This is a genomic window from Acinetobacter dispersus, from assembly GCF_009884975.1.
In the GTDB taxonomy this organism is placed as follows: Bacteria; Pseudomonadota; Gammaproteobacteria; order Pseudomonadales; family Moraxellaceae; genus Acinetobacter; species Acinetobacter dispersus.
This window is the reverse complement of the sequence record NZ_CP041970.1, coordinates 519043-576713: the sequence shown is the minus strand read 5'-3', so window position 1 is coordinate 576713 and position 57671 is coordinate 519043. Positions and strand designations below refer to the sequence as shown.

The following is a 57671-nucleotide window of genomic DNA, read 5'->3' as shown; positions in this document are numbered from 1 at the left end:
CGGCGCAGTCGCCCTTCCCGAATCGCATCAATCGATGAGAATGTCGGCAGCAATGCAATCCCCATATCCTGCTGTACCACATCCAAAAGCAACTCAGGCGTATCAGCAATCAAGGGACCATTGATATCAATCTGATAAGAACAGCTATTTTCACTGATCAGGTGCCATTGTGGGGTAATTGAGGGATTGACCAAACGTAAGCAGGCATGCTTCTGTAAATCCTCCAGTATTTGAGGTTCGCCATACTTTTCCAAGTATGCAGGTGATGCACATAACACCGAAAAGATGGTACCAATTCGACGTGCCACAAATCTTGAATCTGCCAATGATTCTGTCAGATACAAACTGACATCAATGCCCTTACCTAACAAATCAGGCACATTCTGTGAGGTACGATATTCAACTGTAAGTTCAGGATAAGTTTGACAAAATTCTGCCATCATCGGTGCCAGATAGTGATGACCAAAACTGGCCATACTCAACACTCGCAATCGCCCTTGTGGTCTGGCTGCCATGCCCATCGCTTGGGCTTCGGATTCCTCCACCATCGCCAGTACTTGGCGACACTGCTCGGCATAAGTTTCACCGATCTCGGTCAAGGCATGCTGGCGGGTTGATCGTTGTAGTAGTTTTGTACCTAAACGCCCTTCTAATTCGCTAATTAATCGCGAAACTTGCGCAGTTGTCAGTTCCATCTGTTCAGCGGCAGCCGTGAAACTCCCGCTATCAATCACTTTCAGGAAGGCATGCATTGCATGTAGCAATCCACCATCAAGATTTTTGCGCATAACGTAAATATCTTTTTCTAAATTACGCATTGTTGCACCAGTCTGGATCAACCACAATGACAAATATGTACATTGATTGAGCAGCTTTTTTAGCGAACGCCGCTGATCAATCTTTTTAAAATATGTACTTACTCCAAATATTCAACCGGATGTTGAAAAAAGAAAGTAGTCAAAACTACACACAATTCTAAGGAGACATAAATGAATATAGCGACAAAAGTTACTCCAAAAATGATCGCTACTAAAGATGTATCACTGGACGATAAATATATCAGTGATCACGGTTCGGCCTATATGACAGGCATTCAGGCACTGGTTCGATTACCTCTAGCACAGACTCGTCGTGATGAGTTGAACGGGTTGCACACTGCCGGCTTTATTTCAGGTTATCGCGGTTCTCCTGTCGGTAACTATGACAATTTCCTTTGGCAAATTGGAGGCATACTTAAAGATCATCATGTCGTCTTTCAACCCGGTATTAATGAAGATTTAGCAGCAACCGCAATCTGGGGCACCCAGCAAGCCAATCTTGCAGGTCAAGGCAAATATGATGGTGTGAGCGCATGGTGGTATGGTAAAGGCCCAGGTGTAGACCGCTCAGGTGACGTACTCCGCCATGCCAACCTTGCAGGAACTGCCGAACATGGTGGTGTGGTTGCCCTATTTGGTGATGACCATTCCTGTAAATCATCGACTGTTCCCCATCAATCCGAACATGTGATGATGGGTTGTGGCATTCCAATTTTCTATCCAACTTCGGTGCAACATATTCTCGATTTGGGCGTCCATGCCATTGCCATGTCACGTTTTGCTGGGGTCTGGACCTCAATGAAACTGGTCAGTGAAATTGTTGAAACTTCGGCTTCGGTCATTGTGGATCTCGATCGTGTCACACCTGTTTTACCTGAAATCGAGCTACCTGCCGATGGCATCCATATCCGCTGGCCAGATCATGGTATCCAACAAGAACAACGGCTATATCAATATCGCTTACCTGCAGTATTGGCCTATGCCCGTGCCAATCAACTGAATCAGATCACATGGCCTTGTGAGCATGCCCGTATTGGTATTGCAGCCAGTGGTAAAGGTTATCTCGATACCATTGAAGCCTTGCGCATTCTCGGCATTGAAAATGAAACAGCGCAACAACTTGGGCTACGGGTCTATCAAGTAAGTTTAATCTGGCCTTTGGAACCACAAGGTCTGCGTGAATTTGCCGAGGGTTTACAAGAGCTGATTGTGGTCGAAGAAAAACGTCCTATTCTGGAAGCACAAATTAAAGATGAATTGTATTCCCTGCCTGATGAGCAACGCCCACATGTGATCGGCAAAGCGATCCATGGTAAAGGCGAATGGAGTACCTCATTTAAAGAAGCACCGCTGATTGGGCATTACGAGTTTCAACCTGAACCGATTGCCAAAATGCTGGCAGCACGTTTTCTGCAACTCGATTTACCTGAGAATTTAAGACAACAAATTCAGAATCGCATCGATTTATTGCAAAAAGCAGAACAAGAGTCACGCCGTGTGCTGGATCTGGCAGACCGCAAACCTTATTTCTGTAGCGGTTGTCCGCATAATACCTCCACCGTGGTGCCAGAAGGCAGTCGCGCCCTAGGCGGTATCGGTTGTCACTATATTGCGGTATCACTGGATCGCGGCACGGAAACTTTCTCGCAAATGGGCGGCGAAGGTGTGAGCTGGGCGGGTGCATCGCACTTTACCAATGAAAAGCATATTTTTGCCAATCTCGGTGATGGAACCTACTTCCATTCAGGCTATTTGGCAATTCGACAAGCCATCGCAGCCAATATCAACATCACCTATAAAATCCTTTATAACGATGCAGTTGCCATGACTGGCGGACAACATGTCGATGGACATTTGAGTGTCGCGCAACTGACCCGCCAGCTTGATGCAGAAGGCATTAAAAAGCAGGTAATCGTAACGGATGAACCTGAGCTGATCCATGCTGAAGAACACCTTGCGCCACATGTCGAAATCCGCCATCGCAATGATCTTGATGCAGTACAACGTGAATTGCGTGATATTTCGGGTGTGACCGCTTTAATCTATGTGCAAACCTGTGCCAGCGAAAAACGTCGTCGCCGTAAACGTGATGCTTATCCTGACCCTGCTGAACGCCTCTACATCAATAGCGATATTTGTGAAGGCTGTGGCGATTGCTCGAAAAAATCAAATTGTCTTTCAATTGAACCCGTAGAAACGACTTTAGGTACTAAACGTCAAATTAACCAAAGTAGCTGTAATAAAGACTTTACCTGTGTAGAAGGTTTCTGCCCAAGTTTTGTGACCGTGCATACACGCGATATGAAACGTCCAGCCAAGTTTGAGGGTTTTGCTACGGGTTGGCCTGAACATCCGATTCTTCCTCAACTTGATACGACACCAAGCCGAATCATGGTTGGTGGTGTGGGTGGTACAGGTGTGGTCACCGTCGGCGCATTATTGGGAATGGCCGCGCACCTGGAAGGTAAAGCAGCACGCGTCATGGACATGGCAGGACTGGCTCAAAAAGGCGGTACAGTTTATTCCTATGTTCAATTGGCCTCAGATGACGAGCAAATTTCCGCAACCAAAATCCCTACGGGTCAATGTGACCTTCTTATTGGTGCCGATGCAGTGGTGGCAGGCAGTAATGCAGCCTTGTCACGTTTAAAACCAAATGCAATGGTCATTGTCAATGAAGATAGCTCACCGACATCTGACTTTATTAATAAACGTGACTGGTTTGCGCCAATTACGGATTTGATCAATCGTCTTCGTGGTCATGTCGACCAAGGTAAACTGGTATCTTTACCTGCTGCACGTATTGCCACTCAGGTCTTGGGTGATGCCATCTTTGCCAATCAGATCTTGCTGGGAATGGCATGGCAATCTGGTCAGATTCCATTACTGCGTGAAAGTATTGAAAAAGCCATTCAACTTAATGGCACAGCAGTTGAAAAGAATCTTGAAGCTTTCCGCGTAGGTTGTCATCTTGCAAGCGATCCAGATCTGGCGAAGCGTCTACTCGACAGTTTGCCAAAACAAAATGCACCGCAAACGCTGCCAGAACTGATTCATGATCGTTCAGTCCGTTTGCAAGATTATTGGAATGATGCTTATGCTGATACATATAGAAATCTTGCAGAACAAGCGTCTAAAATGTTGCCTGAAGCGCTTGCAACCACAATCGCCACACAGCTGTATCGTGTAATGGCCTATAAAGATGAGTATGAAGTTGCCCGCCTGTTGACAGGTGCCAGCTTTAAAAAATCAATCGAATCGCAATTCGGGCGCGGTGTGCGTTTATCCTACCACCTCGCACCACCTACACTGGGTACCAATGTACGCAAACGTATTTTTGGTTACTGGATGCGTTTCCCGATGATGCTACTTGCCCGCTTACAATGGCTGCGCGAAAGTTTCTTTGATCCTTTTGCACGTCAACAAGAACGTCAACATGAGCATGCATGGCGTGATCGCTACATCGCCTTTGTTGAAACACTGATCTCATCACCAAACAGCTATGATTTGTCTATTGCAGAACAAATTGCTGAATTACCTGCTGAAGTCCGTGGTTTTGGACATATCAAAATGCAGGCGATGCAAAGCGCAAATCAACGCTGGGATGAACTTTCAAGCAAGCTCATCAATAAACCTTAATGATTCATTCAACCACTGACTGAGCCGATCCAATGTAAAAGATCACTCAGTCAGAGCTCATCCCAATTTGTTTCGATTCCAATCGAGTAAGGTACTCTGATTAAATTGAGCAAAACGATGCAATTCAAGCTCTAATGCCTGCAAAAATTCATCGCGATCCTGCATATTAGGATCTTCCAAATGCAGACGAATCACTTCTAGTCTTTTTTCGCGGCGATGCACTTTACAATCGATGCGCCCGACCAAACGATCCGCATAAAGTAGTGGTAAGCAAAAATAGCCATATTGCCTTTTGGCGGCAGGCACATAACATTCAATGCGATAATCAAATTCAAATAATGTACTCAACCGCTCACGATGAATCACCAGATTATCAAAAGGAGACAAGATTTTTACCTCCGCAGGGATAATCGGTGCATATTCCAACACCGCACTGGCAACATAAACAGTGTTTCCATTTTCAATTTTTATGGTTTGGAGTACACCAGCATCAATCTGCTCATCGAGTAATTTACGCATGATTTCACGTAAATCCTTGTTAGTTTTTAAATGTAGCAATTGCTTCCAAGTAAATACGCCATGCGCGCGTATGGTGGTCTTTAATAAATACTGCGCATATTCCTGTAGTGTTGGCGTACTTAAATCAATGCCCTGCGGTATGCAACGTTCAGTTAAATCATAGACTTTTTCCATGCCATTACGTTCACAGATCATTAAATCGCCTTGCATAAATAACTGTTCAAGTGCCTTACGACTTGGTCCAGCATTCCACCAACCAGCAGAGCCCTCCCGCTTACCTTTGTCCATATGTCTGAGACGTATGCTACCTTCAGCTTTCACCTGCGCCAGAATCTCATGCATCAATTGCTGATCGCCTTTGAAATAACGGCTCTCGCCATTGCGAATCGCATTCATCAAAGGCATGGCATAACGATAATCTTGCATTGGAAGATATGAAGCTGCATGTGCCCAGTGTTCAAAGATCTGTTGCGCTTGTACCAACTGATTTAAGTGGCTCAATTGATAATTCGGTACCCGACTCCACAACACATGATGATGCGCGCGCTCCACCACGGAAATGGTATCAATTTGCACATAACCCAGATGTTCAATGGCCTTCTGTGTTCCAGATAACCCTTCACCAAAGCTATTATTTTTTTCTAAACCTTGATGAGACAAAGCTAAGCGTTTTAATAATGAAATCATAATTTTATCATGTCTATCGTTTGCAGCTGTGGAGATAAATAGATGCTGAATAATAATCGTCAATACAGCTAAATTAGCACATGCGTGCGGTTTTTTTGGTTATTTTCCTTGTAAATAAAAACGTGGTGCAGCCCCCAAAGAACGTCTAAACGCAGCAGTAAAAGCACTGCTGCTGCTATAACCCAGCTCCATCGCTACACTGGTAATCGATTGCCCCAATTCCATTCGGGTCAAGGCATTGAGTAAGCAGGCCTGTTGTCGCCAATTGCTAAAACTCATCCCCGTTTGCTGCCTAAAAATTCGGGTGAAATTACGACGGCTCATCCCGACCTGTGCTGCAATTTGATCAAGATCATAATCTAAGCTCGGTGTCTTCAACAATTGCAAACACAAGGCAGCTAAACGCGGCTCTTGAGGTAAAGGGGCACTTAATGGCAGCTCTGGCATGAGTGCAATTTCTGCAATGATCAATCGCATTAAATAATCATCTCTCCCCCCAAAGTCATATTCGGCAGGGAGATCAACTGCTGTAGACAGTAGCTCATGCAATAACGGCGAGACATTGATCACTGCACAATGCATAGGCAAATCTGCCTGCAGCGCAGCTTCTGGAAGAATATAGGCACTACGTGTTTTGGTGATCCCACCCATATGTACTTCATGGTCAATCCCCGCAGGAATCCAAAGCGCGCGTTTCGGTGGAACCACCCAACTGCCTGTATGAGTTATTACCGTTAGCACTCCTGTAATCGCATATAGACATTGACCTCTGCTATGGCGATGACTCGCGAGAAGATGACCATCTGGATAATCATTGCCAGTTGCCATTACATTGCGGGGCACATCCTGAAAATCATTGACCTGAATATTGCGCATTGCCCTCATCCCTGAAAATGGCCTGAACTCGATACTATCTGTCCCAAATATGATTGTGGGCCGCTTTCTGTTCAGTTTAGGATAAAAACACTGAAAAACAAACCTTCTTTCCGTATCACAATTCAAGCGGATACAACGTGCTGGAGCAATCATGGCAAGCAATACAGGTACTCTTGAGCAGACATTTCCACAAACGCAATTTCCACCGAATGATCAACCCCAGAAATTGGTATTGCGTGTAGTCGGTGCAGTCGCTTTTGCCCATCTGTTAAATGATTCGATTCAAGCTGTGGTGACTGCAAGTTATCCAATGCTAAAAGCCGAATTTTCATTAAGTTTTGCTGAAATTGGCTGGATTGCCTTGGTCTATCAAATTACGGCATCCTTGTTACAACCGTGGATTGGCCTCTATACCGATAAACATCCAAAGCCCTATTTGCTGCCCGCAGGGATGGTTGCCACACTCATCGGCATTGGATTGATGGCAATTGCAGGTAGTTTTCAAAGTTTACTCTTTGCTGCCGCACTAATTGGGGTTGGTTCATCGACCTTTCATCCTGAAGCTTCTCGCATCGCCCGCACAGCCTCAGGTGGACGTTTTGGTACAGCCCAATCCATGTTTCAGGTTGGCGGCAATACCGGTTCTGCGATTGGACCATTAATGGCTGCGGCAGTGATTATTCCGAATGGACAAGGGGCAATAGGCTTATTTGTTTTGGTTGCGGCCTTAGCCATATTTGTTTTATTACGTGTCACCAAATGGTTAGTCAAACAAGCACCTGCACAACGCCTCGCCAGTCAACGTGCCATTTCGACCTTGACGCGTAAACAGGTGATTCAGGCCATGGCCGTCATCTGTGTGTTGATGTTTGCCAAATTTATCTATATCGCAGCGATTACCAATTATTTTACTTTCTATCTGATCGAACGCTTTAATGTTTCTATTCAAACCTCTCAGCTGTATCTATTTATATTTTTAGGTGCCGTTGCATTAGGTACTTTTGCTGGAGGTCCAGTTGGAGACCGTATTGGCCGTAAAGCAGTGATTTGGGTGTCATTCTTAGGCATTGCCCCATTTGCGCTGATGTTGCCTTATGTCGGCTTAACTGGCACGGCAATACTGGTCATTATTATTGGCTTAGTCATGTCTTCAGCATTTTCTGCCTTAGTGGTCTATGCACAAGAAGCAGTACCTGGTCGTGTCGGTATGGTTGCTGGTTTGATGTTCGGTCTTATGTTCGGTATTGGTGGAATTGGTGCAGCAGGTCTCGGTCATTTGGCCGATACGCATGGTATTGTGTGGGTATATAAGCTCTGCTCGTTCCTACCACTCTTAGGTTTTATGACTGCATTTTTACCGAATACCAAAAAATAATTATTTCCTCAGCAGATATGCGATGTGCAACTGCCACAGCGTATCTGCTTAATTTTCATACAATCTTGTACCTTTGCTATTTTTAGTGCTAAAATTTTCAACAAATGAGTGGATTGTTAAATCCATTCATTTCCATTGTTACGATAAAAAAACCGCGAAAAATTGATGTCTTTTTTGATTTTATAAAAGAATGCATCGACACATATCCCTCTCTTTAAGATTCGGTCAGCGTTCATCAGGGCTTGAGTTGTTATCAGGCATCGTTAACAGGTTTTCGCAGCATTGCTGTGCCTGCTTTTTCGATAGGACGCTTTATGAATCGCTCTCTATTTATTATTTTTTCGACCATTGCTTTAGATGCAATCGGAATCGGGCTGATTTTTCCAATCTTGCCCGCCTTACTTCAAGATATTACCCATAATCACCAAACTGCGCTGTACATCGGTCTGCTCGGTAGTCTCTATGCTGCCATGCAATTTATTTTTTCACCTATTCTCGGCACATTAAGTGACAAGTTTGGACGGCGCCCAATTCTGCTGCTGTCACTGGCAGGTTCAGCGATCAACTATCTATGTTTAAGCTTTTCCCATAGCTTTGCGCTGTTATTGATTGGTCGTATCGTTGCAGGCATGAGCAGCGCCAATATGTCCGTTGCGTCTGCTTATCTGGTAGATATTTCTAAACCAGAGCAACGCGCACAATACTTTGGCTTAATCAGTGCCATGTTTGGTGCTGGTTTTATCATTGGACCAATCCTTGGTGGTTTGCTCGGTGAATACTGGCTCAGGCTTCCTTTTCTCGTCGCAGCCATCCTTTCAGCGCTCAACTTTTTATTAGCCTATTGGGCACTGCCTGAATCGAAAACTGCAAATCTCGAAAAAGATCGAGCCGCTTCCCTTAATCCATTTAAATCATTTGCTTCACTTCGATCTATCCCCAATGTGCTGCCCCTGATTGCGATTTTCTTTATCTTTAGCGCTACAGGTGAGGCTTATGCAGTTTGTTGGGCGTTATGGGGGCATGCCGCCTTTCAATGGAATGGTTTCTGGGTAGGTCTTTCTTTGGGAATGTTTGGTTTGTGCCAAATGTTGGTTAAAGCTTTTGTTCCCCAACATGCATCCAAACGCTTTGGCAATCGAAATACAGTCTTAATCGGCATGGGCTATAGCGCTATTGCCTTAGTGGTGATGGCTTTTGCACAGCAAGGCTGGATGATTTTTGCCATCATGCCAATTTTCGCCCTCGGTAGTATTGGTACACCCTCTTTGCAAGCCTTAGCTTCACAAAAAGTCTCGCCTGAACAGCAAGGTCAATTTCAAGGAATTATTGCATCGACAATTAGTTTGGCCTCAATGTTTGCCCCGTTGTTGTTCTCAACCTTATATTTCCACTTTCAATCCGACTGGCCGGGTGCAATCTGGTTGAGTGTGGTCATGATTTACATCCTATCCCTACCTATTGTACTTCGTAGCTTAAAGCCAAGTCTGTCGGCATCAAAATGACAGAAAAGTAATTTCCACGTCGCGTAAATGTACCGATATCGCTTTGATAATAAAAGATGAAATCAGATGGCGCGCTTTGTGCCATCCCCAACTCATCATGCTTCAAAGAGGATCAAAAATGAATTTTTCTCAAAAAAGTAAAACCCTATTACGCAATCTTTTTGTTGGTACAACAATGATCATTGCCACCTCAAGTGCTTTTGCTCATGTCAGCTTAATGAGTTCCACCCCAGCTGCAAACACCACTGTTTCTGCTCAACCTAAAAATCTCAGCCTTAATTTTGCTGATAAGGTGATGTTAATGAAAATCCAAATTTTAGATGAACAAAGCCAAGCAGTACCGCTGAATTACAAAGTCAGCCATGACTTGAAAAAAACCTTTGATGTTGCTTTGCCAATACTGAAAAAAGGCAAATATAACGTACTTTGGAGCACCATGGGCAAAGACGGACATAACATGAATGGTGAATATAGCTTCACCTTGAAATAAGGCAACTACCATTAAAAATATATGAATAGCTTGGCTACAGCATGGGTTGCTGAGCTATTGATAAAAGGGAAGAAAAATAATGTCTGAATACTGGATGTTTGCAGCTTGGTTCAACAAAGTAAGCCTTTATCTCGGCATGATTATGGTCATCGGCGGTTCATTCTGTTATTTCCTACTGGATCGTTATACTGCAATAAAAAGGACCATTGTCCAATATATGACACTAGGTGCAGTGTTAGGATTGATCTCTAGCACTTTAGCTTTCTTGCTTTTGATTGGTAGCTTTGCAAACACAGGTCTCTTCGGCATGTTTGATTTGACCTATATCAATATTGTACTGAATACCTCAACGGGGCATATTCATCTGATTCGTATTGTCAGCTTTGCACTAATACTTACACTGCTTTTCGTGAAACTTCATCAAAAAAGTACCAGTATCAGAAGCTTTGAGAAAATCTTCTTCGCTATTCCATTAGTGCTTATTGTATATAGTTTTTCTCAACTGGGTCATGTCACCAATTTATCCATTTTTGCTCAGTTTTTATTGACCATCCATGTACTGGTCATGTCTGTTTGGATGGGATCACTGTACCCACTTTGGAAAACCAGCCACAGCATAAGTGGACTGCCATTAAAACAAGCTATGCATTTATTTGGGCGGATTGCGGCATTTATTGTGGCGGTTTTAATTGCATGTGGCGCCAGCATTGCCCTGCTTTTGTTTAAGGATTTTAATACCCTCATCGCAACGCCTTATGGGCAAGGTTTTATCATTAAACTGCTATTGGTGATCTGCATCTTACTATTAGCTGCTTTTAATAAATGGTATTTCACCCCACGTTTGCAACAGCCCCAATTTGCAAAACAGTTGGGCTATGCCATTTTGTTTGAAATGTCTTTGGGCTTTTTGATTCTCATGGTGACCGCGTATATTACGACCGTTGTTGGAATCGATTGATTTATTATAATGTTGATGCTGATTTAATATCTCTCAATTAACCTTATGTTTCTACACAGTGTCTAATGACTATTTAACATGCCGTGTTAAGCCCCAAAATAATAATGCCATTAGACTTCCGCAGGCACCTAGTAGGCAAACACCATACCATCCCGCTTTTGCATAGGTGATGGTTGTAGTGATTGCTCCTAATCCACTGCCTGCGGCATAGAACAACATATACAGTCCAATTAAGCGGCTTTGATTGTCCTGTCCAGTTTGCAAGATCATGCTTTGATTGGTGACATGTAAGGCTTGCCCGCCTAGATCCAGTAATAAAATACCGATGATTAATGCCACAATTGAGTATTCCATTTGAGCGAATGCCAACCAAGACAATAAGATGACGAGCAATGCAAAAGCACTGGTTCTTTGTACAAAGCCTTGATCTGCCCATTGTCCAGCTTTTGTGGCCATTAATGCCCCCAGTGCCCCAACCAAACCAAATGCACCAATAGCGGTATGGGAATACTGATAAGGAGGAGAACTCAACAATAATGCCAATGCACTCCAAAAAATATTAAACACTGCAAACATCAGCAATGCCAATATGCCTCGTATTTGTAAGAGCTTATTGTGATAAAGCAAACTTAACATCGACAAAATCAAGCGAGGATAACCCAGCATATTTGGTGTATTGGATCGTTGTGGCAAGGATTTCCATAGGGGTATTGCAATCATCAACATCAGTATTGCTGCACAAAAATATACGCTCCTCCATCCTGCTAAATCGCTCACACCTCCAGCAAAAACACGTGCTAATAACAATCCGATAAACACACCACTTTGTGCTGTACCTACGACATATCCACGCTCATGGGATTCGGCCACACTTGCAGCATAGGCAATCAGTCCCTGTGTCATGGCAGTCCCTAACATGCCAACAGCAAACATACTTGCAAATAAGCCCACAGCCGTTTTAGTGATACTTACAGCATTCAATGCAAGTACCAATCCGAATAGCTGTAATAGCATTAAACGTCTGCGATCGACTCGATCCCCCAATGGAACTAACAATAATAAAGCGACCGTACAGCCAATTTGAGTCACGAGAATGACACTGCCAACAGCGGCATAACTGATTGCCAAATCCGTTGCAATTGCATCAAGCAATGGTTGCGCATAATAGACATTGGCAACACTAAGCCCACTTGCAATGGCGAACAACCACACCAAACTGGTCGGCAATTTTTTTGACTGGATTAAAAGATGCTTTTCATTTTGTGATAAAGCCGATGTACAGGGACTATTCATCGCAAGACCAAACTAGTTTCAAATTAAAACTAGTTGAACCATAAGCCATCTAGTTTTAAAATGCAACTAGTCTGATCTAACTGTTCCGAGAATCCGATGTCACCAGATAAAATTTCCCTAGATGAACCTTGCCCTGTTGCACGTTGTGTTGATGTGATTGGAGATCGTTGGTCATTGCTAATTATTCGAGATGTGATGGATGGGATACATCGCTTTGGTGATCTACAACGCAGTCTAAGTGTTGCACGTAATATTTTGTCCAACCGGCTGCATAAATTAATTGATGCTGAAATTCTGGAAATGCAAGCCGCTTCAGATGGCACGGCTTATCAAGAATATATTTTGACGGAGCAAGGAAAACAGCTATTCCCGATCGTGGTTTCATTACGCCAATGGGGTGAACAATATTTATTTGGGGAAAATGAAGCGCATTCTGTCCTGATTGAAAAATCAACAGGAAAACCTGTTCCCTTGATGATACCCACCTCAAATGAGGGAATTCTTTTAAGTACCAGTACCACAGAAGTATTAAAAGTGAATCAATAGTCTATAAAATATGCGTTAAAAATTTATGCTTTCTTTACGCATATTTTACGATAATTTTATTATTTATCAATCAATTAAAACCTAACATACATCACATCAAATTTAACTCATATGTTGAGGATGTTATGAAAGGTTTTCATCAATTAGTGGTTTTGATTACAGCTTGCTCGTCAAATTATGCATTTGCATCAGATCAGCCCGTAACATCGAATTTAGTTCTGAGTGGGAATGTCGCTTTAGCCAGTGAATATCGCTGGCGTGGTCAAACTCAAACCAAAAACGATGCAGCGTTGCAAGGTAACTTTCTTTTAAGCCATTCCTCAGGATTCTATGCTGCGGCTTTTGCATCAAATGTCGATTTTGGTGATGAAGCACACTTAGAACTCGATCCTTTTATTGGCTATACGACTCCGATAAGCTTAGGGAAATTCCAACCCAGCCTCGATATCGGTATGCTGCGCTATAATTATGTCGGCAAAAGTGACTTAAATTATAATGAATATTATCTCAAGCTAATCATCAATAACACTTTGAACAATAATGATAGCTTTACACCGAGCATCAGCTATACCCCTCAATATGGAGGAAAAACCATTCGCCAAAGCGTTGGTGAAAATGTCAATAATTGGTATTTTAACCTTTTATATACCACTCCCATTGCCGAAACCAACTTTGGTGCCGTTGCAAGCTTAGGCTATTCCAAAGCAAGCCGAGAAATTTATGGAGGAGATCCGAAAGATCATTTTATCGATTGGAAAATTGCAGCGAATTATAATTACAAACCGATGAACTTAAGTGCGGAACTGGCTGCGATTGGAACCAACCTCGATAGCTCTGGTTATTCCGACAGCAATAAAAAAGGCGTTAAAACTGCCGCCGTGTTTAGCTTGACCAAGTTCTTTTAGGATTAAGATCAGAAAAGCGAAGTACAGCAAGCATCAACAAATATGCATGCTTGCTATATGACATTGCATTTTTATCGACTGATTTGTTAACCAGATTTACGCTGGAAGCCTTGTTGCTCCAATAATTGAGCCCGAGTTTCATAATCTACGACTACAAGTACCTGATGCAATAACCACATATATCCAAACGGATCTTTAAACATGGCATTTTTGATGCCCATTTTAGGCATATCTTGCACCGCCTGAATGACAGCTGCGCCCGCATCAACCGCTTGCTGCAATGTTTGCTCGATATCAGTGACGGTAATATTAAACCAAATCGGGATATAGCTTTCTTGGATAGGTGCCAGCAATTGGAAATCTGGGTTTTCATCCAGCATATGAAAATGAACCCCATGAATACTCATAATCACACTATTCTGTCCAAGCACAAAATCACCGACTTCAATTCTTTCGACCTCAAAAACCTGCTCATAAAACGCCAATGCGGTCATGGTATCTTTCACGATAAAATCTATTTCTGTGGTTTGCATCTGCTTTTTCTCTGTGTTTTTTTTATTCTAATCGGCAGTTTTTTTGACCACTGTCTATACTTTGTAATACACATCGATTTTTAATAATAAAAAGCCAAGCGAGATTCAACCTCGCTTGGCTTTTAAATCAATTGAAAAATGATTATTCAATAATTAAATCTTTGGCAGGAATACCATCGCCATAAACAGGTTTTAAAGTCTTTTCATAAGCTTGATGGATGACTCCTTGTTTGGCGAGTTTTTCCAAATCTTGATTTAACCAATCCAACAACTCCTTATTACCTTTCTGAACTGCGGGTGCGATCAAATCCTGCTCACCTAGATTGGTAATGCCGACTGTATAATTTGGATTCTCTTTTGCCCAAGCTAAGACCAATAAATTATCATGTGCCAACGCTGCACCACGACCATCTTTTAAGGCATCAAAAGTTTCAGTATTTTGCTCATACTTTTGCAGCTTAATTTCTGGATGTTGCTTGCTAAAGAAAGAGTCCGCTGTCGTGCCCTTATTTACCAATAAGGTCTGATCCTTTAATTGGGCAATATCAGTAATTGGTTTATTTTTCGGAGACACCACACCCAAGGCGACTTTTAAATAAGGCTTAGCAAAATCCACCACCTGTTCACGCTCTGGTGTCACGGTGAAATTAGCAAAAATAATATCGACTTTATTGGCCTTCAGATATTCCACTCGATTGGCAGCTTCTGTCAGTACGAATTGGACTTTATTTTCATCACCTAATAAATCTTTGGCCACATGTTTGGCAATTTCCACATCAAAGCCCTGATTTTTACCTTGTGCATCCAGATAACCAAACGGTGGCTTATCGCTAAACACACCAATACGCACCACCCCATTTTTCTTGATCTGCTCAATACTGGAGACTTGCGTTGAGGCCTCAGCGGATTTCTCTGCTGACTGTGGATTTTTATTACACGCTGCCAGTCCTAAACTGAATATAGAAGCCAGCAGTAATTTTTGAATATTTGACAATGTTATTGTTTGCATACGTTCACCTTTTTTAGTGTTTTAAAAATCTGTTATTACTTGGTGCTATCAACATCTAAAAAGATATTGGGATTCACTTTTTCACCATAAATCGGCTTTAAAGTTTGGTCATAAATATTCTGAACTTCACCTGTCGCCCTAAGCTGTTTGATTTCATCATTGAGCCAGTGCAGTAATTGGGTATTGCCCTTCTTCACGCCCGCTGCAATAAAATCCTCGTTACCAATTTGTGGAATACCCGCCACATAATTCGGATTCTTGGCTGCCCAGGCCAGTGCATAGGTACTGTCTTGGGAAATGGCATTACCCCGACCATCAATCAGTGCATTGAAAGCATCGGTATTTTGTCCAAATTTCAATAAATGAATTTTGGGATAGTTTTTACTGAAATAGATCTCCGAGCTTGAGCCCTTATTTACAATTAATGTTTTGCCTTCGAGACTTTTAACATCGGTAATGGCTTTGGCTTTGGGTGAGACAATCCCTAAGGAGGCTTTTAAATAAGGCTCGGAAAAATCAACTACCTGTTGCCGCTCTGGCGTCACCGAAAAGCTGGCAAAAACCACATCAACTTTTCCTGACTTTAAAAACTCAACCCGATTGGCAGCTTCTGCCACCACAAACTGAATTTTATTTTCATCACCCAGTAAATCTTGAGTGACACGCTTTGCTAAGGCCACATCAAAGCCCTGATTTTTGCCCACACTATCGACATAACCAAACGGTGGATTGTCGGCAAATACGCCAACTCGCAATACACCTTTTTTCCGAATCTGTTCCAGTGAAGTATCTTGAGCCGTACTTTTGGGCTCTGAGGAGGCGGATTGATTACAGCCCGTCAACACAGCTGCCATCAGTACGCAAGTGATGCCAAGACCAAACATTTTTGTTTTTGAAGAATGGGCATATTGCCCAATTGCTAAATTCAATCTCATAAAGTCCTCATTTTAATAATTCAAAATATTTAAAAAGGTTCTCGCACGTTCCGTTTGCGGATGCTGAAAAAATGCTTCTGGCGAGCTTTGCTCAATGATCTTGCCCTGATCCATAAAAATAATGCGATCTGCCACTTTGCGGGCAAAGCCCATTTCATGAGTCACAATCAACATGGTCATACCTTCCTGTGCCAGTTTCAGCACTACATCTAGGACTTCCCTCACCATTTCAGGATCAAGGGCCGCAGTAATTTCATCCAGTAAAATCACTTTCGGTTTCATCACCAAGGCACGGACGATGGCAATTCGCTGTTTCTGACCACCCGATAAATTGGAGGGATAATCATATTTACGATCCAGTAACCCCACGCGCTGCAACAGTTGATCTGCCAGTTGTTCTACTTCTGCTCGTTGGCGTTTTTGCGCTTTTCGCGGACCCAGCAGAATGTTATCAATCACATTCATATGCTTGAATAACTCATAGTTCTGGAACACCATCCCGATCTGCTGACGTACACTATCCCATGGCAAGTCCTGCCCCAACACACCCACATCTTTAAGGTGAATTTCACCGTCTTGAATGGGTTCCAATCCATTAATACAGCGCAACAAGGTACTTTTTCCACAACCCGATGGTCCCAAAATCACCACCACTTCGCCTTGTTGTACCTCCAAATCAATGCCATGCAAAATATGACTTTGTTTATAAAACTTATGTAAATGCTGTATCGATAACAAAGTCATGCGTTCTCCCACACTTTTTCTAAATGCGCTGCTAAAAGCGATAATGGATAACAAATCAGGAAATAAAGAATAAAGATGAAACCGTAAATCCACAGCGATGCACTGGGCACAGTCAATAATGAATTTTCAATAATCTGCTGCCCTACTTTCAGAACTTCCACCATCCCGATCAATACAGCTAAAGAACTGGTTTTAATCATGCGGGTAAACAGATTTAATGCGCCAGGGGTCACTCGTTTTAAGCTTTGCGGGAAAATCACATAAGTCAATGCTTGTAGATGATTGAGTCCTACTGCATAAGCGGAATCCCGTTGATGCTGATCAATCGAGGTGATCGAGGCGCGAACCAGATCCCCCATTTCCGCAGTTCCCCATAAAGTAAATACAAAAATACAGACCCAAAACGATGAGAGCTGCCAGTTAAACCATGTCGCAAAACCAAAATAGAAAACAAACAATAAGACGAGGATGGGCACAATTCGTATAGTCTCGAGATAGAAACGGCACAGGATTTTGACCAACATATTTTTTGAGGTCATGATCACCCCAAAAATTGTCCCGAAAATGGCAGATAAAAAAACGGACAGAAATGCAATTTCGATGGTTTGCAATAAACCATATAGCAAACGTTCGATATGGCTCGGTTGAAATAAATACTCAAGTCCCATGGCTCACCTTCCGACTGCGATATTCCAAATAACTTGTTAAAGCCGACACGGGTAACAAGATGATCAGATAAGCCATGATTAATAGAAATAAAGCCTCGGTGGTTTTGTAATCCATCCCAATTAGGTCTTTGGTCACAAACAGTAATTCCACTACTGCAATTGCACTCAAGATCGAGCTTTCTTTAATCAGAAATAAGCAGTTCGCACCAATCGCTGGAATAGACAGCGACAATGCTTGTGGAAATACTACATATTGAAAGACTTGGACGGCGTTTAACCCCACACTTCGAGCAGAATCAATCTGCCCTTGCGCAACTGACTGTAAGCCTGCACGAAAGGCTTCTGCCATATAGCTGCCACCTAAAAAAGTCAGACCAATCACACCGCAGGTAAATCCATCTAGTTTGATCCCGATCTTGGGCAAACCGTAGTAGAGAAAAAATAGCTGAATGAGCAAGGGTGTATTGCGAGAAACCTCGATATAGACTTTGACAATGTTATTCAGTACTCGAACTTGATAGGTACTAATCACACTACAGATCAGCCCAAGCAAAATAGATAACACGATACCAATAAAGGAGATTTTTAAGGTCATGAGGGTTGCCGCATAAAACTGCGGCAGCACACTCTGTATATACAGCCAATCCAAAGAAAACATCCGAATGAAAAATTGATTTTTTGATAAATACGTTGTTGTTATTTATCTTTGGATGAGTCTATGCTGATTGAAATTTCACATGAAATATTATTATTTGCTAAGCTTTGCTTAAAAAAATTATACTCGACCTCTATTTTGTAAATACCCCATATTTAAGAGGTCCTAGCTTTAAAAAATTTCAGCTTAGGAGTATGAAGCAATGAAGATAAACTTGTAAATTTAATTAGCCTCCCCTCTAAAAAGTAGAATATTTATTAATTTTAATTTACAATAGCTTGCATTAAGATTTAACCTCTTTTAGAAAAAAGTAAGTTATGAAGAAAAACATATCTCTCACATTAACATTATTTTTATTAACAGGAACAGTACTTACATCAACACATGCAGGTTTGGTTGTTGAAGATACAACTATTATTGATCTTTTTATTCATGGTGGTACGGACACAGCTAACCCAGGTACATCTTGCATAAAGATTTCATCCCCAGTATCAGCAGCATGTAAAGGACTTATTTCCATACCAAACAATAATAAACCATTACTTGCCGCAGCATTAAGTGCTCAACTTAGTAAAAATAAAGTATGGTTTTACTATGATGATAATGGAACGACATCACACTGTCCTGGGGTTGGATTCACACCTTGTAGCTTGATTAGTCTTTCTATCAGATAAATACTAAATTACTCCCCTATTTACATATTCTTTTATTTTAAAGCAAAAAATTAAATTAGAAGATACCTTATAATAAAGAGATTAAAATGTTCCAGAAATTTTTCCTACTAACATTGTTAACAACTGTGACGAGCCTTGCTATTGCTGCAGATCAATGTACTACGTGGGGCTGTATTTCAACTATTAAAACTTTACAACTAAATAGTGCCGGTACAATTTATATTGATGTTCCATTAGATAAAACACCAGTCAATTGTACACCTTATGTAAAGACCTATTTTGTCATAAGTAAATCTAATCCTTACTACAAGGAAGTATATGCCACACTTTTATCGGCATACTTAACAAAATCAAAAATTCAACTTAGAGTTGTTGAAGGTTCACCAAATTGTGAAATTGCCTATGTTACGTTAAGTACATCATTTGAAAATTAGATTCTTTTAAAGTGATTCAATACAATTGATGTACAAGTTTAATTTCAATTTTTTCAAATATAGAGAAGTTGTAAACGGTTTATTTCGTTATGTAATATTTCCACACATAAGTCTTTATTTTAAAATGTATATAACAATGAAAAACCATAAAAAAAAGTAATGCTATGGGGGCTAAAAATCACTGATATTAAAAATACTCATGAAACATAATTTAAATCGTAAAAAACCATTCTTTATAGCTTTTAGCCTGTTCAAATTTTTTTAGCTCTATTGGAAACCCCCTTTTCTTCAAAGTTTTTTTATCAGATATTGAGTGCACTCCGATTATTTGACCATTTGTATTTCTAATAATTTCAAAATTGAGAGAAGTCATTGGGTCTTTCTCTAACTTACGCAAATAACGTCTAGTATCTAAATATCGTGGATCTTTTAATAAGTCTTCTAATTTTTCGGGAAGGTTTTTTACGCCTCCAGGTGAGCTTTCATAATATTCATGAATTGCATTACGATAAATCAACCCAACTTTTATAAGTTCTTGTTCTTTTTCCCGCTGTTTTATTGTTGCGTAATTAATCGACCATTGTCCAAGCCCCAATGACAGAAAAATAAGTGATACTAACATCCAGACATAGACTGCCCCAGACTGGTGTTTAAGTAAATTATCTATTTCATTTTTCATTTTTTACTACTTATGACTACCATTCAGCATAAGACCTTTTATCACTCGCTATAGCCTGACTGGTTGATTTAATATCATATATTCCTTCTATTCCTTTCTCTGGATCCCTCTCTTTAATAATCGTCCATTCATGAGTTTTAGCAATTGGATCATCTGGAATATTTCTTAAATATCGCTTTTCTACCAACTGATTTAACTGGTTTGGATAAGTTCCTTGATCTGAATAATATTGATCAATACTATGCCTAATCACCGCTAAATTTTGTTTTAAAGCAATCTCCTTGCCTTCCTCGATCTTATTTAAGTAGCGTGGCGTAATAACAGAAAGTAGTAATGCAATCACTGAAAGAACAACCAATAACTCAACAATTGTGAAACCTCTTTCTGTCAAGCGAAAATCACCATTCACGGTATACCACTCCATTACTTCCCTTTTTTGTTGATAACGAATAAATATCATACACATCATCGCCTTTTTTGGGGTTATCAACCTCACTTAAAAACTCACGTATTCCCCAAGTCTGTTCTGGTGGTAATGTTTTATCTCCAGTGAATGGGTCTGATGGTATTTTACGCAAAAACCGATGAGTTTTTGTTCCATCTTCAGTTGAAATTCCGGTCAAAACAGTCAAGTTAGGTGGGTAACCACTTGGGGTTTTATACTTCATTGGAATTTCATTTTTATCACTGGCAATTTTATACTCATCAATAGCACTTCGTATTTCAGTCAGCGCTTTTTTCAATTCTTTTTCTTTTGAATGGCGTGAAGCCAGATCCGAAATAGGAATCACAACAGATGCTAATAAAGCTAACAAGGCTAAAGACACAATTAATTCAATAAATGTAAAACCTGTGTGATTACGTCTCATCTTAGAACCTTATGGCTTAGTTTCAAATTCTTTGACCAGACGATCAGAAAATCTTTGAAAACCACTTCCCTCACTAAATTTCACTTTCCCATTTTCTAAAATTAGTTCTTCTTTCTTTAACTCCGCTTGATCAGAAACCTTAAATGTTAGTAATGCAAGTGGCCCTTGATGTTTAGGTGTATGACCAAAACTTAATCGAGTTCCTTTATCAATCTTTTCTTGATCCATACGTGAAATTGGTGCGATATTGACCGTTTTCACAAGCTCCCATGTATCTGGATGTCGCATATCGACACTCATTTCCTGAAATGCTGGAGTATTTTGTATTAAAGCAATTGTAAACTCTTGTCCACGAGTAATGATACTAGGGCCACTTAATTGAAACTGAGCAGTTAAATTGCCTCCCACATATTCTGTAACAGGGCTACTCGCTTTCGTATCTGTTGTCTTTTCATTAGCCTGATTATTTAATTCCATACCATTTCTTGGTTCATTTTTTTCCTGAGTAGAAGGTTCGCCCTTGGCTTCATTACTCATTTTTTGTGGATATGGAGAATAATTAGACTGATCACTTAATCTTAATGGTCTAGTCGTAACCTGACTTCCAGTCCCCGAAATAAACTCCTGAACATGTGGTGCAGGAACAGCATACGGACGTACTATTCTCGGTGTAATCAACAAAACAATTTCACTTTTATTCTTACTATCTGTCGTATTGGAAAATAATCGGCCCAATAAAGGGATTTTTCCTAAACCTGGTAAATGGGTAGCTGAGCTTTTAATATCATCTCGAATTAAGCCTGCTAACATTTGGGTCTCCCCATCATGCAATTGCAAGGTAGTAGAGGCATTTCTCGTCCCAATTTGATATACAAGACCATTCTTCGTTGGAATTTCTTTTGCAACATTGCTCACTTCTAACTTGATCGCAATTTGGACTTGCTTGTCCTTATTTACCTCTGGTTTTACTTCAACTTTTAGTCCCACATCAAGATAATTGACAGATTCAGCTACAAAGTTTGAGGATTCTCCTATTGTTGTCGTAATAACTGGTACCTTATCCCCGATTAAAAAACTAGCCTCTTCTCTACTTTTAACCCGAATTCTCGGATTAGCCAATAAATTAGTTTTATTACTCGTTTGCCTGAAATTAACAGTTGCCATTGGATCAGCAACTTTAAGAACTAAGCTGTTGGTTGTCATATCTTTAATCTGGTTAATCGTGTATTTACCCGCTTCACCTAAACCATTTAATGCACTCACACCAATTTGTTTTGGAAAATCAATACCCAAATTTAATAATGTATCTCTATTGACTTCCAAAACCTCTATATCAAGTATTACCTCAGACATTGGTAAATCATAAGCTTCTAAGAGTTTTTCTATACTGTCAACGACTTGCTTGCTATCCCGCACAATAAGCAGTCTAAGCTTATCATCAAAAAACATAGATTTTGGTTCATAGAGTTTACCAACAACCTCTTGAGCTTTTTGAGAGTCGACATTACCTAAATAGAAAGACCTCGTAATGAGTTCTTCATAATTTTTTTTCTTTTCAGGTGTATTTTGATAAATTAAAAAAGTATTTGCATTGAGCATTTTATAGCCCAGACCAGAAGTATGAATAATCATATCTAATGCTTCTTGTACTGTTGTCTCCTTTGCATAAATTGTAGTCGTCTGATCTAGTTTCGTATCCTTATCAAGAATAAAGTTAATGCCAGAATATTGAGATAAAGATTCAATTACCGATTGCACTGATGCATTTCTAAACTCTAAAGATACTCTTTGCGCTAGTCTTTCGTTAATTAAAGGAGGATTTAGTGTTCTTCTATTTAACTCTCTTTCTATATCAAATTTTAATGTCAGTGCATCTTGCCAATCTGGCACAGCTTGTAATACTTCTTTTAAAATAATCTGTGCAGAATTAAGATTACCTTTGTCATAGCTTTCCTTGGCTAAATCATAAAGTGGCTTTACTTGATCAAACTGCTTTATTTTTAAAATGTTCTGATGCGCAACAACATTATAAGGGTCAATATCGAGAACTTGCTCATAAAGTTCCAATGCTTTTTTAAAATCAGCGTTAGATCTTGCCTGTTCAGCTTGGAGAATTCTTTGATTAAGCAACTGCTGTTGTTCAAATACATAGTCCATCCGATGGTTAACTGGTTTATTATCTGCTTTTTTATGTAATTTATTTAATTCTTTAAGCTCTTTTTCATGTGATGTAAGCTTTAGATTAGCTGCGCAAGCAGTGAGTGCTAAAATACTTAAAGTTAAAACAGATAATTTAATCGATAGAAGATTAGAATAAGATTTCATCATGATTTTGTGACACGCATTATTTGTTGAGTAGGCAAGTGCATTAAGCGAACTTCATAATCATCTATGCTTACTATTTTCCAAGTTTGTTGATAAATTCTTTGTGGTCTCATGACTACACTTGAATCATCAATAATTAAAAAAACCTGTAATCCAGAAGCATCAATAACCTGCCCTAAATACTTAATACGGGAAGAGTCCATCACAGGCTTTGGTGGTTCATAATGTACAATCTCAGGTTGCTGCATTACTTCTATAACTTTCTTTTTCACTATTGGAATTGACTTTATTTCTTTTTTCACAACAGGAACTACTTCCTGCTTTTTCGGTAAAGTGACAGGTAAATCCCATGCTAAATAATTAGGTTTATTAACTTCTAGTAAATGCCAATCCTGTCCATTTGAGTCCAATGATTTGTCATGTGTTGAAGTAAAATCGATAGAGTCCAATTTTTCCGTTGGCGGTAAGATTATAGACCAACCAGCAAATACAGCAGTCAGGGCGACTAATACGCTAAGCCGACGTTGCTTAGGAGGGAGATACTTAAGAAGTTTCATTTTTCAACCTCAAGTACCAGCATCGTTAATCCAAGCTCATTTGTAACGACATCTCGTTGAAAGTCAAAAGATTCTATAACTACTCGCGTTGAAAACCTTTGTATGAATGTTTCCAAGAATTTTCTAACATCCAACCAACTTCCTTTCACAACAAACTGATATTCAGATTTGGCAGAAGCATTTATTTTTCTAAAATCTTCAAGTGTAATGTTATGCTGTTCAGTAACAACTAATAAAACAGCGTAATTAAAACTTTCACTTTCCAAAGAAATCTCTTGAGTATTTTTAATCGAAGTAGGCTGATGGATTCGAGTAATCTCAATGAGCTTCTTATTTTCAGTTTTTAAAAATTGTATTTTTTTTGTATAAACAGGAATAATCCACAACCAAACACCAAGCAACCAGACCACGAAACAGGCAATAAGTAAATGATATCCAGTAATCTGAGTCCAAGTTTTTTGAATAAACCACTTTAACTGTTGGGTTAAGGCATGCATTATGAACCCTGCCGTAAATCAAACCGTACTTGCTGCTCGCTATCTTTTTGAACTTGACTAATCTGCAATTTCACACCAGATGAATCTGCCTGTCGGAGGAATTCATCTATTTCTAATGGTTTTAAAGTTACACCTTCAATCTGCAATGGTGAATTCTTAGAAATTTTCATACGATCAAAAATTAAATGTTGTGGTTTAGCTGCCATAACTTGATCAAATAGATCAATATTGAGGGATTCGTATTTTGGTTTACTCATAGCCATATCTTGAGCACGTAGATACGCTTCATAACTTTGACTCAATTGCTGAAACTCAGCGAATTGCTGCCTATATTCTACAATCAATGTCCTTACTAAATAAACGCTTATTATTGTCAGAGCAAATATAATGCCAGCAATAATCAACATACTATTCTTTAAAACTTGCTGCTCTGAAAATATAAGAGAAATCTTAGCCATTAAGATAAAATCCTCATCATATTCAAAGCTTGTAATTTATCCAAATGATTTTCTTTTAAAAGATCAACAATTTGCTTTGATCGTAAATTCAATCCTTTATTTGATGTTGTTTGGTCCAGTGCAGTAAAGGTCAAACTATTTAAATCTAAATAATAATCAAAATTGAGAGAACCTATTAAATACACAGGAAATGTATCTATCTCTTTTAGTATACCTTGATCATGATGAATAAGAAAAGCGAGCTGGTTTTCAATAATTAAGAATAAATTTCCAATGATATCTTTTTCATAAAAATTCCAAACCGCGAGGATCGAAGGCAAAAGGCTTTTTATGCCAATACTAGATTTTAATTGCACTAATTTCTGATATTTTTCTATTGGAAAAGCAACAACTAAACAAGGACAGTTAAACTTAAGCTGATCATGAATTATGATAAATTGACTCGTATCAAAATCTACATATTTTTGTTTGAGACGTTGCTGAGCTAAAAAGCTTAAAACATCAGCCTCTGGATAACTATTTAAGGCTGGTAAAACCACAAAGCGACACAAATCGCTTTCAATTACGATATCTAGACTTGAGGCTATTTTTTTATTTTTTTCAATAAATTCAACATAACTCATTCCATCTGAAGCCCAAGCTTCAAACTTAGTCCCAGACTTAACTTGTTGTAGCCCGCTAGCCCCCATCTGTCGCGCTGTTAAATAAATGGTCTTATCTTTCAACAAAGGTAACACGATTAATTTCCTGTAATGTAGACTGACCATTTGCGACAACAGCAAGAGCTTGTTGCCTTAAAAACTTCATACCTTGTTCAGAAAGTTTCTTGCGAATTTGACTCATTGGAGCATTATGAATCATCAACTCTCTTAATTCATCGTCCATGATCAGAACTTCAGCAATTGCTTGTCGGCCTTTATAACCAGTTCCTTGACAATGCTCACAGCCTTGCCCTTGATAGAATTGGTAGCTTTGAGCATTTTCTAATAAAATGCCAGAATATTTAATCGTTTCAGCATCAACTTTAACTGGCTTTTTACATTGCGGGCAGTTCAAACGTATAAGCCGTTGCGCAATAATACCGTTTAAGCTGCTTACAAATCCAAAAAGATCAATTTCCATATGACGAAAACGCCCAATCACATCTAAGGCATGATTGGCATGCACAGAAGTATAAACTAAATGTCCTGTTAAAGCTGCTTGCACTGCAATTGCAGCAGTTTCATGGTCACGAATTTCTCCAACCATTATTTTATCAGGGTCATGGCGCAAAATAGAACGTAGTCCTCGTGCGAATGTTAATCCTTTCTTCTCATTTACTGGAATTTGGAGTGTGCCCTTGATTTGATATTCAACAGGATCTTCAATTGTAATGATCTTCTGCTGTCCATCATGTTGCTCATGTAACAATGCATATAACGTAGTTGTTTTACCTGAACCTGTAGGCCCAGTCACCAACATCATGCCGTAAGGCTGTTTCGACAAATTTCGAATTTCAACCATCGTTTGGGCATCAAAGCCTAACAACTCCAGAGTCAATGGCTTATCATCTTGAGTCAAAGCTTGCTTATCTAATATACGCAATACTGCATCTTCACCATGTAAACCAGGCATAATCGAAATACGAAGATCAATATCATATTCTCCGAGATGCACAGTTAATCGACCATCCTGTGGAATACGTCTTTCAGCAATATCTAATTCAGCCAATACCTTAAGGCGTGAGATAACATGTTCTGCAGGAACATTGATAATCGCAGCTCTATTCTCAACAAGCACTCCATCTATACGATTTTTAATTATTAGACCATCTATCGTATTTTCAAAATGAATATCACTTGCCCCTTGTTGATAAGCCTTTAACAAAATTGAATCGACCAACTGAATCACAAGGCTATCACTGTCTGTCTTTTTTGTAATATTTCTATGACTCACTGTTTGAATCAAAGTTTCGCTTTCATTCCCTGCATATTTAGCAGTTAAGATCGCAAAAGAAGCCTGCGCATCAGCTTGTATTTGACCAATCTGAAATGGTTCTCTAATAGTATAACTTAACCAAGTTAAATCTTTTACTGTAACCTCTCTTGCGAAGATGACCCATATTTGCTCATTAAATAATGCTGAAACGCACTGTTGTTGCTGTGCAATATTTGCTTGTATATGAGAGCCAAGTTGAAGTTGCAGACACTCTTTTTCACTAAACCAATGTTGAACCAGACTCATGATTGCAACCCACTCGCCATTTCAAAGATCGGCATGTATAGCAATACTACGATCATTCCAATAAAAAGACCTATCGCCAGCATTAGCACTGGTTCTAATAAGCGTGAAAAGCGTTCAATGAACTGACTTAAATCTAAATCATGAAAGTCAGCAGACTGCCTCAACATGGCAGATATTTCACCGTTTTGATCACCTGCTGCCAATAAACGAGCTGAAACAGATGTTCTCAAGCCCGCTTGATAAAGTGAATCGCTCAAACTGTTCCCTTGAAGTACTAAATCTTTTGCTCGAAGTAGTTGTTGTTGCTGAACTGGAGATAAAATAGAGCCCAACATATCAAATGACTGAATCACTGAAGCTCCAGCATCAAGTAAAAGTGCTAATCCTCTAAAAAAACGGGATAAAAATACCACTTCTAGGCGCTTTCTCAATGGAGAAAACCCTGAAAGTAATTGCATAAGTGTATTTTCAATGCCTTGCAAAATCACTTTACGAACCAGCCAAATAAAACCGACCACCATTATGCCAATCACATACCAGCGATAATCCCCCAACCAAACGCCGAGCTCTAACATCAATTTTGATGCTAACGGTAAATCCATATCTACCCCATCATAAATCGCACCAAATCTTGGGACTAAATACATCAACAAGAAAAGCGTGACCATGAGTGCCATTCCAACAAGCAGAATGGGATACATTGAAGCATTATAGATCTTAGACTTTAGAGACGATATTTGTTCGTCATAACGAATATAGCTTGTCAATGCTTGTATCAGAGTTCCATTGCGTTCACTTGCAGCTACTGTTGCAATTAACAAAGGCGGAAAAATATTTTCTCCACATTTTAACATTGCGTCTGACAAGGGTACCCCCTGATTCAGAGCATCACGAATTCTATAAATAGGAGAGTTAGGATTGGATTCTGCATGATGACTGAGTAATACATCCAACCCTTCTGTAATAGAAAGACCTGAATGTAATAGTGTTTTTAACTCATGTACAAAGATAACAACATTAAAACTTGGACCTTTTTTAAAGCTAAAACCTGTTTTCTGTTGATGCAAGTCAATAATAAAAACATTTTGACTCAACAAATTCGCACGAACAAAGTCCGCGCTCTCCCCCTCAATTTGTTGAGTGATTTGCTTTCCTTCTGATGTAATTACACGAACCTTATATACTGGCATCTTAATTAAATTTCCAATATGTAAGTTTTAAATTTATACCACGCATAACTAACACTTTAAAATTAAATCAATATATTCAATCACTTTTCATTTCTATCAATTATTGACTACATCCAGGTAAGATATCTCACAAGACCCTCCCCGTATAGGAAGACTTTCATTAGCATAAACACTTACTTTTTTGCCCGACATCATTGCTAAATAAGCCGCACTAATTACGTGCTTATGCTTAGCATCGATATGTACTCTGAACGTACTCGTACATTGTGCCCCAGAAGGATATGTTAATGTTTCATTAAACCAAAGTTCTACAGTATTTGAAAAGTTAGAATATTCACCAACTGTACGTATTCTTTTGATTGTGAGATTCTCTAAATAATACCCCGCAGCATACGCACTAGGCGTACTTAAAAAAAACATTAAATAGATAGTGAAAAATTTTGCTGTTATTTTTTTCAGCGACATATAAATGTTTCTCCAAATTTTTAAGTACTTTTCTTACCAGTTTCCGATATCGGCTGCATCACCTGTTCCGCCTTGGGCTTTGTCTTTACCGAATGAATAGACATCATACTCTGTTGGGTTTTGCTGCCCTGGCGATTGGTATTGATACGGCATTCCCCAAGGGTCAGCTGGTATTTTTTTGATATAAGGCCCATTCCAACGAGTTGCACCAGCAGGTGCAACCAGTAGGGCATTTAGGCCACTACTGGTATCTGGGAATGAACCATTATCAATTCGATATTGATCAATTGCCTTAGTCAAAGCATCAATTTGCGACTTAGCAGTGGTTTTCTCAGACTTTTCCAAATTTTTAAATAAATTGGGTCCGATAATACCAGCCAATAAACCAATGATAACTAAAACAATCATAAGCTCTAAAAGAGTAAAGCCATTACGCCGTAAATTTCTTTTAAACATACCAAAACACTAAATAAAATAGAAATTAAATTAACAGAAAAGGAAAAAATTATTCATCGTTTTTCACATATATCTATCTCAATTGTGCAATTGAAGATTCTATTTCCAACTTCTAATCCAGCTATAAATTAAAATCAGACATAAGAATAGACCTACCTTACTTAAAAATCATAAGCTTTGATATATCAGATCCGAAGAGTAAGCGAATATATCTCCTTCTTTCACGCTATCCATACTGTAATATAAAATTAGACTTCCTAATGATGAATTAACTGTACCAGTTGCCTTGTCGATTATACACTCACCTAATGTCAGATATATTCGTACAGTACTATAACCTAGTAAAAGATTGTATTGATATACAATTGCTTCAATTTTAAAAACAATACTATCTAAATCTTTAAAACCTTCTACCCTTTTCTCACCAATATCATCATAAATTAATATTAAGCTTTCACCACTCTTAACAAAGGACTGCAAGTGACTCTTTGCATCACTAAATACAACCTCTTCTCTAAAAACTTTTTTAAGGTCTTCGTCTATTTGTATTTGCATCACAAGTGTTTTCCTCTTTTAGTAAAATGAACCAAACCATCCTCCTCCATATTCCCAAAGAGTCGAACCCCCCCCTTACCTTTTGAGCCCAAAATTTTCAACTCATATTGATATACTGTTCCCTCAATATTTGCACCTTTTCCTGCTAAGCGTTTAACCCCAACCCCTCCACTGCCACTCGTTGTCTGTTTTAATGCTTGCTCCATAGTTCTTAATGTGCTTCCGGGAAGTTTTCCAGTCTTAACTTCTGTAGATAAAACTGAATATACATCTTTTGCAATCCACCCCTTTGCAGATTTCGCAGTATTTATTACCGTTTTTGCTACTGCAATTTCTGTAGAACCTGTATACATCCCGACAACCATACCAGCTGTCTGACCGATATATCCACTTGACTCGGGTTGATTACCATATAAACCAAAAGTCCACGCATGGTTAAAAGCTGTTAATTCATTATTAAAATCTATTAACCCAGCCTCAAACTGGGCTTCTGCCTTACGGTTTCTTACTGGGATATCAAAACCATATTGAGGTTCCTGACCAAAGAAATTACTCGCATGAATTTGGATCTGAGGTTCACTACCAAAACCATTGCCAGTATACCACAAGCCATTAAACTGTAGGCCTCCCTCTTGGTAAGAGGAGTTCAATACATAATAATTACCATTAACATTACCCAAGCCTATATGTGGTTGTACTGTATTTCTACCATCATTATTTGCCCCTACACCTTGGTTATTTGGTCCAGCATTATAACCTTGGTTATTCGGTCCATAAGTTACACCGACGGAGACACCACATTCACCCGCTGCTTTTGAACACGAACCCAACCAATCATCTAAGACTGTATTTAGTCCATTCTTAAGATCTTTTCCTACACGTTTCCAGAACTTCGTCCATCCATAACCATCTGGATCTAACAACGTCCCCGGATTATTGTGTACATACGCATAACGGTTATAACCCTGTAAGTTATCCGCTCCATCTATCGTCGGATCCGCACTAATAAAACGACCAATACTTGGGTCATACACTCGACCATTCATATGGATCAGACCAATACTGTCCAACATCTCATGCGAGGTAAAACCATGACGGCTACTCTTACCCTTCAGCGTATCCGTCGACACCGTTCCATCTACATTACGTCGCTTACCCCATGGGTCATAACTCAAACGCTCTAGCGGATTACCCGCTGCATCTGTAATCACCTCTATCGAATCTAAATGATCTGTATGGAAGTAACGATAAGGTCCTGTCTTATTGATCGCTGCTACCGCACTGTTTGGAGCAACGCCACTTTGGTAAGCCGTGCCCAAGTCACCCGTTGGAGGCGTGCCTTTGTCATTGCTGACATAACTGCCTACAACACCACCACCTGCATAGATGTAGTGCGCATACTCTGTAGTACCATCCGGTAAATAGGTCTTCTCAAAGGTCCCACCTGTATCTATACGGGGGTTCAAATAAACCGTCGTCGTGGTCTTGCCACCTTCTACACTGGTACGACGCACTCGCTCGTGGTTGGCATCATACATAAAGTCCTCAGTCGTCGTGCCTTGCTTGATCTGCAACGGCATGTTGAAACTGGTCCAAGTGTAGTTATTCGATTTCGCTGCGTTAAAGGTGTCTTTACCACTACGACTCGTGATGTTACCAATCGCGTTATAGCTCACTGAGGAGCTTTCACCCTTCTGGTTTACAACACTCTTTAAGCGATTGATGTTGTCATAGACAAAGCTTTCATTGATCGAGATACCCGCCAAGTTCTGGTTACGGTTCTCCAAGTTTCCAATCGCATCAAAGGCATAGCTGTTTTGTTGAATCGCAGCATTCCCTGTATTGATCGACTCAATAAAGCCGGTATCCGCCTTATAACCTTTTTTGGTCACGAGACCATTACCCAAGGTTTCTTGGGTAATATTGCCTCGTGCATCTCGTGCATTCGCAGCCCAGTACAACTGGTTACCCGCCAAGTTACGGACTTCTTTTAAGTAACCGTTGGTGTCGTAGATATTACGGTAACCAAAGCCTGTTGGGTATGCAAAGGCCAAGGTACGACCTGCCGCATCATAGTTCCACTTGCTAATAAAGTCCGGATCCGTAGCTCCTTGGGCCTTTGGATCGATCTTCTTGCTGGTCGTAGTTTGGAACAGCCGACCAAAGGCATCATAAGCATAACTTTCACTATAGCCATTCGCCGAGCTCACTTGGGCAAGCTTTCCTTTACCATTCGCTGCTGTATCCCATGTCCATGTTGAACTTAGGTCTGGTTCCACACGTTGTTTTAAGCGGCCCAATGCATCGTACTGGAACGTGGTTTGTTGTCCTTTGGCATCTTGTTGCCAAACGACCTGACCCAATGGGTTGTAGCGGTATTTCCACGTCCCCAGTACTGGATCCACTTGTTGCAGTTTATTGCCATTGTTATCTAAAGTTAGAACAATGCTATTTCCTAAAGCATCTGTGGTCTGGATTAAACGTCCCAATGCATCTCGGGTATATTTTAATGCGTTGTTATCGTGGTCTAGAATCTCAACCACTTCATTGGCAATGTTGCTCTTCTCTGTGCGTTTTAAGCCTTTGGCATTGATAATAGAGCTTTGTAGTCCATCATAAGTATAAGTCGTAACACGGTTCCCCGGTTCTACCAGTTTAGTAACACGACCGAGTACATCATATTCATAGCTGGTCCACTGCAAGCTACCATAAGCAACATTGCTGAGGCTTGGAACACTGCTACGGTATAAGCGTCCTGATGCATCATATTCACTTCGAACCACAACATCATTGACGTTGTCATAGGCCTTAGTCACTGTACGCTTCACATTGCCAACAGCATCTTTAAATACAAGCACTGGGGCATTTAAAGCTGTGGTACTGGTCGTCTTATAGTTCTCGCCAGTTTCACATTCTCGGCTATTGGTTCCAACACCCACAAAGGTTTTACATAATTGGTAATCGTTCGTAGTCTGTGCTGCACCTGCTGGTGTACTCACTTTTACCCGACCTAAACTATCAACCGTTTGTTTGCTCACCACACCATTTAAGTCGGTTGAAGTCAGCATTTGACCCGTCACCGCATCATAGCTCGAACTCGCCTGTTGCGATAAAGCATTGGTTTCACGTGTCTTAAACACACCTGCTGGATGGCCAGCTCCCGCTTCATAGAAGGAGTTCACAACACGGCTACCAATATTGGTATCCGTTCCATTCCCCGCACCACTGACGGTAACCTTACTCAGGTTTCCGTAGTTGTCATATTCATAGTCGCTTTGCAGTTTTAAGGCCGCATTATTCGGCTCATCAACCTTCTGCTTTAACTGCTGCTTGGCATCATAATCAAATGTTGTTTTTTTAGTAATTGTGGGCTGACCTGTACGCCCTGACGTGATTGTCCGCTCCTTGAGCAAACCTGGGATCCAGTTGGTACGATCCGCTGCTGAATAAACTGCTTTTACATTAGTACTAAATATACTGCTGCCATCGGCACTCTTCGTTATAACGGTTGAATCAATCAGATTTCCAAACACATTTTCATAGTTATCTAACGTCACAGTAGTCGAAATCAATTTACCCAAATCATAGTTCTGGGCTGTTGACATTCTAATTCTTGGAAATCTAACCTTAGTGTCTGGGTACATATAAGCACTATCGCTTACAAAGTCTGCATCAGCTACCGTCACCTTCGATACCAAGGCATCATTGGCTTTGGTCGTCACCGATTTTGGCATCCCAACAAAGGGATAGTTCTGGTTAAAGATGGTTTCTTTCACCAGTTTGTTAGTGACATCTGTACCACTGGCTGTTTTATTATAAGTTTCTGAAGTTTCAGTCATCGTTTCAAAACCTAAGAAACGAGCTTCTTTGACATCAACCCTTGGCGACGCAAACAGATAAGTGCTTTTTGAGCCCAAGGCATTATTTAAATAATTCTCGACCGCATACGTCACTAAGCTTGCTGAACCACTGCCTCGAATTGGGAATGGCCTAGCCTCCATGCTTTCAGGTGCTTGGCTAAAGTTACTATAAATGAATTTTTGTTTTCGACCATCGCCTGTATCAATCGACTTCAGCATATCTTGAAAGTCGATACCAGGATAACGTAATTGTATCCACGCTGCAGCCCCCATGCCTGACATTACATCATCTTTGGCTGCCTGTGAAATGTAGGAATAGATATAAGCCCCAGTTCCTACACGTGGACGAGCAATAAACTGGAAGTTAATTTCCTGAAAGCCGTTATTATTAATATCCGAAAACACTGGAACGCGTTCAACGGTATAATCATCAACTTTCATATCTCCTGGCATGCCCATAATTGCAAGCATAACTTCTTCAGCCTGACTACCTCCCCACCAATTGGAAAGATCAGACTTATAAACATCAAACTTTTTATTTGGACGTTGCAAGTAAGAAATCAGGTCCGATTGATATCTAAATTTGCCATCACTTTTAGGTTCAGGGTTTAAATCAGTTGGAACAAGCAACTTCGGGCTAAATGCCGTGCTATATCGATAGAAATCAACAAAACCATCGTGGTTAAAATCAACAAAAGTAGGCGCTGCCCACTGAGTTTCCCAATCAGATGCCACCCATCGCTTCTCACCTGTATTAATGGTAAATATAGGCAGATCAATCGCAGGCTGTACTTCAAAACCTATCCCTGTCGACAAGATTGGTACTAAGCGCTCATGAAATCGGGTCGCTGGACCATTGGCCGCATCTAAACGGATCACCTTGGACATTACAATGTCATCTAGACCATCACCATTAAAATCTACGACACTAAAATCATAATCCCGATAGGTATCACCTGCCGCTCCAGCAATTAGTACAGGAGTAGTATTTTCACAGTTACTGATTGTTTTTGAGCTTTGAATGAGATCTCGATAAACACTTGTAGAGCATAAGCTTAAACCTCCCACATTGGTATAATAAAAAACAATATCATTGGTTTTATCTCGCCTAAAATTACCACTTAAGATACGTCCCGTTGCGGTGACACGCTTGCCTGTACTGCTATTTAGAGCATTTCGGATATTAGGGCCAATGGTAGTTGTATTAATAGAAGCCGCATTGCCCTGACCATCCATTCTAAGACCAGTAAAACGGATATCATTTTTATCGCCAAACAAGAGCACCAGATCACTTACCCCATCTCGATCCCCATCTAATGTCGAGATATTGAGTAAGGGGGCTGGACTGGTGATGATATTTTTATGTTCTTTATAAAATGTAAACTGACGCTTACCCGCAGAAGCAAAAGAAGAGGTAAATAACAACAAGGAGACTTGGTTCGCACTGTTGCGACCATAAATCACTAAGTCATCGATCCCATCCCCATTCACATCCATGATAAGCGGTGACCACTGCTGAAAACTGCTTAACGAGGTATGCGTCAAAGTATCCGACTGATACATTGCACTCATCGTATCCATTGGATTAGCATAAAGCTTAAGGTTATTGTCTGTTTTTAAAATAAAGATAAGCTCTTTGGTTGTAGAGCCCTTACTGGTATTCATACGAATGGAGTTTAAAGTATCCGTCGCTTTTACATCAGGAATCTTATTAATACTATCCCTAACAGGGGTAGTCATTAAATCCTTGCCATAAGAACTCCACTCTAGTTTAGTCGGTGCCAAACAAGATTGATCACTCCCATTTACCGTGCAATATTTAATATCTTTTAAGCGGGTTTTATTGGCGACTTGATCATTAATATCCTCATACTGGAAACGGTATTCTCCCTTTACAACATTATTTGATTTAATACTGAGCTTAGAAAGTTTTTTATCTAAAATAAGTGTTGAACCCTGCTCAATATAACCTCGTTTCTTTTCAGCATCAGATCTATCTATATATTCAAAATCGATTGAATTAGTTGGTGTAACAGGACTACTACCACTATTCCCCGTATATTTAATCGTTTTAGGATATAACACTCCTTTATTTAAATCTTGGTATTCAACCGCCCAGTAGTTTCCATTGATATCAGTTATTGATGTTAGCCCCCATTCAGAGACACCATCATACTCTTCACTCGAAGAGCTAATAGTTTTATTATTAAATATGACCTTAGAATTGTACTCTCTTACTGTGCCATTTTTTTGTTTTACAATAAAAGAATCTATCTGAAAAGAATTTTTTTTATCATATTTAAGTGTAATTTTAGTGAAATTATCATTTTCCAGACGAAATTCTGTATCAGCAAATGGTGTTATATTCGGCTGAAGAATCGGAATTAATTTCACACCATCCAATGCAAAACAAGATCTACCTAGAATATCTTCAGTCGCCCCATCATTTGATTGAAGTCCACTCTGAAAGATAGCATCTCTTTCATTCATAACAGATTGTTTTGGGGTGTAAATTTTCCCAGACATTCTATCAATTTCATTGCATCTCGTAATACTTGATAAGCCACTTATCCCCCAACCCACGCCCAATATCCCATCAGGGGATTCTCCATTATAACTCAAAGCTAATTGTGGAATAAAACCATTAATCGATGGTGGAATTGCAATTGGAATCGAATGGTCTATAACACCTAAAACACTTACATTCGTATCACCTTCCAAGCTTCCTGCAAGTTCCAGTTCTGCAGCATGTACGTTGTGAATTGCCAATAAAATTGATACAAAAAGTAATTTATATTTCATTTTTTAAACTTATTTGTGGATATTTTCACAAAAAATTATAGCAAAGCTACAAAACTATAAACAAGAATTTTTACCAAGCATTCGAATTATTTTTTATGTAACCAAGAAACTTATTCTTTAAAATAAAAATAACTTATATATCAACAAAAACAAAAGCTTACACAATAAAACAACCAACATCTCGTTTAAAAAAAATAAATTAAATACATTAAAGTGGAACATTAGTATGCTTCTGTTTATGCTGTTCCAAGTTTTCAAACAAACCTGAAACAGCAAAACTAGATAACCAGTTAATTCAAATTAAAACAATCTAATAAAATAAGTTGTTAATAATATGATAAGCCCAACCCACAAAGGTTTTCTTAATGATTTTGGACCCAAAAGTGCTCCTAAAAGAACAATAATAGACGTAACAAAAATACTTACAACCTGAATCGTATTCAATTGATCAAACATACATTACCCCTATCACCAATCTTGTCATCTTCAAAACTATATTTTCTTCCCACCGTGATCAAGCAAAAGCTTTACAAGCTCATCTTGTTTACCATCAGCAACAGGAAGGAGATATACTTTTTTATTACCCTCAACCCCTACACAATTAAAATATTCTTTCTTAAAGCCATTCCAATGCCAAATACGATACTTATCTATGACAAAATTAAATGTATCAAATTGAACACTTTTAAACTCAAAGATATTTAGCACCAAAAAACCATCTTTAAAATAAAAATGAAATACAGTGCGACTATAATATTTTAAAATCCTTTTAAATATATACACAATACAAAGAAAAATAATAACAACAGGATAAAGATAATATAGTGAAAAATTAAAATTAAAAAACATTACAACCCATCTATCAGAATCAAAAACAGCAGGTGTCAGTATCCACAAGCAAACTAATAAAAAAATTAAAACAATAAGCTCACTCTTTACATCCTTAATAAAAACTGGATTTATAAGATGATCATATTTCGTTAACTCATAAGACCCCATTATTTTTTCTCCGCTTTTTTCTTTTCTCGTTTTTCTCTATTGGAAAAAATATTATTAATTGCTCCAGTTACTGCTGTAGAGTACAAATAATTCATTCCTTTGGATCCACCAGCAACTCCCAATAGACCCGAAGCAACTGCAGCCCCTACATTTGCTTTTCCTTCTACTGTATACTGAGTACCATATGCCCCAGCCATACCTACTACAGCTGCACCGTAAGGGTTTTTATACCCTCCTGATACTACACTTGTTGCAGCTCCCCCTCCTACAGATTTAAAAAGGTTCGTCCAAGTATAATCATTTGGATTAGTGGTATTCAAATACCCCAGACCACCAAAACCTCCACCATAAGCGGCATTAGCAATTGTCCATTCTGGTGCCGACATCGCTACAACTCCCAAGGCAGGTCCACCAAGCGCCCAGCCCATTATATAGTCAGAGCCTTGGCTGGTATCTATTTGACTTACACTATTAAGTAACCTTTGCGTCTCTTCCGGACTTGACCCATTTTTCACTGCATAATCTGCAGCAGATTGTATCGCCATACCAAGTCTGGAGTTTACAATTATCCCATCAAAATGTCTTATTAACTGATCCCAACCTTTCATAACATCTGTCGTATAAATTATCGGATTTTCATTTAAAATCCCCATCGCGCCATTTTGATAACCCAGCTTATTATAAGAAAGCTCACCATTCTGATATGAAAAACCCAATCTATAGTTATTATTAGAACCACCAAACCCAATAAATGGCTGTACTGTATTTCGTCCAGTATTATAACCACCTTGGCCCTGATTATTTTCCCCACCTTTAGTCATACCTACAGTCACAGCACAATCACCAGCTGCTCTTGAACACGAACCCAACCAATCATCTAAGACATTAAGTACGCCATTCTTTACAGCACCGCCTATTTGTTTTCCAACTCGACTGATCTCTCTTCCTAGTTTTTTAATAAAACCATAACCACTAGGATCTAACAACGTCCCCGGATTATTGTGTACATACGCATAACGGTTATAACCCTGTAAGTTATCCGCTCCATCTATCGTCGGATCCGCACTAATAAAACGACCAATACTTGGGTCATACACTCGACCATTCATATGGATCAGACCAATACTGTCCAACATCTCATGCGAGGTAAAACCATGACGGCTACTCTTACCCTTCAGCGTATCCGTCGACACCGTTCCATCTACATTACGTCGCTTACCCCATGGGTCATAACTCAAACGCTCTAGCGGATTACCCGCTGCATCTGTAATCACCTCTATCGAATCTAAATGATCTGTATGGAAGTAACGATAAGGTCCGGTCTTATTGATCGCTGCTACCGCACTGTTTGGAGCAACGCCACTTTGGTAAGCCGTGCCCAAGTCACCCGTTGGAGGCGTGCCTTTGTCATTGCTGACATAACTGCCTACAACACCACCACCTGCATAGATGTAGTGCGCATACTCTGTAGTACCATCCGGTAAATAGGTCTTCTCAAAGGTCCCACCTGTATCTATACGGGGGTTCAAATAAACCGTCGTCGTGGTCTTGCCACCTTCTACACTGGTACGACGCACTCGCTCGTGGTTGGCATCATACATAAAGTCCTCAGTCGTCGTGCCTTGCTTGATCTGCAACGGCATGTTGAAACTGGTCCAAGTGTAGTTATTCGATTTCGCTGCGTTAAAGGTGTCTTTACCACTACGACTCGTGATGTTACCAATCGCGTTATAGCTCACTGATGAGCTTTCACCCTTCTGGTTTACAACACTCTTTAAGCGATTGATGTTGTCATAGACAAAGCTTTCATTGATCGAGATACCCGCCAAGTTCTGGTTACGGTTCTCCAAGTTTCCAATCGCATCAAAGGCATAGCTGTTTTGTTGAATCGCAGCATTCCCTGTATTGATCGACTCAATAAAGCCGGTATCCGCCTTATAACCTTTTTTGGTCACGAGACCATTACCCAAGGTTTCTTGGGTGATATTGCCTCGTGCATCTCGTGCATTCGCCGCCCAGTACAACTGGTTACCCGCCAAGTTACGAACTTCTTTTAAGTAACCGTTGGTGTCGTAGATATTACGGTAACCAAAGCCTGTTGGGTAGGCAAAGGCCAAGGTACGACCTGCCGCATCATAGTTCCACTTGCTAATAAAGTCCGGATCCGTAGCTCCTTGGGCCTTTGGATCGATCTTCTTGCTGGTCGTAGTTTGGAACAGCCGACCAAAGGCATCATAAGCATAACTTTCACTATAGCCATTCGCCGAGCTCACTTGGGCAAGCTTTCCTTTACCATTCGCTGCTGTATCCCATGTCCATGTTGAACTTAGGTCTGGTTCCACACGTTGTTTTAAGCGGCCCAATGCATCGTACTGGAACGTGGTTTGTTGTCCTTTGGCATCTTGTTGCCAAACGACCTGACCCAATGGGTTGTAGCGGTATTTCCACGTCCCCAGTACTGGATCCACTTGTTGCAGTTTATTGCCATTGTTATCCAAAGTTAGAACAATGCTATTTCCTAAAGCATCTGTAGTCTGGATTAAACGTCCCAATGCATCTCGGGTATATTTTAATGCGTTGTTATCGTGGTCTAGAATCTCAACCACTTCATTGGCAATGTTGCTCTTCTCTGTGCGTTTTAAGCCTTTAGCATTGATAATAGAGCTTTGTAGCCCATCATAAGTATAAGTCGTAACACGGTTCCCCGGTTCTACCAGTTTAGTAACACGACCGAGTACATCATATTCATAGCTGGTCCACTGCAAGCTACCATAAGCAACATTGCTGAGGCTTGGAACACTGCTACGGTATAAGCGTCCTGATGCATCATATTCACTTCGAACCACAACATCATTGACGTTGTCATAGGCCTTAGTCACTGTACGCTTCACATTGCCAACAGCATCTTTAAATACAAGCACTGGGGCATTTAAAGCTGTGGTACTGGTCGTCTTATAGTTCTCACCAGTTTCACATTCTCGGCTATTGGTTCCAACACCCACAAAGGTTTTACATAATTGGTAATCGTTCGTAGTCTGTGCCGCACCTGCTGGTGTACTCACTTTTACCCGACCTAAACTATCAACCGTTTGTTTGCTCACCACACCATTTAAGTCGGTTGAAGTCAGCATTTGACCCGTCACCGCATCATAGCTCGAACTCGCCTGTTGCGATAAGGCATTGGTTTCACGTGTCTTAAACACACCTGCTGGATGGCCAGCTCCCGCTTCATAGAATGAGTTCACAACACGACTACCAATATTGGTATCCGTTCCATTCCCCGCACCACTAACGGTAACCTTACTCAGGTTTCCGTAGTTGTCATATTCATAGTCGCTTTGCAGTTTTAAGGCCGCATTATTCGGCTCATCAACCTTCTGCTTTAACTGCTGCTTGGCATCATAATCAAATGTACTCTTCTTCGTCAGTGTTGGTTGCCCGGTTCGTGACGACGTCACCGTACGTTCTTTGACTAATCCTGGAATCCAGTTGGTACGATCCGCTGCTGAATAAACTGGTTTTACACTGGTACTAAATACACTCGCACCATCAGCGCTGGTCGTAGTGACACTGGAATCAATCAGATTCCCAAACATATTCTCATGGTTATTTGTGGTCACTGTGGTTGAAATCAGTTTACCCAAGTCATAGTTTAAAGCTGTTGATTTCTTAACTCGTGGGAATTTCACCTTGGTGGTTGGATAAGCGCTATCGCTTACAAAGTCTGCATCGGCCACTGTCACCTTCGATACCAAAGCATCATTGGCTTTGGTCGTGACTGATTTGGCCATCCCAACAAAGGGGTAGTTCTGGTTAAAGATGGTTTCTTTCACCAGTTTATTAGTAACATCTGCACCACTGGCTGTTTTATTATAAGTTTCTGAGGTTTCGGTCATCGTTTCAAAGCCTAGGAAACGAGCTTCTTTGACATCAACCCTTGGCGACGCAAACAGATAAGTGCTTTTTGAGCCCAAAGCATTATTTAAATAATTCTCGACCGCATACGTTACTAAGCTTGCTGAACCACTGCCTCGAATTGGGAATGGCCTAGCCTCCATGCTTTCAGGTGCTTGGCTAAAGTTGCTATAAATGAATTTTTGCTTTCGACCATCGCCTGTATCGATCGACTTCAGCATATCCTGAAAATCGACATTAGGATAGCGCAATTGAATCCACGCCGCAGCCCCCATGCCTGACATTACATCGTCTTTGGCTGCCTGTGAAATGTAGGAATAGATATAAGCCCCTGTTCCTACACGTGGACGAGCAATAAACTGGAAGTTAATTTCCTGGAAACCATTGTTATTAACATCTGAAAAGATAGGAACACGCTCAACGATATAATCATCAACTTTCATATCTCCCGGCATACCTAAGATAGCCATCAAAATATCATCCGTAGCTGAAGTCCCTCCCCACCAGTTAGAAAGATCAGATTTATAGACATCAAATTTTTTATTTGGACGTTGCAAATAAGAGATCAAATCCGATTGATACCTAAATTTACCATCGCTTTTAGGGTTAGGGTTTAAATCAGTCGGATAAAGTAGCTTCGGGCTAAGTGCTGTGCTATAGCGGTAGAAATCAACAAAACCATCGTGGTTAAAATCAACAAAGGTAGGCGCTGCCCACTGGGTTTCCCAATCAGATGCCACCCATCGCTGCTCACCTGTATTAATGGTAAATACAGGCAGATCTATTGCAGGCTGCACTTCAAAGCCTATTGCAGCTGATAGATCATTACTTCCTGTTGATAAAATTGGAATCAACCGCTCATGGAACCTCGTAGCAGGTCCATTGGCAGCATCTAGGCGAATTACTTTAGACATTACAATATCATCTAGGCCATCACCATTAAAATCTACGACACTAAAATCATAATCTCGATAGGCATCACCAGCCGCTCCAGGAATCACGACAGATGGAGAATTTTCACACTTATCAATTGTCTGCGAGGTTTTTATCAAATCTCGGTAAATACTGACGGAACAAAAATTAAGACCACTCGCATTAGTATAATAGAAAATAATATCATTGGATTTATTGCGCAGAAAATTACCACTTAAAATACGTCCCGTTGTAGTTACACGCTTGCCTGTACTGCTATTTAGAGAATTTCGAATATTAGGGCCAATGGTGATTGTATTAATAGAAGCAGCATTGCCCTGACCATCCATTCTAATTCCGCTAAAACGGATATCATTTTTATCGCCAAATAACATAACTAAATCATCAACTCCATCCCGATTCCCATCCAAAGTGGAGATATTCAATAAAGGAGATGAAGTAGTGAGAATATTTTTAAGTTCTTTATAGAATGTGAACTGACGTTTTCCATCCGAGCTAAAAGAAGAGGTAAATAATAGCAAGGAAACTTGGTTTGCACTGTTGCGACCATAAATTACCAAATCATCAATCCCATCCCCATTCACATCTACGGTAAGCGGTGACCACTGCTGAAAACTGCTTAATGAGGCATGCGTCAAAGTATCGGACTGATACATTGCACTCATCGTATTCATAGGATTAGCATAAAGTTTTAAGCTGTTGTCTATTTTTGCAAGGTAAATAAGTTCTTGAGTAGTAACACCCTTACGTGTATTCATACGAATAGAATTCAGAGTATCATTTGCTTTAACATCTGGAATCTTATTAATACTATCCCTGACCGGCGTAGTCATTAAATCTTTACCATAGGAACTCCACTCCAGCTTAGTCGGCGCCAAACAAGATTGATCTGCACCATTCACCGTACAATACTTGATATCTTTTAAGCGGGTTTTATTAGCAACTTGATCACTAATCTCTTCATACTGGAAACGGTATTCCCCCTTTACAACATTATTGGCTTTAATACTTAGCTTAGAAAGCTTTTTATCTAAGATAATGCTAGAGCTTTTCTCAATATAGGCTAGTTTTTTTTCTATAGCAGATCGATCAACATATTCAAAGTCGATTGAATTAGTTGGTAGCACAGGGCTATTACCACTATTCCCAGTATATTTAATCGTTTTAGGGTATAGCATTCCCTTATTTAAGTCTTGGTATTCAATAGTCCAATAGTTTCCATTGATGTCTTTAACTGAGGTTAAACCCCATTCTGACTCACCCGATGATAATGTATCATCCGTTTGATACGCACCAGTTTGCTGATTTTTTTTATTAAATTTTACAACTGAAGAATATTCACGAATAGTCCCATTTTTTTGTTTTACTATAAATTTACTAATAGTGTTGAACGAAGCTCCGGTATCTATCTTCGTTACCCCCATCTCGATTGTAATTCTAGTAAAATCATCATTTTCCAATCTAAACTCAGTTGCCGCGGCTGATGCACTATCCGCACTAATGCGAATTAATTTTTTTCCATCCAAGGCAAAGCATGAGTTGATGTATATTGGTAAATTAGAGTCAGGTACGAAAGATGTTAGATTTTCATACAAGTTAGCATCTCTAGGTGTAGCAAGCTCATTTTTATTATTAATTTCATTACAACGGACAATGCTAGACAGCCCAGTTACATTCCAACCAACACCTAGTATTCCATCAGGGGATTCTCCGCTGTAACTCAATGCTAATTGCGGAGCAAAACCATTAATTGAGGGTGGAATTGAAATTGAAATAGAGTGATCTAACACCCCCAATGCATCTATACTCGTATCACCCTCTAAACTTCCTGCAAGTTCCAGTTCTGCAGCATGTACTTGGTGAATAGCCAATAAAATTGATACAAAAAGTAATTTATATTTCATTTTTCAAACATGTTTGTGAGTTTTTTCACAGAAAAGTATAACAAAGCAACAAACTGACAAACAAGAAATTTGAATAAATATTCAAATTATTTCGTTAAAATTTATAAATTTAGTTTTACTAAGAATTAAAAAAATCACGTAAAATTAAAAATATTATATAAAAAACAAAACCTTAAAATAAAAAAGGATTGTGCCTCACGGCACAATCCTTTTTTAACTAAAAAATTATCAAGTCAGCGAAAGTTGGTGACTTAGTAGTAGTTTTCTCGGCCTTCTCTAGATATTAAAGAAATTGTGACCAATAACACCAATTTATAAACCAATGATGACTAAAATAATCATTAACTATAAAAGGGCAAAGCCTTTAATGTAAGTTTTATTTTCACCAAAAAATCAAACTCCTATTACAGTAATACCATTAATTCTTTTTTTTATTATATTCTCTAAAAATCCAATTATAGTCATTACCATATTTAAAGCATCTTTTTTCAACGAAAAAAAATTAGATAAAAAGAACTCTGTCTCTTCTTTAAAAATTAATTTCACATCTAAATTAGAGATAGTCTTCTTTTCTTTTAAAAAATCATAAAAATCATGCAACTTAGCCATGATAACCTCTACTCCACCTAACTCAATATATGTATTCCCCCAATGAGCATATGTATTTTCACAATTCACAAAAAAACCTTCAACCAATGAGAAAGCAATCTCATCAATCACTATTGAGTTAAGACAATTAGGATTATCTTGCAAACTAGATGGAATGATTTGCATATTAAGAGAACCAAATAATCCAGAATAATATTTTACTTCAAAATCAATATTCATAATACTAGCACTCTACCTATTTCTCGACCCAAATGAAATTATCGTATTATCTGGTGCAATATCAATATATTTACCATTTTTTATATATCTTTTAACTCCTTCCACACGTCCTTCTACATTTCTCACATCCGCTCCTTTTAGATTATTAGAAAAACCTTGAGCTTTTCTCATATAACTATCAACATCACTTGCACCCACTTCCTTTCCATGTTTTTTAAAATGTGCTTCAAGCGACGCAGTTGCAGACTCAAAGCTCCCTGCATTCCACATTTTACAAGGTCCAGCATTATGCACCCATATATTTGCATCACCAGCAAAATATGTATGATAACCCTCAACCTCTAAGTTATAAGTAGTTTCAACTCGATCTGTTTCTGTAAATGAAACAACTTTATGAACTTGATTATTTGCATCTAAAAGCTGATCACCTTCTTTAAGGTTGATACTTTCCACCCATTTCTTGTCTACTACCCAGAATGGATGATCATCAGATACCTCTATTGTATTTTCTTTACCTTCTTGATCAAGCGTCTTCAACAAGTAAATACGTCGATTTGGTACAACGAACACTCGTTTAACTGGCTTATAAGCAATCTCGCCTGTTTCTTCATGGCGAGCAAGAACTAAATCACCCTCATTAATCTCTACAATTCGTTTATAGCCATCTTTTGTTAAAACAGGTGTATCATCATCGAAACAGCCACAATCACCTATAAGTAGGCGCCCAACTGCTTTTAACCCCATTCCTGGTGCTTTAGCAATAGGAAAAAAGTCAGCCCTCATACCTACAGGACTCATATCCCAAGCTTCACCTAGGGCATATAAATTATCACCTATTTGATACGACAGCCATGCTCGTCTAGCTGCCTTATCTTCATTGGTACCATATGCACTGGAACTTAATTTTGCAGCTATATCCTGAGGTGTATCAAAATAAGTAATATAATCGTTTGCAGAGTAAGAGAAATCAAAAGCAGCTCTTAATGTACCAATATCAAAATAGTTAAAGCCTGGTAAAGCATATTGTTGAGGGAAATAGAACTTATCAAATGTTAGACCATTTGAATCATATTTAAATTCAAAACTATAATCGTCATGATTAAGTCCACCACCTATCCCAATTTTAGGACGTAATGTTGGTCGCCCATCATTTTCTCCATTTGGGTTATTTGGCCCATAAGTTACACCGACAGAGACTCCACAATCACCTTTTGCTTTTGAACATGTTCCTAACCAGTCATCTAAGACTTTATTTAGTCCATTCTTGATATCTTTTCCTACGCGTTTCCAGAACTTCGTCCAGCCATAACCATCTGGATCTAACAACGTCCCCGGATTATTGTGTACATACGCATAACGGTTATAACCCTGTAAGTTATCCGCTCCATCTATCGTCGGATCCGCACTAATAAAACGACCAATACTCGGGTCATACACTCGACCATTCATATGGATCAGACCAATACTGTCCAACATCTCATGCGAGGTAAAACCATGACGGCTACTCTTACCCTTCAGCGTATCCGTCGACACCGTTCCATCTACATTACGTCGCTTACCCCATGGGTCATAACTCAAACGCTCTAGCGGATTACCCGCTGCATCTGTAATCACCTCTATCGAATCTAAATGATCTGTATGGAAGTAACGATAAGGTCCGGTCTTATTGATCGCTGCGACTGCACTGTTTGGAGCAACGCCACTTTGGTAAGCCGTGCCCAAGTCACCCGTTGGAGGCGTACCTTTGTCATTGCTGACATAACTGCCTACAACACCACCACCTGCATAGATGTAGTGCGCATACTCTGTAGTACCATCAGGTAAATAGCTCTTCTCAAAGGTCCCACCTGTATCTATACGGGGGTTCAAATAAACCGTCGTCGTGGTCTTGCCACCTTCTACACTGGTACGACGCACTCGCTCGTGGTTGGCATCATACATAAAGTCCTCAGTCGTCGTGCCTTGCTTGATCTGCAACGGCATGTTGAAACTGCTCCAACTAGAAGTCCGATTATTTCCAGTGAGTAGATTACCATTCACATCGTAACTAAATGCTGTGTTTAAACCACCTGTCGTTGAACTAATTGCACACACTTTTTGTATGCCGCAATTTGTCCCACCTGTCGCATAATTATAAGTTCCAGTATCACTCTTACTTAAAATATTTCCAATCGCATTATAAGTTACAGAAGTGGTAACTCCTTTTTGGTTTACAACACTCTTTAAGCGATTGATGTTGTCATAGACAAAGCTTTCATTGATCGAGATACCCGCCAAGTTCTGGTTACGGTTCTCCAAGTTTCCAATCGCATCAAAGGCATAGCTGTTTTGTTGAATCGCAGCATTCCCTGTATTGATCGACTCAATAAAGCCGGTATCCGCCTTATAACCTTTTTTGGTCACGAGACCATTACCCAAGGTTTCTTGGGTAATATTGCCTCGTGCATCTCGTGCATTCGCAGCCCAGTACAACTGGTTACCCGCCAAGTTACGGACTTCTTTTAAGTAACCGTTGGTGTCGTAGATATTACGGTAACCAAAGCCTGTTGGGTAGGCAAAGGCCAAGGTACGACCTGCCGCATCATAGTTCCACTTGCTAATAAAGTCCGGATCCGTAGCTCCTTGGGCCTTTGGATCGATCTTCTTGCTGGTCGTAGTTTGGAACAGCCGACCAAAGGCATCATAAGCATAACTTTCACTATAGCCATTCGCCGAGCTCACTTGGGCAAGCTTTCCTTTACCATTCGCTGCTGTATCCCATGTCCATGTTGAACTTAGGTCTGGTTCCACACGTTGTTTTAAGCGGCCCAATGCATCGTACTGGAACGTGGTTTGTTGTCCTTTGGCATCTTGTTGCCAAACGACCTGACCCAATGGGTTGTAGCGGTATTTCCACGTCCCCAGTACTGGATCCACTTGTTGCAGTTTATTGCCATTGTTATCTAAAGTTAGAACAATGCTATTTCCTAAAGCATCTGTGGTCTGGATTAAACGTCCCAATGCATCTCGGGTATATTTTAATGCGTTGTTATCGTGGTCTAGAATCTCAACCACTTCATTGGCAATGTTGCTCTTCTCTGTGCGTTTTAAGCCTTTGGCATTGATAATAGAGCTTTGTAGTCCATCATAAGTATAAGTCGTAACACGGTTCCCCGGTTCTACCAGTTTAGTAACACGACCGAGTACATCATATTCATAGCTGGTCCACTGCAAGCTACCATAAGCAACATTGCTGAGGCTTGGAACACTGCTACGGTATAAGCGTCCTGATGCATCATATTCACTTCGAACCACAACATCATTGACGTTGTCATAGGCCTTAGTCACTGTACGCTTCACATTGCCAACAGCATCTTTAAATACAAGCACTGGGGCATTTAAAGCTGTGGTACTGGTCGTCTTATAGTTCTCGCCAGTTTCACATTCTCGGCTATTGGTTCCAACACCCACAAAGGTTTTACATAATTGGTAATCGTTCGTAGTCTGTGCTGCACCTGCTGGTGTACTCACTTTTACCCGACCCAAACTATCAACCGTTTGTTTGCTCACCACACCATTTAAGTCGGTTGAAGTCAGCATTTGACCCGTCACCGCATCATAGCTCGAACTCGCCTGTTGCGATAAAGCATTGGTTTCACGTGTCTTAAACACACCTGCTGGATGGCCAGCTCCCGCTTCATAGAAGGAGTTCACAACACGGCTACCAATATTGGTATCCGTTCCATTCCCCGCACCACTAACGGTAACCTTACTCAGGTTTCCGTAGTTGTCATATTCATAGTCGCTTTGCAGTTTTAAGGCCGCATTATTCGGCTCATCAACCTTCTGCTTTAACTGCTGCTTGGCATCATAATCAAATGTACTCTTCTTCGTCAGTGTTGGTTGCCCGGTTCGTGACGACGTCACCGTACGTTCTTTGACTAATCCTGGAATCCAGTTGGTACGATCTGCTGCTGAATAAACTGGTTTTACACTGGTACTAAATACACTGGCACCATCAGCGCTGGTCGTAGTGACACTAGAATCAATCAGATTCCCAAACACATTTTCATAGTTATCTGAGGTTACTGTAGTGGAAATCAATTTACCCAAGTCATAGTTCTGGACTGTAGATTTCTTAACCCGCGGGAATTTCACCTTGGTGGTTGGATAAGCACTATCACTTACAAAGTCTGCATCAGCTACCGTCACCTTCGATACCAAGGCATCATTGGCTTTGGTCGTCACTGATTTGGCCATCCCAACAAAGGGGTAGTTCTGGTTAAAGACCGTTTCCTTCACCAACTTATTGGTGACATCTGTACCACTGGCAGTTTTATTATAGGTCTCCGACGTTTCGGTCATCGTTTCAAAGCCCAAAAAGCGGTTTTCTTTGGCATCAACACGTGGTGAAGCAAACAGATAGGTGCTTTGTGAGCCCAAGGCGTTATTTAAATAGTTCTCGACTGCATAGGTCACTAAGCTAACTGAACCACTGCCCCGAATTGGGAATGGCCTTGCCTCCATACTTTCGGGTGCTTGGCTAAAGTTGCTATAAATGAATTTCTGTTTACGCCCATCTCCTGTATCGATCGACTTCAGCATATCCTGAAAGTCGATACCAGGATAACGTAATACCATCCATCTAAACCCAGTATCCTCTTGAGCCAATCGATCTATTTCTTGTTTCGCAGCTTGTGAAATAAAGGAGTAAATATAAGCCCCTGTTCCTGTACGCGGACGAACAATAAACTGGAAGTTAATTTCCTGAAAACCATTGTTATTGATATCCGAAAAAAATGGAATGCGCTCAACATTATAGTCACTGTTTTTTATATCCCCTGGCATGCCAATAAGTGCAAACATGTGTTCTTCAAAAATAGTATAACCCTTCCACCAATCAACAAAATCATATTTAAAAATATCAAACTTTTTATTGGGCCGCTGTAAATAAGAAGTAAGAACTGATGAATATCTCAATTGTTTATCAGGTGAGTTTTGTAACCATGAATTTGCATATCGATAAAAATCAATAAGACCATCATGGTTAAAATCAACAAAGTTCGGTTTATAATACCAATGGCGCTCCCAATCACTAATCCAATCTGTTGTATTTACTTCAAAAACAGGTAAATCATGTGTTGACTGAATTTCAAAACCACCACCTGTAGATAAGATTGGAATCAGACGTTCATGAAATCGAGTTGCAGGGCCATTGGCAGCATCTAGGCGAATTACTTTAGACATCACAATGTCATCTAGACCATCACCATTAAAATCCACGACACTAAAATCATAATCTTTGTAAGCATCACCCGCTGTTCCAGAAATTAATACAGGAGTAGAATTTTCACAATCATTAATTGTTTTTGAGCTTTGGATAACATCTCTATAAACACTGATAGAACATAGACTTAAACCACTAGAACTCGTATAGTAGAAAATAATATCTTGTTTTTTATCACGTCTAAAATTACCATTCAAAATACGTTCCGTTGTAGTAACACGCTTCCCAGAACTTGCATTTAAAGTATTACGAATATTAGAACCAATAACAGTTGTATTCACAGAGGCAATATTCCCTACCCCATCTAATTTAATCCCATTAAAACGAATATCATTTTGATCACCAAATAGCATGACTAAATCTAATTTCCCATCCCGATCGCCATCTAAAGTAGAGATATTCAATAACGGAGATGGCGTAGTGAAAATATTTTTATGTTCTTTATAAAAACTAAACAACCCATTGGGGCTACTATATGAGGTCGTAAATAATAATAAGGAGACTTGATTTGAACTATTTCTTCCATAAATCACTAAATCATCAATTCCATCTCCATTTACATCCATCATTGTTGGTGACCATTGCTGAAAACTACTTAATGATGGATGTGTCAAAGTAACAGCTAAGGCTGCACTCATTGGATCTACAGGGTTGGAATACAGTTTAAGATTGTTGTCTATTTTAGCTAAAAAAATTAGCTCTTTCGTTTTAATGCCCTTTGTAGTGCTCATCCGAATAGTATTTAATGTATCCGAGACTTTAACATCTGGAATCTGATTAATACTATCTCGTAATGGCATCGTCATTAAATCCTTACCATAGGAACTCCACTCAAGCTTGGTCGGTGTCAAACAAGATTGATCACTCCCATTCACCGTACAATATTTGATATCTTTTAAGCGGGTTTTATTGGCAACTTGATCATTAATATCTTCGTACTGGAAACGATATTCTCCTTTTACTACATTATTCGATTTAATACTGAGCTTAGAAAGTTTTTTATCCAAGATACGTGTCGATCCACTCTCAATAAAACCTTGTCTTATTTCGGCAGCAATGCGATCAGTATATTCAAAATCGATTGAATTGATTGGTGCAACAGAACTATTACCACTATTTCCAGTATATTTAATCGTTTTAGGGTATAATATTCCTTTATTTAAATCCTGATACTCAACTGTCCAATAGTTTCCATTAACATCTTTGACTGAAGTTAAATTCCACTCAATAATTTCTTGACCATTTGAATACCCACTTTCACCGAAACCACTCTTAAAATTAGAATTTAAAGTGGCTGCATACTCCCTTACAACACCATCCTTTTGTTTTACAATAAACTTTCCTAAAACATTAGAATAACCAGAATTGGAAGGTTGCATCTGAATAGTGATCTTTGTAAAATCATCATTTTCTAAGCGAAATTCAGTTGAGCTAACTGGAATATTATCTGCACTTATTCTAATTAATTTTTTACCGTCTAGAGCAAAACAAGAATTTTTAAAGAGAGATGATGTTGATGATCCCGATGCTTGATAATCCGCCACAATCTCATTAGCAGCAGAACCCATTGGGGTGTGAATAATATTACCATTCAACTCATTACAACGGACAATGCTAGACAGCCCAGTTACATTCCAACCAACACCTAATATCCCATCAGGGGATTCCCCGCTATAACTCAAAGCTAGTTGTGGAATAAAACCATTAATAGATGGCGGAATTGCAATTGGAATAGAGTGACTTAATACACCCAGTGAATCTACGTTAGTACCACCCTCTAAACTACCTACAAGCTCCAGTTCAGCTGCATGCACTTGATGAAGAGCCAGTAAAATCGATACAAAAAGTAACTTAAATTTCATTTTTTAATCATATTTGTGGTTTTTTCACACAAAAGTATAACAAAGACACAAAACTATAAACAAGAATTTTTATCAAGCATTCAAATTATTCTTATGTAACCAATAAACTTATATCCAAATAAAAAACAAAATCTTACAATAAAAACCAACCTAAAATCCCGTTTAAAAATATTAAATTAAACACATTAAAATGTAACATTTAATGTGGTTCAATCCATGCTGCTCCAAGTTTTAAAACAAACCTGAAACAGCAAAACTAGATAACCAGTTAATTCAAATTAAAACAATCTAATAAAATAAGTTGTTAATAATATGATAAGCCCAACCCACAAAGTTTTTCTTAATGATTTTGGACCCAAAAGTGCTCCTAAAAGAACAATAATAGACGTAACAAAAATACTTACAACCTGAATCTTATTCAATTGATCAAACATACGGTATACCTATCACTATCTTCGTTCATACCCCATTAGAGGAATTTACTCAATTGGTTGTTTGTCATCAGGCTTTTAAATCTGTCGCACCTCATGTTTGAATTCGCAGCTCTTTGGAACCATTTATTAATCCTTACAATTCATTAAAATACATTTACCATCCATCTTACCCACCAAACTTATTGGCTTAGAAGAGTCCCCTCCATCTAGAGACAGCTCTACGAATAAATTTTGGTTCTCGAATGACTGTAACTCCTCTATCAATTGCTTAATTGTTTTGCCTCTTTCAATCCACTCAATTTGACTCATAAAATCAATCTCCAATTCTATTTAAGTTTATATCGTAAGTACCCATTCTTGTTTCTTTAGAAGCTAACTTCTCGACAGACTTTGCCATTTTCCAAGCACCTCCAATATGCCCATCTGCATCAGGAGTAATATAATATTTTCCTTTTTTATAAACGGCTTGATTATGAGAATACTCATTAGTTTTCTGAAAACCTAATTTTTTTGCTGCTGCAGTAGCTTCTTGAGTAGTCTTAAATAAGCAATTAGCATTATGCACCCATATATTTGCATCGCCTGCAAAATACGTGTGGTAGCCTTCAACTTCCAAATTATAAGTGGTTTCTACTCGATCTGTCTCAGTAAATGAAACAACTTTATGAACTTGATTATTTGCATCTAAAAGCCGATCACCTTCTTTAAGGTCAATACTATGTACCCATTTCTTGTCTACTACCCAGAATGGATGATCATCAGATACCTCTATTGTATTTTCTTTGCCAGAATGATCAATCGTCTTAAGCAAATAGATACGTCGATTTGGTACAACAAATACTCGTTTAACAGGTTTATAAGCGATCTCGCCTGTTTCTTCATGACGAGCAAGAACTAAATCACCTTCTTTAATTTCTACAATTCGCTTATATCCATCTTTTGTTAAAACTGGTGTGTCATCATCGAAACAGCCACAATCACCTTTCAGTAAACGTCCAACTGTTTTGAGACTCAATCCAGGAAGTTTCACTATTGGTATGTAATCTTTTAAACCATTTCTAAATGGATTGGCATCTATTGCGTAACCGATTCCCTCAAGATCATCTCCTATTTGGTATGCCAACCACGATCGTCTAGCTGCCTTATCCTCGTTGGAGCCATAGCCACCTGATCTCAATTTTGCAGACATATCTTGAGGAAGATCAAAATTAAGATTTAAATCCTCTATACGATATGAAACATGTAATGCTGCTCTTAATGCACCAATATCAACAAAATTATTACCTGGCAAAGCATATTGTTCTGGGAAATAGAAGCGATCAAAGCTTAATCCACCTCCATCATTATATTGAAATTGCAAGGCATAATCATCGTGGTTAATACCACCACCAAAGCCAATTTTAGGACGAAATGCTACTTCACTGTCACCACGGCCGATACCCGCATTGTTTGGTCCATAAGTTGCACCAATTGAAACACCGCAATCGCCTTTCGCTTTTGAACACGTACCAAGAACATCATCTAAAATCTTGGTGAATGCACGTCCAATTTCTTTCTTAACCTTAGAGAACCAACCAAAGCCACTAGGATCTAACAACGTCCCCGGATTATTGTGTACATACGCATAACGGTTATAACCCTGTAAGTTATCCGCTCCATCTATCGTCGGATCTGCACTAATAAAACGACCAATACTCGGGTCATACACTCGACCATTCATATGGATCAGACCAATACTGTCCAACATCTCATGCGAGGTAAAACCATGACGGCTACTCTTACCCTTCAGCGTATCCGTCGACACCGTTCCATCTACATTACGTCGCTTACCCCATGGGTCATAACTCAAACGCTCTAGCGGATTACCCGCTGCATCTGTAATCACCTCTATCGAATCTAAATGATCTGTATGGAAGTAACGATAAGGTCCTGTCTTATTGATCGCTGCTACCGCACTGTTTGGAGCAACGCCACTTTGGTAAGCCGTGCCTAAGTCACCCGTTGGAGGCGTACCTTTGTCATTGCTGACATAACTGCCTACAACACCACCACCTGCATAGATGTAGTGCGCATACTCTGTAGTACCATCCGGTAAATAGCTCTTCTCAAACGTACCTCCTGTATCTATTCGTGGGTTCAAATAAACCGTCGTCGTGGTCTTGCCACCTTCTACACTAGTACGACGCACTCGCTCATGGTTGGCATCATACATAAAGTCCTCAGTCGTCGTGCCTTGCTTGATCTGCAACGGCATGTTGAAACTGGTCCAAGTGTAGTTATTCGATTTCGCTGCGTTAAAGGTGTCTTTACCACTACGACTCGTGATGTTACCAATCGCGTTATAGCTCACTGAGGAGCTTTCACCCTTCTGGTTTACAACACTCTTTAAGCGATTAATATTGTCATAGACAAAGCTTTCATTGATCGAGATACCCGCCAAGTTCTGGTTACGGTTAGTAAGGTTCCCAATCGCATCAAAGGCATAGCTGTTTTGTTGAATCGCAGCATTCCCTGTATTGATCGATTCAATAAAGCCGGTATCTGCTTTATAACCTTTTTTGGTCACGAGACCATTACCCAAGGTTTCTTGGGTAATATTGCCTCGTGCATCTCGTGCATTCGCCGCCCAGTACAACTGGTTACCCGCCAAGTTACGAACTTCTTTTAAGTAACCGTTGGTGTCGTAGATATTACGGTAACCAAAGCCTGTTGGGTAGGCAAAGGCCAAGGTACGACCTGCCGCATCATAGTTCCACTTGCTAATAAAGTCCGGATCCGTAGCTCCTTGGGCCTTTGGATCGATCTTCTTGCTGGTCGTAGTTTGGAACAGCCGACCAAAGGCATCATAAGCATAACTTTCACTATAGCCATTCGCCGAGCTCACTTGGGCAAGCTTTCCTTTACCATTCGCTGCTGTATCCCATGTCCATGTTGAACTTAGGTCTGGTTCCACACGTTGTTTTAAGCGGCCCAATGCATCGTACTGGAACGTGGTTTGTTGTCCTTTGGCATCTTGTTGCCAAACGACCTGACCCAATGGGTTGTAGCGGTATTTCCACGTCCCCAGTACTGGATCCACTTGTTGCAGTTTATTGCCATTGTTGTCTAAAGTTAGAACAATGCTATTTCCTAAAGCATCTGTGGTCTGGATTAAACGTCCCAATGCATCTCGGGTATATTTTAATGCGTTGTTATCGTGGTCTAGAATCTCAACCACTTCATTGGCAATGTTGCTCTTCTCTGTGCGTTTTAAGCCTTTAGCATTGATAATAGAGCTTTGTAGTCCATCATAAGTATAAGTCGTAACACGGTTCCCCGGTTCTACCAGTTTAGTAACACGACCGAGTACATCATATTCATAGCTGGTCCACTGCAAGCTACCATAAGCAACATTGCTGAGGCTTGGAACACTGCTACGGTATAAGCGTCCTGATGCATCATATTCACTTCGAACCACAACATCATTGACGTTGTCATAGGCCTTAGTCACTGTACGCTTCACATTGCCAACAGCATCTTTAAATACAAGCACTGGGGCATTTAAAGCTGTGGTACTGGTCGTCTTATAGTTCTCGCCAGTTTCACATTCTCGGCTATTGGTTCCAACACCCACAAAGGTTTTACATAATTGGTAATCGTTCGTAGTCTGTGCTGCACCTGCTGGTGTACTCACTTTTACCCGACCCAAACTATCAACCGTTTGTTTGCTCACCACACCATTTAAGTCGGTTGAAGTCAGCATTTGACCCGTCACCGCATCATAGCTCGAACTCGCCTGTTGCGATAAAGCATTGGTTTCACGTGTCTTAAACACACCTGCTGAATGGCCAGCTCCCGCTTCATAGAAGGAGTTCACAACACGACTACCAATATTGGTATCCGTTCCATTCCCCGCACCACTGACGGTAACCTTACTCAGGTTTCCGTAGTTGTCATATTCATAGTCGCTTTGCAGTTTTAAGGCCGCATTATTCGGCTCATCAACCTTCTGCTTTAACTGCTGCTTGGCATCATAATCAAATGTACTCTTCTTCGTCAGTGTTGGTTGCCCTGTTCGTGACGACGTCACCGTACGTTCTTTGACTAATCCTGGAATCCAGTTGGTACGATCCGCTGCTGAATAAACTGGTTTTACACTGGTACTAAATACACTGGCACCATCGGCGCTGGTCGTAGTGACACTGGAATCAATCAGATTCCCAAACACATTCTCATGGTTATTTGTGGTCACTGTGGTTGAAATCAGTTTACCCAAGTCATAGTTTAAAGCTGTTGATTTCTTAACCCGTGGGAATTTCACCTTGGTGGTTGGATAAGCACTATCACTTACAAAGTCTGCATCGGCCACCGTCACCTTCGATACCAAGGCATCATTGGCTTTGGTCGTCACTGATTTGGCCATTCCAACAAAGGGATAGTTCTGGTTAAAGATGGTTTCCTTCACCAGTTTATTAGTAACATCTGCACCACTGGCATTTTTATTATAGGTCTCCGACGTTTCGGTCATCGTTTCAAAGCCTAAGAAACGAGCTTCCTTGACATCAACCCTTGGCGACGCAAACAGATAAGTGCTTTTTGAGCCCAAAGCATTATTTAAATAGTTCTCGACTGCATAGGTCACCAAACTAGCTGAACCACTGCCTCGAATTGGAAATGGCCTAGCCTCCATGCTTTCAGGTGCTTGGCTAAAGTTGCTATAAATGAATTTTTGCTTTCGACCATCGCCTGTATCGATCGACCTCAGCATATTTTGTGAGTTTTTAAAACCACCCGATTTTAAAGAAACCCAAACTCTTCCTAAATCCCAAGCATCTTTTTCTGCGGCCTGAGAAAAATATGAGTAAATAAATGCTTCTGGTTTTGTCTTGGCTTTAGCCATAAATTGCAAATTAATTTCGGAAAAACCATCATTATTGATATCAGATAAGAATGGCATAATGCTTAAATTATAATTATTGGTTAAATCTGCCTCAGAGGAAGGAAATCCATTCATAGCATAAACCATCTCCTCCATAGGGGATCTAGGTTTATAAAAGTCTCGCATATCTTTTAAGAATAAATCATATTTTTGATCAGGTCTTTGGAAGTAAGTTAAGAGGTAAGGTTTTGCTGGATTACCTGCATACATAAAGAAATCTAAATGACCATCATCATTAAAATCAGCAAAGATAGGCTTACTAAAATAATAAGTACCCATCATCCCCCAACCTTGGGGTGGTGCTACAAAATCCGTTTCGATTTCGAATGGTTCAAAAAATATCTCTTTTTGTAATTCAAAAATATCGCCAGTCAAACTACCTCTAGAGACTAAGGGTGCCAAGGAAACTTGAAATC

38 protein-coding genes (2 of these 38 only partly in view) are annotated in these 57671 nt (G+C 39.8%); 9 read left to right on the top strand and 29 right to left on the bottom strand.

Features of this window, described 5'->3' with window-relative positions:
* Positions 1-788: the 5' portion of a LysR family transcriptional regulator gene (locus FPL17_RS02370; RefSeq protein ID WP_159886763.1), read on the bottom strand. Its footprint begins 151 nt before the window's first position; only the first 788 of its 939 coding nucleotides appear in the window; its start codon is at positions 786-788; its stop codon lies off the left edge, out of view.
* Between the two features lie 201 nt (positions 789-989).
* Between FPL17_RS02370 and FPL17_RS02365 the strand changes: the two genes are divergently transcribed.
* A complete protein-coding gene (locus tag FPL17_RS02365; RefSeq protein ID WP_159882945.1) occupies positions 990-4457 on the top strand; it encodes an indolepyruvate ferredoxin oxidoreductase family protein in 3468 nt (1155 codons plus the stop codon).
* A gap of 57 nt (positions 4458-4514) precedes the next feature.
* On the opposite strand, the gene FPL17_RS02360 is transcribed toward FPL17_RS02365, so the two are convergent.
* Both FPL17_RS02360 and FPL17_RS02355 read right to left on the bottom strand, forming a co-directional pair.
* Positions 4515-5663, bottom strand: coding sequence for a winged helix-turn-helix domain-containing protein (locus tag FPL17_RS02360; RefSeq protein ID WP_159882943.1), 1149 nt, complete (start codon positions 5661-5663; stop codon positions 4515-4517).
* Between the two features lie 99 nt (positions 5664-5762).
* Positions 5763-6539, bottom strand: a complete 777-nt coding sequence (locus tag FPL17_RS02355; protein WP_159882941.1) for an AraC family transcriptional regulator — start codon at positions 6537-6539, stop codon at positions 5763-5765.
* Between the two features lie 151 nt (positions 6540-6690).
* Here FPL17_RS02355 and FPL17_RS02350 point away from each other — a divergent pair, with 151 nt between their 5' ends.
* From FPL17_RS02350 to FPL17_RS02335, 4 genes are all read left to right on the top strand, one after another.
* The gene (locus FPL17_RS02350) at positions 6691-7914 is read left to right on the top strand and encodes an MFS transporter (RefSeq protein ID WP_159882939.1); all 1224 of its coding nucleotides are present in this window, start codon (positions 6691-6693) and stop codon (positions 7912-7914) included.
* A 314-nt stretch (positions 7915-8228) separates the two neighbouring features.
* Positions 8229-9416: a TCR/Tet family MFS transporter gene (locus tag FPL17_RS02345; RefSeq protein WP_159882937.1), complete on the top strand. Its 1188-nt coding sequence runs from the start codon at positions 8229-8231 to the stop codon at positions 9414-9416.
* Positions 9417-9534: 118 nt separating this feature from the next.
* Complete coding sequence (locus FPL17_RS02340) at positions 9535-9906, top strand: copper resistance CopC family protein (RefSeq protein ID WP_159882935.1); 372 nt, start codon at positions 9535-9537, stop codon at positions 9904-9906.
* Between the two features lie 79 nt (positions 9907-9985).
* Positions 9986-10864 carry a copper resistance D family protein gene (locus tag FPL17_RS02335; RefSeq protein WP_159882933.1) on the top strand — a complete coding sequence of 293 codons (879 nt, stop codon included), beginning with the start codon at positions 9986-9988 and terminating at the stop codon, positions 10862-10864.
* 69 nt (positions 10865-10933) lie between these two features.
* Here FPL17_RS02335 and FPL17_RS02330 read toward each other — a convergent pair whose 3' ends face one another.
* Positions 10934-12157, bottom strand: a complete 1224-nt coding sequence (locus FPL17_RS02330; protein WP_159882931.1) for an MFS transporter — start codon at positions 12155-12157, stop codon at positions 10934-10936.
* A 96-nt stretch (positions 12158-12253) separates the two neighbouring features.
* Between FPL17_RS02330 and FPL17_RS02325 the strand changes: the two genes are divergently transcribed.
* Together FPL17_RS02325 and FPL17_RS02320 are read left to right on the top strand one after the other, a co-directional pair.
* Positions 12254-12703: a winged helix-turn-helix transcriptional regulator gene (locus FPL17_RS02325; protein WP_159882929.1), complete on the top strand. Its 450-nt coding sequence runs from the start codon at positions 12254-12256 to the stop codon at positions 12701-12703.
* 125 nt (positions 12704-12828) lie between these two features.
* Positions 12829-13608 (top strand): TorF family putative porin, encoded by a 780-nt coding sequence (locus FPL17_RS02320; protein WP_159882927.1) that lies wholly within the window; start codon positions 12829-12831, stop codon positions 13606-13608.
* Between the two features lie 86 nt (positions 13609-13694).
* Here FPL17_RS02320 and FPL17_RS02315 read toward each other — a convergent pair whose 3' ends face one another.
* The 6 genes from FPL17_RS02315 to FPL17_RS02290 form a co-directional block, all read right to left on the bottom strand.
* The gene (locus FPL17_RS02315) at positions 13695-14141 is read right to left on the bottom strand and encodes a VOC family protein (protein WP_159882925.1); all 447 of its coding nucleotides are present in this window, start codon (positions 14139-14141) and stop codon (positions 13695-13697) included.
* A 142-nt stretch (positions 14142-14283) separates the two neighbouring features.
* A complete protein-coding gene (locus FPL17_RS02310; protein WP_151716182.1) occupies positions 14284-15150 on the bottom strand; it encodes a cysteine ABC transporter substrate-binding protein in 867 nt (288 codons plus the stop codon).
* A 35-nt stretch (positions 15151-15185) separates the two neighbouring features.
* The gene (locus tag FPL17_RS02305; protein ID WP_151716183.1) at positions 15186-16085 is read right to left on the bottom strand and encodes a transporter substrate-binding domain-containing protein; all 900 of its coding nucleotides are present in this window, start codon (positions 16083-16085) and stop codon (positions 15186-15188) included.
* A gap of 12 nt (positions 16086-16097) precedes the next feature.
* Positions 16098-16829: an amino acid ABC transporter ATP-binding protein gene (locus FPL17_RS02300; protein ID WP_151716184.1), complete on the bottom strand. Its 732-nt coding sequence runs from the start codon at positions 16827-16829 to the stop codon at positions 16098-16100.
* A complete protein-coding gene (locus tag FPL17_RS02295) occupies positions 16826-17497 on the bottom strand; it encodes an amino acid ABC transporter permease (RefSeq protein WP_151716185.1) in 672 nt (223 codons plus the stop codon). Before FPL17_RS02295 ends, FPL17_RS02300 begins: the two co-directional genes overlap by 4 nt.
* Positions 17487-18146, bottom strand: a complete 660-nt coding sequence (locus tag FPL17_RS02290) for an amino acid ABC transporter permease (RefSeq protein ID WP_216070848.1) — start codon at positions 18144-18146, stop codon at positions 17487-17489. The genes FPL17_RS02295 and FPL17_RS02290 overlap by 11 nt, the downstream gene beginning before the upstream one ends.
* Before the next feature lie 323 nt (positions 18147-18469).
* Here FPL17_RS02290 and FPL17_RS02285 point away from each other — a divergent pair, with 323 nt between their 5' ends.
* Both FPL17_RS02285 and FPL17_RS02280 read left to right on the top strand, forming a co-directional pair.
* Entirely contained in the window at positions 18470-18826 is a 357-nt protein-coding gene (locus FPL17_RS02285; RefSeq protein ID WP_159882921.1) for a hypothetical protein, read from the top strand.
* Positions 18827-18912: 86 nt separating this feature from the next.
* Positions 18913-19260 carry a hypothetical protein gene (locus tag FPL17_RS02280; protein ID WP_159882919.1) on the top strand — a complete coding sequence of 116 codons (348 nt, stop codon included), beginning with the start codon at positions 18913-18915 and terminating at the stop codon, positions 19258-19260.
* A gap of 211 nt (positions 19261-19471) precedes the next feature.
* Here the strand turns inward: FPL17_RS02280 and FPL17_RS02275 are convergent, their stop codons facing one another.
* From FPL17_RS02275 to FPL17_RS02185, 19 genes are all read right to left on the bottom strand, one after another.
* On the bottom strand, positions 19472-19939 hold the full coding sequence (locus tag FPL17_RS02275; RefSeq protein ID WP_228277587.1) for a type II secretion system protein: 468 nt from the start codon (positions 19937-19939) through the stop codon (positions 19472-19474).
* 16 nt (positions 19940-19955) lie between these two features.
* Positions 19956-20348 carry a type II secretion system protein gene (locus FPL17_RS02270; RefSeq protein WP_159882917.1) on the bottom strand — a complete coding sequence of 131 codons (393 nt, stop codon included), beginning with the start codon at positions 20346-20348 and terminating at the stop codon, positions 19956-19958.
* Positions 20338-20808 (bottom strand): prepilin-type N-terminal cleavage/methylation domain-containing protein, encoded by a 471-nt coding sequence (locus tag FPL17_RS02265; RefSeq protein ID WP_159882915.1) that lies wholly within the window; start codon positions 20806-20808, stop codon positions 20338-20340. The genes FPL17_RS02270 and FPL17_RS02265 overlap by 11 nt, the downstream gene beginning before the upstream one ends.
* A 9-nt stretch (positions 20809-20817) precedes the next feature.
* Positions 20818-23136 carry a secretin and TonB N-terminal domain-containing protein gene (locus FPL17_RS02260; protein ID WP_228277586.1) on the bottom strand — a complete coding sequence of 773 codons (2319 nt, stop codon included), beginning with the start codon at positions 23134-23136 and terminating at the stop codon, positions 20818-20820.
* On the bottom strand, positions 23133-23690 hold the full coding sequence (locus FPL17_RS02255) for a hypothetical protein (protein WP_159882913.1): 558 nt from the start codon (positions 23688-23690) through the stop codon (positions 23133-23135). Before FPL17_RS02255 ends, FPL17_RS02260 begins: the two co-directional genes overlap by 4 nt.
* Positions 23687-24187: a hypothetical protein gene (locus FPL17_RS02250; protein WP_159882911.1), complete on the bottom strand. Its 501-nt coding sequence runs from the start codon at positions 24185-24187 to the stop codon at positions 23687-23689. The genes FPL17_RS02255 and FPL17_RS02250 overlap by 4 nt, the downstream gene beginning before the upstream one ends.
* Positions 24187-24645, bottom strand: a complete 459-nt coding sequence (locus FPL17_RS02245; protein WP_159882909.1) for a hypothetical protein — start codon at positions 24643-24645, stop codon at positions 24187-24189. The genes FPL17_RS02250 and FPL17_RS02245 overlap by 1 nt, the downstream gene beginning before the upstream one ends.
* Positions 24645-25382 carry a hypothetical protein gene (locus FPL17_RS02240; protein ID WP_159882907.1) on the bottom strand — a complete coding sequence of 246 codons (738 nt, stop codon included), beginning with the start codon at positions 25380-25382 and terminating at the stop codon, positions 24645-24647. The genes FPL17_RS02245 and FPL17_RS02240 overlap by 1 nt, the downstream gene beginning before the upstream one ends.
* Positions 25360-26868 carry a GspE/PulE family protein gene (locus tag FPL17_RS02235; protein WP_159882905.1) on the bottom strand — a complete coding sequence of 503 codons (1509 nt, stop codon included), beginning with the start codon at positions 26866-26868 and terminating at the stop codon, positions 25360-25362. Before FPL17_RS02235 ends, FPL17_RS02240 begins: the two co-directional genes overlap by 23 nt.
* Complete coding sequence (locus FPL17_RS02230; protein WP_228277585.1) at positions 26865-27962, bottom strand: type II secretion system F family protein; 1098 nt, start codon at positions 27960-27962, stop codon at positions 26865-26867. The genes FPL17_RS02235 and FPL17_RS02230 overlap by 4 nt, the downstream gene beginning before the upstream one ends.
* Positions 27963-28154: 192 nt before the next feature.
* The gene (locus FPL17_RS02225) at positions 28155-28523 is read right to left on the bottom strand and encodes a hypothetical protein (RefSeq protein WP_159882901.1); all 369 of its coding nucleotides are present in this window, start codon (positions 28521-28523) and stop codon (positions 28155-28157) included.
* Positions 28524-28556: 33 nt separating this feature from the next.
* On the bottom strand, positions 28557-28931 hold the full coding sequence (gspG, locus tag FPL17_RS02220) for a type II secretion system major pseudopilin GspG (protein WP_266095741.1): 375 nt from the start codon (positions 28929-28931) through the stop codon (positions 28557-28559).
* 216 nt (positions 28932-29147) lie between these two features.
* A complete protein-coding gene (locus FPL17_RS02215; protein WP_159886757.1) occupies positions 29148-29534 on the bottom strand; it encodes a hypothetical protein in 387 nt (128 codons plus the stop codon).
* Positions 29534-36196, bottom strand: a complete 6663-nt coding sequence (locus FPL17_RS02210) for an RHS repeat domain-containing protein (RefSeq protein WP_159882897.1) — start codon at positions 36194-36196, stop codon at positions 29534-29536. Before FPL17_RS02210 ends, FPL17_RS02215 begins: the two co-directional genes overlap by 1 nt.
* Positions 36197-36688: 492 nt before the next feature.
* Positions 36689-37195, bottom strand: a complete 507-nt coding sequence (locus FPL17_RS02205) for a hypothetical protein (RefSeq protein WP_159882895.1) — start codon at positions 37193-37195, stop codon at positions 36689-36691.
* Complete coding sequence (locus FPL17_RS02200; RefSeq protein ID WP_159882893.1) at positions 37195-43947, bottom strand: RHS repeat domain-containing protein; 6753 nt, start codon at positions 43945-43947, stop codon at positions 37195-37197. Before FPL17_RS02200 ends, FPL17_RS02205 begins: the two co-directional genes overlap by 1 nt.
* 393 nt (positions 43948-44340) lie before the next feature.
* Positions 44341-44775 carry a hypothetical protein gene (locus FPL17_RS02195; RefSeq protein ID WP_159882891.1) on the bottom strand — a complete coding sequence of 145 codons (435 nt, stop codon included), beginning with the start codon at positions 44773-44775 and terminating at the stop codon, positions 44341-44343.
* Positions 44776-44787: 12 nt separating this feature from the next.
* On the bottom strand, positions 44788-51903 hold the full coding sequence (locus FPL17_RS02190) for a polymorphic toxin-type HINT domain-containing protein (RefSeq protein ID WP_159882889.1): 7116 nt from the start codon (positions 51901-51903) through the stop codon (positions 44788-44790).
* A gap of 747 nt (positions 51904-52650) precedes the next feature.
* On the bottom strand, positions 52651-57671 hold the 3' portion of the coding sequence (locus FPL17_RS02185) for a toxin C-terminal domain-containing protein (protein ID WP_159882887.1). Its footprint extends 1915 nt past the window's final position; only the last 5021 of its 6936 coding nucleotides appear in the window; its start codon lies off the right edge, out of view; it ends in the stop codon at positions 52651-52653.

Excerpts from the sequence above, each read along its gene's own strand:
- FPL17_RS02365 (WP_159882945.1), top strand. The coding sequence starts at position 990 with ATGAATATAGCGACAAAAGTTACTCCAAAAATGATCGCTACTAAAGAT.
- FPL17_RS02360 (WP_159882943.1), bottom strand. The coding sequence starts at position 5,663 with ATGATTTCATTATTAAAACGCTTAGCTTTGTCTCATCAAGGTTTAGAA.
- FPL17_RS02355 (WP_159882941.1), bottom strand. The coding sequence starts at position 6,539 with ATGCGCAATATTCAGGTCAATGATTTTCAGGATGTGCCCCGCAATGTA.
- FPL17_RS02350 (WP_159882939.1), top strand. The coding sequence starts at position 6,691 with ATGGCAAGCAATACAGGTACTCTTGAGCAGACATTTCCACAAACGCAA.
- FPL17_RS02345 (WP_159882937.1), top strand. The coding sequence starts at position 8,229 with ATGAATCGCTCTCTATTTATTATTTTTTCGACCATTGCTTTAGATGCA.
- FPL17_RS02340 (WP_159882935.1), top strand. The coding sequence starts at position 9,535 with ATGAATTTTTCTCAAAAAAGTAAAACCCTATTACGCAATCTTTTTGTT.
- FPL17_RS02335 (WP_159882933.1), top strand. The coding sequence starts at position 9,986 with ATGTCTGAATACTGGATGTTTGCAGCTTGGTTCAACAAAGTAAGCCTT.
- FPL17_RS02330 (WP_159882931.1), bottom strand. The coding sequence starts at position 12,157 with ATGAATAGTCCCTGTACATCGGCTTTATCACAAAATGAAAAGCATCTT.
- FPL17_RS02325 (WP_159882929.1), top strand. The coding sequence starts at position 12,254 with ATGTCACCAGATAAAATTTCCCTAGATGAACCTTGCCCTGTTGCACGT.
- FPL17_RS02320 (WP_159882927.1), top strand. The coding sequence starts at position 12,829 with ATGAAAGGTTTTCATCAATTAGTGGTTTTGATTACAGCTTGCTCGTCA.
- FPL17_RS02315 (WP_159882925.1), bottom strand. The coding sequence starts at position 14,141 with ATGCAAACCACAGAAATAGATTTTATCGTGAAAGATACCATGACCGCA.
- FPL17_RS02310 (WP_151716182.1), bottom strand. The coding sequence starts at position 15,150 with ATGCAAACAATAACATTGTCAAATATTCAAAAATTACTGCTGGCTTCT.
- FPL17_RS02305 (WP_151716183.1), bottom strand. The coding sequence starts at position 16,085 with ATGAGATTGAATTTAGCAATTGGGCAATATGCCCATTCTTCAAAAACA.
- FPL17_RS02300 (WP_151716184.1), bottom strand. The coding sequence starts at position 16,829 with ATGACTTTGTTATCGATACAGCATTTACATAAGTTTTATAAACAAAGT.
- FPL17_RS02295 (WP_151716185.1), bottom strand. The coding sequence starts at position 17,497 with ATGGGACTTGAGTATTTATTTCAACCGAGCCATATCGAACGTTTGCTA.
- FPL17_RS02285 (WP_159882921.1), top strand. The coding sequence starts at position 18,470 with ATGAAGAAAAACATATCTCTCACATTAACATTATTTTTATTAACAGGA.
- FPL17_RS02280 (WP_159882919.1), top strand. The coding sequence starts at position 18,913 with ATGTTCCAGAAATTTTTCCTACTAACATTGTTAACAACTGTGACGAGC.
- FPL17_RS02275 (WP_228277587.1), bottom strand. The coding sequence starts at position 19,939 with ATGAAAAATGAAATAGATAATTTACTTAAACACCAGTCTGGGGCAGTC.
- FPL17_RS02265 (WP_159882915.1), bottom strand. The coding sequence starts at position 20,808 with ATGAGACGTAATCACACAGGTTTTACATTTATTGAATTAATTGTGTCT.
- FPL17_RS02260 (WP_228277586.1), bottom strand. The coding sequence starts at position 23,136 with ATGATGAAATCTTATTCTAATCTTCTATCGATTAAATTATCTGTTTTA.
- FPL17_RS02255 (WP_159882913.1), bottom strand. The coding sequence starts at position 23,690 with ATGAAACTTCTTAAGTATCTCCCTCCTAAGCAACGTCGGCTTAGCGTA.
- FPL17_RS02250 (WP_159882911.1), bottom strand. The coding sequence starts at position 24,187 with ATGCATGCCTTAACCCAACAGTTAAAGTGGTTTATTCAAAAAACTTGG.
- FPL17_RS02245 (WP_159882909.1), bottom strand. The coding sequence starts at position 24,645 with ATGGCTAAGATTTCTCTTATATTTTCAGAGCAGCAAGTTTTAAAGAAT.
- FPL17_RS02235 (WP_159882905.1), bottom strand. The coding sequence starts at position 26,868 with ATGAGTCTGGTTCAACATTGGTTTAGTGAAAAAGAGTGTCTGCAACTT.
- FPL17_RS02225 (WP_159882901.1), bottom strand. The coding sequence starts at position 28,523 with ATGTCGCTGAAAAAAATAACAGCAAAATTTTTCACTATCTATTTAATG.
- gspG (WP_266095741.1), bottom strand. The coding sequence starts at position 28,931 with ATGATTGTTTTAGTTATCATTGGTTTATTGGCTGGTATTATCGGACCC.
- FPL17_RS02215 (WP_159886757.1), bottom strand. The coding sequence starts at position 29,534 with ATGCAAATACAAATAGACGAAGACCTTAAAAAAGTTTTTAGAGAAGAG.
- FPL17_RS02210 (WP_159882897.1), bottom strand. The coding sequence starts at position 36,196 with ATGAAATATAAATTACTTTTTGTATCAATTTTATTGGCAATTCACAAC.
- FPL17_RS02205 (WP_159882895.1), bottom strand. The coding sequence starts at position 37,195 with ATGGGGTCTTATGAGTTAACGAAATATGATCATCTTATAAATCCAGTT.
- FPL17_RS02200 (WP_159882893.1), bottom strand. The coding sequence starts at position 43,947 with ATGAAATATAAATTACTTTTTGTATCAATTTTATTGGCTATTCACCAA.
- FPL17_RS02195 (WP_159882891.1), bottom strand. The coding sequence starts at position 44,775 with ATGAATATTGATTTTGAAGTAAAATATTATTCTGGATTATTTGGTTCT.
- FPL17_RS02190 (WP_159882889.1), bottom strand. The coding sequence starts at position 51,903 with ATGAAATTTAAGTTACTTTTTGTATCGATTTTACTGGCTCTTCATCAA.